Raw genomic sequence first — 57,671 nt, 5'->3', positions numbered from 1 at the left:
AGACACTATAGTTGCCCTACATGCAGAGCACCAAGGTCGCTGGAAAAACCGTGAAGAACTTGCGGAACGTATGATTGCCCTAATGGGTCAGTTATACCGTGAAAAAAACATTGTCGTTACAGTTTACGGTCGCTCATTAATTAACCGCTCTGTAATTCAAATCTTGAAAGCGCACCGTCGTACACGCGTACTCGATGTTGAACTTTCAGTTGTGAATACTTTCCCAATTCTTGAAGCATTGGCTAAAGTAGAGAACATTGGTACAGGTGAAGTTGATTTAGGTAAACTTGCTGTTGAATTTAAAGAAAAAGGTGGCGACATTGATGCATTTGTTGCAGACGCTGTTAAATCTTTAAAAGGCAATGCTGCAGAAGTTGAACTTAAAGATGTCGTTCTTTACGGTTTCGGTCGTATTGGTCGTATTTTAGCGCGTTTGATGATTAGCCAATCTGGTTTAGGTCGTGGCTTAAACTTGAAAGCAATCGTAGTTCGTAAATCATCTGATGGTGATTTAGAAAAACGTGCTTCTTTACTGCGCCGTGATTCGATTCATGGTCCATTTGCAGGCACAATTTCTGTAGATGAAGAAAACGAAGCAATTATTGCAAACGGTAACTTCATTAAAGTAATTTACGCGTCAAACCCTTCTGAAGTAGATTACACTGCATACGGTATTAGTAATGCACTTGTGATTGATAACACGGGTAAATGGCGTGATTCAGAAGGTCTTGCACAACACCTTCAATGCCCAGGCGCTGCACGTGTAATTTTAACTGCACCTGGTAAGGGTGAGATGAAGAACGTTGTATTTGGTGTGAACCAAGCTGACATTCTTGATGAAGATAAAATCATTTCTGCTGCAAGTTGCACAACTAACGCAATTACACCAACACTTAAAGTATTACATGACAAATACACAGTGTTAAATGGTCATGTTGAAACAGTTCACTCGTTCACAAACGACCAGAACTTAATTGACAACTACCATAAAGCAGACCGTCGTGGCCGTGCTGCAACATTGAACATGGTGATTACTGAAACTGGTGCAGCGAAAGCTGTTGCTAAAGCGCTTCCGGCACTTCAAGGTAAGTTGACAGGTAACTCTGTACGCGTACCTACACCAAACGTATCTCTTGCTATTCTAAATCTAACTTTAGATAAAGAAGTCGATCGTGAAGAAGTGAACGAATATATTCGTCAAATTTCAATTGGTTCAAGCCTTCAAGGTCAAATTGGCTATACAAATTCTACAGAAGTTGTATCGTCTGACTTTATTGGTTCACGTACTGCGGGTGTATTTGACGCGCAAGCGACAATTACTGCGGGTAACCGTTTAACTGCATATGTTTGGTACGACAACGAAGTAGGTTATAGCTGCCAAGTGTTGCGTATTGCTGAACAAATGGCTGGCGTGAGCTATCCAAAAGTTCCTGCGGAAAAAAACGCTTAATTTGTTTGTAAGATAAAAAAGGGCTTCTTTTGAAGCTCTTTTTTTATATCTATTTAAAGGTCATTTAAGATTTTATGGAGACTTCTAGGAGGTATCATGGAGTGCTGATTTGTTTTATGAGGCACTTAAAGCCGTTCTAATTTGAGCCAAAATAGTTGTGCTTGGGTGGCCAATTAGGTTTTCTAGCTCTTGACTGTCGCTAAACATAGCACCTTTAGCTGTTTGAATATCGGCATCGACGATTACGTGAACTAATTCTGCGGGTAAGCCTGCATGTGTTAAGCCTTGGCTAAGTTCTTCGGCAGTTAAGTTTTGGTAAATAACATCTTTCCCTGAAGCTAGACTGATAAACTGTGCTAAATCGGCCTTAGTAAAGCTTTCGGAACCGGCTAATTCATAAATTTTGTGGTCATGTCCGGTTGAAGATAAAACTTTAGCAGTGGCCTCTGCATAATCTGCACGTGAGGCAGAGCTAATTTTTCCATCTTGAGATGCGCCATACACCACACCGGATTCTACGATTTGAGCGATCCCAGTCAAATAGTTGTCGCTGTACCAGTTATTACGTAAAAAAGTATAGTTTAAGCCACTGGCTTGAATCAGCGCCTCAGTTTCACGATGTTCTTGTGCTAAGCCTAAAGGCGAGGTGTCTGCATGCAACAAGCTAGTATAGGCAATATAGGGCACGTTTGCTTGTTTTGCTGCCTCAATGACCGCTTTGTGTTGAGGTGTACGTCGACCAATTTCATTGGCAGAAATTAGTAATAATTTATCAATACCAGTCAGGGCAGGCACTAAGGTTTCAGGTGTATCATAGTCAAAATGGCGTAGTTCAATACCTTGTTTTGCGAAAGATTCAGCTTTACTTTGGTTTCTAACCAATGCGACGATTTGAGTTGCTGAAACTGTTTTCAAAAGTGCTTGAATGACCAATTGGCCCAGTTGACCTGTTGCACCTGTAATTGCGATTTTCATGATTTATTCCTCTAGATCTGCTTATAAAATATACTTGATGGTGAAATCATAATCTGATAACTTACTAAATGTAAGTACGTACCAAAAAGTTAGTTTGTTACGCATTGGAGAGAATTAATGAGTACATATGCTTCAAGTAAATTATTGGGTCAGATTTTATCGGCCAATTGTCCATCTCGTGAAATTTTAGAACACATCACCAGTAAGTGGGCAGTTTTGGTTTTGCGCTGTTTGAGTGATGGTGTCCATCGCTTCAGTGAACTAAAACAGCGTATTGATGGGATTAGTGAAAAAATGCTGGCTCAAACCTTAAGAACGCTAGAGCAAGATGGCTTTCTTTTAAGAACGGTTTACCCTGTTGTGCCACCAAAAGTGGAATATCAACTTACCATAACAGGTTCACAGGCGGCAGAAAAAGTCATGTATTTGGTGGGGTGGATTGAAACCAATTTACCTGAAATTTTAGAGCAGAAAGGCTAATCTTTAGCTCATAATAATTGCCAAAAATAAAATGTCATTCAAAAAAAACGGTTGCTTGTTGCGCATAATTTATTTGATGGAATGATGTTTAAACGTGCAATTTGGCAAAATATAAAAATTGCCATTTTGAAAAAATACAGCCAAAGACCATATATTTTTAATGCGTTATCTTAAATTCAGCCTTGTTTGCCTAAAAAGGTGGTCATGAAAATGGAAAAAATGCAAATACTCAGCATTTGCTCGATAATTCTATTCGAGAAATTCTTTAAAATATGGCAGAATATACGGTTTTAAAGTTTTTAGAGGATTGGCAATATGCGCTTTGTTGATGAAGCAGTCATTACCGTAGAGGCTGGCGACGGTGGCAATGGCGTTGCCAGTTTTCGCCGTGAAAAATTTGTACCGTTTGGTGGCCCAGATGGTGGCGATGGCGGTCGTGGAGGCAGTGTTTATGTCCAAGCAAGTGACGACTCTAGCACCCTAGTAGATTATCGTTATACACGTAGATTCCGTGCAGAGCGTGCGAAAAATGGTCGCGGTGCAAACTGTTCAGGCCGTGGCGGTGAAGACGTTATATTATGGGTTCCAGTTGGAACAACAATTGTAGATATTGAATCGGGCGATATCATTGGCGATTTAGTCGCCGACGGGCAACGCGTACTTGTGGCGGCAGGCGGTGATGGTGGATTGGGTAATACTCATTTCAAATCATCAACGAACCGTTCACCACGTAAATGTACACATGGTGCAAAAGGCGAGTTTCGTGAAATTCGTTTAGAACTTAAAGTTCTTGCAGATGTTGGTTTATTGGGTATGCCAAATGCGGGTAAATCGACATTTATTCGTGCAGTATCGGCAGCTAAACCAAAAGTAGCAGATTATCCATTTACTACAATGGTGCCTAACTTGGGCGTGGTCGATGCCGATCGTTACCGTTCATTTGTCATGGCTGATATTCCTGGACTGATTGAAGGGGCTTCAGAGGGCGCGGGCTTAGGTATTCGCTTCTTGAAGCATTTGGCACGTACCCGTATTTTACTTCACATTGTGGATGTTCAACCGATTGATGGTTCAGATCCTGCACATAATGCAAAAGCAATTTTGGCGGAGTTAGATAAATTCTCTCCAACTTTAGCAAAACTGCCAATTGTATTGGTGTTGAACAAACTTGACCAATTAGATCCATCGACTCAAGAAGAATGGTGTAATCACCTTCTTGAAGAAATGGACTGGAAAGGCCCTGTATTCAAAACTTCAGGCTTGCTTGAAGAAGGGACTAAACCTGTTGTTTATTATCTAATGGATCAAATTGAACAACAACGCGAACGTGAAGTTGAAGATCCTGAATACGCTGCAGAAATGAAAGCATTCCGTGATCAGCTTGAGGCAGAAACACGCGAACAAACTATTGCAGCGAAAGAAGCGTATCGTGAAATGCGCCGTCAGCAACGTCTTGAAGGTCTATTGGACGATGATGAAGACGACGAAGAAGATGACGATATTGATGTGGAAGTGCACTACGTACGTTAAGCTCTGAAGAAGAGTTATTGGGGACAAGATGATAGAAGTGGTAGGTGGGCAACGTCAGCTCAAGGATTGTAAACGAATCATTGTTAAGATCGGATCATCTTTACTCACAGCAAATGGCAGAGGTCTAGATCTGGATGCAATTTCGCATTGGGCGAAACAAATTGCAGATCTTCACAATGCCGGACATGAGATTATTCTTGTGTCTTCTGGTGCTGTGGCTGAGGGTATGGTTCGAATGAAACTTGAGAGCCGACCCACCGATCTACCCAGTCTTCAAGCGTGCGCAGCCATTGGTCAAATGGGTTTAATTCAAACGTGGTCTAGTGTGTTAGAAAAACATGCGATTCAAACAGCCCAAGTTTTATTAACCCATGATGACTTGGCTGATCGTCGACGTTATTTAAATTCATGTGATGCTTTGCAACACCTAATTGACTGGCGTGTTATTCCTGTCATTAATGAAAATGACACAGTATCGACTGACGAAATTCGTTTTGGTGATAACGATACTTTGGCCGCTATGGTTGCAGGTCAGGTGCATGGTGATTTACTTATCATTTTAACTGACCAGCAAGGGATGTTTGATTCAGACCCACGCTCTAATCCGAATGCGAAATTGTTTCATACTGTTCGCGCATTAGATGAAAGCTTGTTTGATATGGCAGGTGGTGGCGGTAAATTTGGTCGTGGTGGTATGTTGACCAAAGTACGTGCAGCACGCTTGGCAGCAAAATCAGGTTGCCCAACATTAATTGCGAGCGGTGAGAGCGACAATGTCCTGTCGCGCTTAATGGCGGGCGAATTATTGGGTACATTGTTTATTACCGATAATGACCGTATGACAGCGCATCAGCAATGGCTGGCAGCACATTTGCAAACAGCAGGCCGTTTAGTCATTGACGATGGTGCTGTAAAAGCCATTAAAGACAATCATCGTAGTTTATTGCCTGTTGGTGTTCGCGCTGTAGAAGGGCATTTTGAACGTGGTGATGTGGTTGAATGTGTCGATCGACAAGGTGGCCGCGTTGCTGTAGGTCGGGTGAATTTTAGTTCACGTTCTGCAGATATTGTGAAAGGTTTAGCATCTGATAAAGTATATCAAGTCTTGGGTGAGGCACGTTCATTGGAAATGATTCACCGCAACCATATGGCAATTTATTAATTGAATGTATGATTTTAAGAACAGCCTTTCGGGGCTGTTTTTTTTTGTATACAATTAATATTGAATAAAATAATTACGCATACAGAAAGTAGTAAAAAATGCTTTTTAAAGAGAGGGAAGCTAACGCATTTATAACGTGCAGATGAATATAATAAAATATCTGTATTAAATATGCATTTAACCTGAAATCGCTGAGCTATTTTTATAGATTAAATGATCTCTAGATACTTAAAAGCCACCCTAAAAGCAGTTTTTAAGTATGTGGTTTTATTTTATAAAACCTTTTTGAATTAATGAATGAAATAGCTTTTCATAAAGAAATAACACCCATTTCATGAGTTGTTCTTTGTATGTATTCCATAAGGTGAGGCCAGAGGCATTGACGATAAATGCCAATAAAAATGCACCAAACATATCTATTGGAAAATGCACGCCAACATATACCCGTGCCCAAGCAACCAGCCATGCAACAGCAATTAAGAATTTACCAATCTGTCGCTGTTCAGAAAAATAGTAAGCAAATGCAATACTACTGAAAATAGTCATATGATTACTTGGAAACGAGCCAGTTGGTTCATGTTGAATGAGCGTTTGTCCAACGTCCATGACAAATGGCCGTGGTGTATGTAATACAGCAGACAAAATTTCACTGATGGCTAATGTAATGCAGGTAAAAACAAAGGCTTTTAAAATCTGTTTTTTAACCTGATAGCCACCACGCAACCAGAGCACAGCAAAAATAAGCAACGTGAGATAAATTAAATCATGGGCAGCAAATACAGCATAGTGCACCATAAATGAAGATGCTTGATCAGGCGCATTTAATATATTAAATAAATATAAATTTAAGCTGTCTAGGGACATAATAAAGTGACGGAATAATTAAAAAAACTGAGATGGAATTTAGCAAACTAGCCGTTGTACTGTGTAAATAAATGCAACCAAACTGAAATATTTGATGATATGAAGAAAAAATACCAAGAAAGATCGATTTTGAATTTTTCAGTACATCAATTTAAATTCCTGTCACAGCGCGAAGTTTAACTTTTATAAATAGCAATCATTATTGTTTATAATGGTGTGATTCGAAGTTTTTATAGCTGTTCAAAAGTAAAAAACCATGCATGAGCATGGTTTTTTACTTCATTTAGCCATTATTTAAATTGAATGGTGCCATTCGCATTAACTGAAATTTTAGACTCACCACCTGACACATTTTGTGCGTCTGCCATTTCTGGGGCTGCAGAGAATTTGGCCATGCTGGCACGCATCATCGGTTGTGGGAAGTAATTGTTGGTATTTAAGTTTAAATTTACCAAGTTATAGCCAGACTTATTCCATGCAGCAGTCAGCATTTGCGCACGTTGCTGAAAATTCTTAGAAGCCTCAACCATCAACTCATTTTCAACTTTTTTACGCTGCGCATCAGACACAGTAAAATTAATTGATTGAGTTTGGAAATCTTGCTGAAGTTCACCGACCAATTGGCTCGTTGCTTTAAAGTCGGTACTTTCTAGACGAATTTCTGCACGGCCACGCCATTCTTTTAGTTTCTGATTGTCATTGTCGTAAATAGGATAGGTGTTTTGTGTGCCAGTTTCAATTTTGACTTGAGGATATTTTTTAGCAAGGGCGGTGGCTTTATTCATCAGCTGAGTGATGTCGGCTGCGAGCTGAGCGGGCTGTTTATGGCTTTTTTCAATATATAAAACGGCATGCATTTCATCATTAGAAATTTGGCGCATCGCTTCAGCTTGAATATTGACTACATTGTAGTTTAAGGCGTTATCTGATTGTGCAAAAACAGAGCTTGAAAATGCAGTGGCAAGAACGAGAGATGAAAGAATTAAATTACGCATGAATTATACCTGTTGTTATTTATAAAGAGGGTGAGTTGAGATTAGAAAAATACTAATCGGTTTTTGTGGGGAATTTAAGAAATAATTGTGTTTGCTTTGTAAGAAAATCGTATAAATTGGTTTCACATAATATTTATTAAGTCTATATTTTTTATAGCTTTAAATAAGTATTAAGATTCACTTTACAATAAAACAGCGATTATTTTCAAAAAAATATAAGTGGATGGTTTTCTTTATGCTGTCACACTGTAAGATAATAATTCGATCTATGATCTAGGCTGAGATATTTTTTTGATCAGCTTCGGGTGGATAAACGCATAAAATTTGTTTATTTTATTGAAAACTTCTGTATCATCCGCCCTTTAGTTATGACCAACATATAAACAGTCTAACTAGATTTATAAAGCACCGAGTCAAAGGACCGCAAGTCACCCGACTTATTTCTTTCAACCCATATCAGAGATGGTAATTCGATATGAGCGTTTCTTCTGTAAATCCTGCCCCTAATTCTACTAACGAATACTATTTGACTCGCCAAAGCCAGATGGAATCGAATGTTCGTAGCTACCCACGTAAATTACCGTTGGCAATAGCAAAAGCTTTAGGATGTTGGATTACTGATGTTGAAGGTACAGAGTACCTCGATTGTTTAGCTGGGGCAGGAACATTGGCATTAGGCCATAATCATCCTGCGGTCATCCAAAGTATTCAAGACACTTTAGCAAGTGGTCTTCCTTTACATACTTTAGATTTAACAACGCCTTTAAAAGATGCTTTTACTGAAGCACTACTTGAGCAATTACCTGGTGGTAAGGCTGAGTATTGTTTGCAGTTTTGTGGCCCATCTGGTGCAGATGGTACAGAAGCAGCAATTAAATTAGCAAAAACCTACACTGGTCGTAGCACAGTAATCAGCTTCTCTGGCGGTTACCATGGTATGACGCATGGCGCTTTGGCAATGACAGGTAACTTGTCTGCCAAAAATGCGGTGAATGGTTTAATGCCAGGTGTTCAATTTATGCCCTATCCGCATGAATACCGTTGCCCATTGGGTCTTGGCGGTGAAGCGGGTGTGGATGCTTTAACCTATTTCTTCGAAAACTTTATTGAAGATGTAGAAAGTGGTGTAACCAAGCCTGCAGCTGTAATTCTTGAAGCAATTCAAGGTGAAGGCGGTGTGGTCACTGCACCTGTGAAATGGTTAAAGAAAATTCGCGAAGTCACTGAAAAACACAACATTGTGTTGATTCTGGATGAGGTTCAAGCTGGTTTTGCACGTTCAGGTAAAATGTTTGCCTTTGAACATGCAGGAATTGAGCCTGATGTGATTGTGATGTCGAAAGCGGTAGGTGGTAGCTTACCTCTAGCTGTGCTTGGTATTAAACGTAAGTTTGATGCATGGCAACCTGCGGGTCACACGGGCACTTTCCGTGGTAACCAATTGGCAATGGGTACTGGTCTTGCAACCATTAAAACCATCCAAGAACAAAATCTTGCACAAAACGCCCAAGAACGTGGTGATTTCTTACAAGCTGAATTTAAAAAATTAGCAGTAGAGTTTCCATGTATTGGTAACGTCCGTGGCCGTGGCTTGATGCTGGGTGTAGAAATCGTTGATGAGCGCCAAAAAGCAGATCACATGGGGTCATTACCAGGTGATTCTCAATTGGCAGCAGCGATTCAAACGGCTTGTTTCGATAACAAATTATTGTTAGAGAAAGGTGGTCGTAACGGTACAGTGATTCGTTTACTTTGCCCACTCATTATTACGCATGATGAATGTGTTGAAGCTGTTTCTCGCTTCAAGAAAGCAATTGCTGAAGCACTTGTTGCAACTCGAGGCGTATAACACATGGTAGATTTTGCAGAACACCGTAAGGCGTTACTCTGCAATGATGCTGCATCTATTGCTGACTATGAGTCGGCAATGGGTGAAGCGACTAAAGCAGTCGCAGCATGGTTGCAAAACGATAAAATGTATACAGGCGGTAGTATTAAAGAATTGCGTGAGGCAATTGCTTTTAATCCGTCAAAACAAGGTCTAGGCGTACAAAAGTCGCTAGATCGTATGGTTGAGCTTTTCCTCAATAAAAGCTTGAAAGTACATCATCCGCATTCACTTGCACATTTGCATTGTCCGACTATGGTGACTAGCCAAATTGCAGAAGTGCTGATTAATGCGACCAATCAATCAATGGATTCATGGGATCAAAGCCCAGCGGGTTCATTGATGGAAGTGCAGTTAATTGACTGGTTGCGTCAAAAAGTAGGCTATGGTGCAGGTCAGGCAGGTGTATTCACTTCTGGTGGCACGCAGTCTAATTTGATGGGCGTATTGCTTGCACGTGATGCCTGTATTGCGAAAAACTGGAAAGACGAAAACGGCAAACCGTGGTCAGTTCAGCGTGATGGCGTGCCTGCGGATGCAATGCGTAACGTCAAAGTGATTTGTTCTGAAAATGCACATTTCTCTGTGCAAAAGAACATGGCGATGATGGGCATGGGCTTCCAATCTGTGGTGACTGTTCCTGTGAACGACAATGCACAGATGGACGTGGTTGCTTTAGAAAAAACAATGGCACACCTTCAAGCGGAAGGCAAAATCGTGGCATGTGTGGTTGCAACTGCGGGTACAACCGATGCAGGCGCGATTGACCCATTGAAAGAGATTCGTGAAGTCACCAATAAATATGGCGCGTGGATGCACATTGACGCAGCATGGGGTGGTGCTTTAATTTTATCGAATGATTTCCGTGACATGTTAGATGGAATTGAACTTTCTGATTCGATCACGCTTGATTTCCATAAGCATTATTTCCAAACCATTTCGTGTGGCGCGTTCTTGTTGAAAGACGAAGCGAATTACCGTTTCATGCATTATGAAGCTGAGTATTTAAACTCGGCTTATGATGAAGAACACGGTGTGCCGAACTTGGTGTCTAAGTCATTACAAACCACACGTCGTTTTGATGCGTTGAAATTGTGGATGACCATCGAATCATTAGGTGAAGAACTTTATGGTTCAATGATTGATCATGGTGTGGTACTAACACGTGATGTTGCAGCGTATATTGATGCAACTGACGGTTTAGAAATGTTGATTGATCCACAATTTGCTTCGGTATTGTTCCGTGTGATTCCTGAAGGTTATCCAACAGAATTGCTTGATACACTGAATCAAAACGTGGCAGACGAGTTATTTGCACGTGGTGAAGCGAATATTGGTGTGACAAAAGTGGGTCAAAATCAATCATTGAAAATGACCACTTTAAGCCCTGTTGCAACTTTAGATAACGTGAAAAATTTGCTTGCATTGGTGCTTGCAGAAGCGGATCGTATTAAATATGCCATTGCTGATGGTAGCTATGTGACTGCGCTTGATTAATTTCTAATTGATTTGCATGTATATTGAAAGAGGCCGTCAGGCCTCTTTTTTATTGGGTTCATTTAAAAAAAAGTTCGTATCAGTTTAAGTATGCAAACATACTTTAGCAGTCATTGATCATTTTGTAATATCTTTCTAAAGTAGTGGTTATTAAGGATGATAGAGATAATTGGATGGAGCAAGTTGTAAAAGAACAATCAGTCATAAAATCGGTGATTGATCGTAATATTTCAGGCTTTCAGTGGCGGGTCATATTACTTTGTTTTGCTATCGCATTATTTGATGGTTTTGATACACAAGCTGTTGCTTTTACCGCTCCAGCGTTATTGGAACATTTTAATTTAAAAGCAGGCGCTTTAGCACCTATTTTAACGGCGGGTATCATTGGTATGACCATTGGTGCCATGTGTCTAGGTATTTTGGGCGACAAACTTGGGCGTAGAAAAACGTTACTGTTTTGTGTGACGATTTTTTCAGTCTCGACACTGCTCACTGCTTTTGTAAATCATGTCGATCAAATTTTTATTCTTCGGATTATTGCGGGGCTAGGAATGGGCGGTGCAACTCCCGTTTTATTGGCTTTGGCTGCAGAATATTCCCCGCAAAAATATAAAGGTACGGTGACTACTTGTGTGCTACTTGCATTGCCAGCAGGAGCAATGATTGGTGGTTTGTTGGCTGCTAAAATTTTACCTCTATGGGGCTGGCAAGGAATTTATTTGATTGGTGGCATACTACCATTGCTTCTTTTGGTACTCTTATATTTTGCCTTGCCTGAATCTTTAGAATATTTAGCGCAAAGTAAAAAAAGCAATGCGAAGCAGAAAATAGAGGCCGTCCTTGAGCGTATGACAACGAAAAAAGTCACGATTTCAGATCAGGACTTGGCTTTATTGAGCCCAGTTCGTACTGAAAAAATGCACCTTTCAATGTTGTTTCAAAATGGTTTAGGACGAACCACAATTGGTGTCTGGGGTGTGTATTTCTTTAACTGGATTGCATGGTTTATGTTGCTTTCTTGGTTGCCAACCATTTTGAAACAAGCAGGATTGGCACCAGATCAAGCACCCTATGCATCTGTAACAGTAAATGCGGCTTTTATTTTATTTGCATTACCGCTGGCCTATTTTTTACCAAAGTTAAATACAGCAAAAATTTTGGCTTTCATGGTCGTTGTTGGCTTAGGGGTTGTTGTTGGTTTGGGTTCACTCATTGAAACACAACAATGGACATATATATTTTTGTTAATTGCGCTGGCAGGTTTTGGTGTGGGCGGACAACAATTGGCTTTAAATTATTTAGTGGTAGATGCATATCCTGCATCAGTCAGAGCGACAGCAACGGGTTGGGCTATTGGTATGGGCCGTTTCGGTGCAATTATTGGCTCTGCTATTGGTGGGATTATTCTGAGTGAATTTGGTGTTTCTGGTTATTTCTATGCACTGGGTGTACCACTCATTGTCGCGTTAATATGCATTGTATTAATCAAAGACCAAAAGCGGAAGATCGATCAGCATATTACAGCTCACTAAAATTGAACGATAAAAAGGGAGATCATTTGATCTCCTTTTTTATTTTGGGATTTTAATCCATTTAGCTAGGTTTTATGTGCCATAACACAGTCTTTTTTATGAGAAGAAGTATCAAAAATGATGGTTTTCATACTCCTCTAATAAAGATTAGCTTTGTAAGTTTTTAAATATCGCTTCTAACGTTGCCCCTATAGCAAGTAATTCACTATCTGTATGAGGTAAACCATCTATTTCAAGTGCGATAGGCAAATTGGATTTAAATGAACTTTCTATAGGTAAACTCAGCCCTGGAAGTCCAATATTACTGCCTGGATCGGTATTGCGAACCAGAGCCTGAAAATTTTCAATTGAACTAACTTGGTCACTTGCAAGTGGTGCAACAATGGGAGAAGTAGGAAAGATCAAAGCATTTAAACGATGTTCTTTAAATGCTTTTTCATAAATAGAAAGTAACTGCGGTCTGGCTTCTGTTATGGCTTTTTGGTACAAGGGTAAAACAGGTACAAGATGTCCTGTATGATCTGCAATTAATTCTGGAAGAATATTTTGCTGAAATAAAGCTTGAACATCAGGGCTGGAAATCTGATCTACTATAGATTCAATCGTAATATTTGTATGGTTTTTTAGATATTGGATAAGATCATATTTACCTTCGTGTATGACTACTGGAAATGAAATACTGTGATTAAGTTGTTCAAGTTCAGGCAGTTCTACTGGGATGATTTCAACTCCAGCAGTTTTTAAATACTCTAGGGCAATATGTGCCTGATGATTAACCTCTTCATCTAAATGATTCCAAAAATATTGATTTATTCCCAGTCTAATTTGCTGTGCGGGTATTGGTTTTTTGTATGTCTTGCTGTGTAATCAAATGATCAATCAAAATAATATCGGCTACGGTGTGTGCCATAGGGCCAGCTGTATCACGCGTATGTGAGATAGGTGTAATTCCAACTTGAGAATATCGTCCTGTTGTTGGACGGAATCCTACACATCCATTTAAAGCACAAGGTAATCGAACCGAAGCTCCAGTATCTGTTCCAATTGCAATGGGAACCATTCCTGCAGCAACTGCAACAGCACTTCCAGATGATGAACCACCAGCAATATGGCGTGGGTTTTTCGCATTTCGTGTGCCTATAACGCCATCAACATGCATTGCTGAATTATAGCCTGTTACTCCAAATGCCAATTCATGCATATGAGCTTTGCCTACAATAATTGCCCCATGGTCAATCAGTTTTTGAATAATCGGAGCAGAAGTCTTGGGTCTAAATTGAGCTAAGGCAGGTGTGCCTGCGCTATTTGGAAAGCCTGAAACATGAATGTTATCTTTCACTGCAATCAAAACACCCATTAAAGCAAGGGAAGCTTTGCCTTCAAGAATGTGTTTGTCCCAATATTGCGCTTGCTCTAGTGCTGCATTTTTATCAACTGTAATAAAGGCATTCAATGATTGTTGCTGTTCTATATTAGAAAAATACAAATGAACCAATTGTTCACATGTAATTTTTTTATCTCGAACCAATATTGTAATTTCACTTGCAGATAAGTTAAATAAATCAAGTGACTGAATTAAATGTGTTTTTTCATTAATAATTGACATGAAGACTTAAAATCCGTTTAAGCTGTTATGTAAACAATTTAATACAGTTATAAAGCAGATCTATATCCTCAAAATTGAGGATTGAATGAATGTTGAATCAGTAAAGCCATTTCTGTTCGATTATTACAACCAATTTTTTTCATTGCATTTTTTAGATGTGTTCTTACTGTGGTAAAGCTGATATCGAGTAAGTTTGCTACATCTTTGTCGCTTAAACCTTTACAAACTAACGTCACTACGTCTTGTTCACGTGGCGTTAAAGAATAGCGTGTAGAAAGGTCGAAGGGCAGTGCTTTACTTAGATAAGGCTCAAGCAGATTTAAGATTCTTTTTTCGCGTTCACCGAACATGACAGAATCTTTGGCACGCCAAATACGAAAATCACCAACATCAATTTTATTACGAATAAAATATACATTTAACCCGTGATATAAACCATGAGGCTGTAGAAATTCATTGTAATACATGGTTTTTTTTAGATCGGTCAAAGAAATAACTTCATTCACAAAGGTCGGTTTTTGTCGTTCACGAAGTGGCAAGGTAATAGGGTCATTATATTGCCAAATATGTTCGTATTCTTGAATGGCTTTTTGGTCAATTCTCCACATAATGCCTTGTTTTGATAAATTATGCTTTGCATCCCAAATATATGAAGCCGCGAAATCAGCTCGAAGTAAAGTTGCAGTATCTGCAATGATATTTTCACGTAAATAGGGCTGACCGTTTTCAGACCCAAGTTTCCACAAGATTTCAGCAAAAAGTTGAAGTTCCAAAGAGGTTAAATCATGTTCTAAAAGCACGGCTATACTCTATGTATAAACAGACTGGATAATTTATAAACATTACATGATCGGGACACGAAAAACATAGAATTTTATACACGATCTCGTTTAATTAGGGTTTTATTAATTTTTATTGTTTAACCCATTTTCATTTCATTAATATATATCAATTTGTAGTGTAGCCTTTAATACAGTTTTGAAGATAGGTGGTTAAATTATTGATTTATATATTTATTCAGCAGGCTGAAAGAGATGTGGAAATCAGTAAAGCGAATCAACGAAATTCCTAACGAAGGTTGTATTACGAAGCTAAAAATTCAATAGGATGGTTTTATAATGATAAATCACATTTAATTAAATTGTTTATTGTGCCTTTATTTGATTGGCATAAAGGCAGATTTGTAAATGCTTGAATAGTGAGTCAGAACATGATCAGAAGAACGATAAACAGACTTTGAATTAGAGTAGAAAAATGGAATCTAAATTTTTGATTGGTTAAACAAGCTGGTGGCTAAACATCATGAAATCGTCATAAAGCTGTAACTTATCTGTCATATTCTGAAATCAAAATGCACATATCGAAATAAGTACAAAACTTAATAAAAAGTGGCGTACTCCTATATTGCATCAAATAAGAGAGATGAGAATGCGCTTAACTAATATGGCACTTGCGTTTGCACTAACTGGAGCAGTTGTCGCAACAACTGCAAATGCTGCTCGTGACACAATTCAAATTGCAGGTTCTTCTACGGTATTGCCATATGCAAGTATTGTTGCTGAAGAATTTGGCAACACTTTCCCACAATTTAAAACACCCGTTGTCGGTTCTGGCGGGACTTCAGGTGGTTTAAAACAGTTCTGTAATGGTGTTGGCGACAACACGATTGATATTGCAAATGCATCTCGTAAAATTAAAGATACCGAATTAGCAGCATGTAAAAAAGCAGGCGTAAATCAGGTTTTAGAAGTTAAAATAGGTTATGACGGTATTGTATTTGCGTCAAACTCGAATAAAGCGGCATATAAATTACGTCCACAACACGTATTTGCTGCTTTGGCTGCAGAGCTTCCATCCAATGGTAAAATGGTTGCAAACCCATATACACGTTGGAATCAAATTGACAAAGCATTACCAAATGAACCCATTACTTTAGTTATTCCTGCATCTAACCACGGTACACGTGAAGTGTTCCAAGAAAAAATGGTTGAAGCGGGTTGTGAAACTTACGACGCTTTTGCGAAACTAGATAAAGATGCACAGAAAAAAGCATGTTCTACTTTCCGTAAAGATGGCCGTGTGATTGAAATTTCTGGCGATTACACAGAAACATTGGCTCGCTTAAAAACATCTCCTAGCGCAGTAGGTGTATTTGGCTTAGGTTTCTATGACCAAAACCGTGACAAATTACGTGTAGCGACAGTAAACAATGTAGCACCTTCTGAAAAAACCATCTTAAATGGTTCTTATCCAGTCTCTCGTCCATTGTTCTACTACGTGAAAGGTGAGCATTTAAAATCGATTAAAGGCTTACAACAGTACACAGAATTTTTCTTAAGCAAGAAAGTATCTGGTAAAGGTTCTAAGTTAGAAAAAGCAGGACTAATTTCAATGTCTGATAAAGAACGTGCACAAGTTTTAGCGAACTTTAAAGCAGGCAAAGCAGTTAAATAAGAATATGAAAGAGCCAATGGTAGGGTGATCCTGCCTTTGGCTTTTTGTAAAGAAACAAAGTTTTTTCAAATAATGAAAATTGAAAAAACAGTGGAGAATACATGAATCTACTGCTTATAGGTGTTTTACTGGCAATTATTGCCATAGCCTATCAAATTGGTTTAACCAAAAGCCGTAAATTAGCAGGCAAGGGAAATAACTCTGCAATGCTACATTCGCGACCAGGTTATTATGGCGCCTTGGTTGCACTTTGGTGTGGGATCCCAGCTTTTTTAATTTTGATTGTTTGGAATATTGTTGAACCTAATATTTTAAAGCAAGTTGTTTTAAATAATGTGCCTGAACAAATTAAGGCAACGCTTGACCCTGCAAGTATTGGTGTTTTGGTCGATCGCGTACAGGCAATTGCATCAGGTTTTGGTGTGAGTGATAAGCCTGCTAGCTATGAATTGGCTGCTGCACAGCAACTTGCAAAATTTGAAAGTATTGCCAATTTTGCAAAACTGGCCGTAGTCATTTGTGTGGCCTTACTTGGTTTAATTTGGGCTAAACGTCGTGTCGCACAGCAATACCGCGCACGTAACCAAGTTGAAAAAATCATGAACATTGCTTTAGCGCTATGTTCTGGTGTGGCTATTTTGACGACCATTGGCATTGTGATGTCAATGTTTAGTGAAGCTATGCGCTTCTTTAGTTTTGTCAGTCCACTCGATTTCTTCTTTGGCACGGTATGGAACCCCGGTTTTAGCACCTCTGGTAGTGCAGAAGGCAGTTACGGCTTACTCCCATTGTTGTGGGGCACCTTAATGGTCAGCGGTATTGCACTTTTAGTGGCCGTACCAGTGGGGTTAATGATAGCCATCTATTTGGCTGAATATGCTTCTTCGCGTTTTCGTTCTTGGGCTAAGCCAGCCATTGAAATTTTGGCGGGTATTCCAACTATTGTTTATGGTGTTTTTGCCTTAATGATTATTGGCCCATTTATGAAAAATATGGGAGCGTATATTGGCTTAGAAATTAACGCGACCAGCGCACTGACGGCTGGTTTTGTCATGGGCATTATGATTATTCCATTTGTCTCGTCATTGTCAGATGACATTATTACCCAAGTCCCTCGTTCACTGCGTGATGGTTCATTAGGTTTGGGCGCGACAAAGTCTGAAACCATTCGTCAGGTGGTGATTCCTGCGGCTCTTCCAGGGATTATCGGTGCATTCTTATTGGCAGCCTCGCGTGCCATTGGGGAAACCATGATTGTGGTGTTAGCCGCAGGGAACAGTCCATTGTTGCATATCAACCCGCTTGAAGCGGTTTCAACCGTTACCATTACCATTGTGAACCAATTAACAGGGGATACAGATTTTGCTAGCCCGCAAGCGTTGGTGGCATTTGCACTGGGTTTAACCTTGTTTGTAATTACTTTAGGCTTGAATATTGTGGCGCTTTACATCGTGCGCAAATACCGTGAGCAATACGACTAATGAGTACTTCAAATACATCATCTATAGATCAAGCATTAGACCCTCGGGCCGCAGCTGAACTACGCGAAAAGCGGAAAAAAACCATTGAAAGCTCTTTGGCGAAACGTCATCGTAAAGAAAAAACATTTCGAATTTTTGGTTTCTCAGCGGTCATTGCAGGGCTATTCTTCGTTGCGCTGTTGTTTGGCAGTATTTTAGCGAAAGGCTTACCTGCATTTTGGCAAAGCAGTATGACGGTTCCAGTGTATTTTGATCCATCGATTATTAATGCAGGCCCGAAACCGACTCAAAAAGCAGGGGAATCTCCTGCGCATTATCAGGAACGCTACATTGCATGGCAAACTGAAATGGGAATGGTGGATTGGGATGCGTTGATTGTGAATGGTTTAATTGCCAAAGATAAAGCACTCGAAGCCAAACGCGATGATTTAACCTCTTTGTATACCAGTTCTGAATCTTACCGTTTACGCGATATGGTTTTTGCAGATCCATCGTTGATTGGTAAAAGAGAAGAGATTAAAGTGCTTGCCGATGCCAATGTAGATGTGTGGCTTGCTGGTAATATTGATCGTTCTTTACCAGATGATCAGCAACAATTAAGCCCAGAAGTTCGTCAATTGGCAGATCAGTTAAAAGCACAAGGCATTATTAACAATACATTTAACACCAATATTTTTACGAGCCCAGACTCACGCAGCTCGCCTGCAACTTCTGGCTTGGCTGGTGCAATCATGGGCTCATTGTTCATGATGATGATTGTCATCTTAATCTCTATTCCTATTGGTGTTGCATCAGCAATTTACTTAGAAGAGTTTGCACCAAAAAATTACATTACCGATATTGTTGAAGTCAATATTAATAATTTGGCAGCCGTTCCTTCAATTGTCTTTGGTTTGTTGGGTGCTTCGATCTTTATTGGTTGGATGCATATGCCACTTTCTGCGCCATTGGTTGGTGGCTTGGTTTTAAGTCTAATGACATTGCCAACGGTGATTATTACCACGCGAGCTTCACTTAAAGCTGTGCCACCGTCTATTCGTCAAGCGGCTTTAGGTTTAGGTGCATCGCGCTTACAAACGGTATTTCACCATGTCCTTCCTTTAGCGCTACCGGGTATTTTAACCGGTGCAATTATTGGCGTAGCACAGGCTTTAGGTGAAACAGCCCCATTATTACTGATTGGTATGAGTGCATTTGTTGCCAGTGTACCCGCAACTCCTTTAGATCAATCCACTGCATTGCCTGTACAGATTTTCTTATGGCAAGGCAATGAATTACGTAACTTCTTTGAAGGCCGTACAGCGGCTGCCATTATCGTACTTCTTGCAATCATGATTGGCTTAAATAGCTTGGCTATTTGGTTACGCAAAAAATTTGAAGTGCGCTGGTAATTGAGAGCATGATATGAATACTGTAACGGCAACATCAAAAATGAATTCCTTAGATCAGGATAAATCAGTGAATCCAGAGCAAAAACAATTTACCGCCTCTCCAGAAGAGCAAAAACAGACAGCAACTTCTTTTGTCTCTCAGTTCGATACACAGTCGAGCAATAAAAAAGATGCGAAGTCGAAAAATGTAAAATTGAGCACGACGGATGTGCATGTTTACTATGGCGAAGCTGAAGCGATTAAAGGCATTGATATACAAGTTTATGAAAATGAAGTCATTGCTTTTATTGGGCCGTCGGGTTGTGGTAAATCAACGTTCCTTCGTACCCTGAACCGCATGAATGACACGATTGATTCATGTCGTGTAACAGGCAAGGTGATGTTGGATAATCAAGATATCTATGATCCAAATCTGGATGTGGTTTTACTTCGTGCACAGGTAGGTATGGTTTTTCAAAAGCCCAATCCATTTCCGAAGTCCATTTTTGATAACGTGGCTTATGGCCCGAAATTGCATGGTTTGGCACGTGATAAATATGACATGGAAGAAATTGTTGAAAACAGTTTGCGTAAAGCAGGTTTGTGGGACGAAGTAAAAGATCGTTTAAACCAACCGGGTACGGGGTTGTCGGGTGGTCAGCAGCAACGTTTATGTATTGCGCGTACCATTGCGGTGAGCCCTGAAGTTATTTTAATGGATGAACCTTGTTCAGCATTAGATCCAATTGCGACGGCTAAAATTGAAGAGCTCATTTCAGAATTATCAAATCAATATACCATTGCGATTGTGACGCATTCTATGCAACAGGCAGCGCGTGTCTCTGACCGTACAGCTTACTTCCATTTGGGTGATTTAATTGAAGTGAACTCCACTGAAAAAGTCTTTACGCAACCCGATCATCAATTGACGGAAGCCTATATTACAGGTCGTTTTGGTTAATATATCAATCTAATTAAAAAGAAAAAAATAGTATAAACAGGGCCTTAGCGCTCTGTTTTTTTGTTATAATTTATGCATAAAAATTTTAATTTAAAAAATGAATGATTGAAAATAAACAACAAGCCAAAATTGCGCAAAAAGCACAAAGGGATTTATATCAGGCTCTATTGGGCACACCGTATATTGCAGAATATCTGGCGGTGGTTTTGGTGTTGACGAGTGTTGTTTTGGCCATATTCATACCGTATGAGGGTTGGTTTCCCACTTCACGTAGTGAAGGAATGACAAATTATCATCGCTGGTTATATGATCAATTTGTCATCATTTCATGCATGATCGGGCCAATTTTGTATTACATATTGCAAAGACAAAAGCAGCATGTTGTTGTACGCCAGCAATGGCGAAGCTATATTCAGGCACAAGCTATCTTCAAAATGCATCGAATTCAGAAGGCAATACAGCAAGGTAAAAAACCTTTGATACAAAGTCGTGGGGCTGAAATAGCCGTCATTTTATTTATGTTGATGATCTTTATTTTAATGTACTCAGTGTTGGTGCCAAATCCATCTGCTCGACGCGGTCAGTTTTTTATTCAAACATGGTGGCCCATTAATGCTGGCTTCATCGGGCTTTTATACTATATAAACTTCTGGTTGTATTTACGCTTATTTGCAGTTAACGATATTGAAAAGCAATACACTTTATTGCAACGAAGAAAGTCAGGCTAAGATGCAAAACTGCTATTGAAAAAAGATGCAATTGACCTAATCTAGCTTTTAAGCACAGATTAAATTCGAGAAAATAAATTATATGTTATTTCATACAACTAAGTTACCTGCTGAAATTCGCATTCATCATTTGAATGCTCGTATTAACGAACAAAGAAAAAAAATTGCTCAAACAACAAGCTCAAAACTTGAGTTGCTTCAATTGGCGCAACAATTATCGAAAGAAGCCCGTGCACGCAGAAAAACCAATCAAAAAGTTTATGTATTGGATTTTAAAGGCGATACAGCTGCCTCGGCGGTTGAGCACCTACGCGAAGAAATTACTTTAATTTTAGCCACAGCGAAAGCAGGCAAAGACCGTGTGGTACTGCGTTTGGAAAGCCCCGGTGGCATGGTACATGGCTATGGTTTGGCTGCGGCGCAATTGGTGCGCTTACGTGATGCAGGTTTTCAGTTAAGTATTTGTGTCGATAAAGTGGCAGCCAGTGGTGGCTACATGATGGCATGTATTGGCTCAGAAATTATTTCTGCACCATTTGCAGTGGTTGGTTCAATCGGCGTGGTTGCACAAGTACCTAATTTTAATCGTTTATTGAAAGAAAAACACATCGACTTTGAACTCTATACAGCCGGTCAGTTCAAACGTACAGTAACCATGTTTGGCGAAAATACCGATGAAGGCAAAGCAAAATTTGAAGAGGAATTGCAACAAACGCATAACCTGTTTAAGCATTTCGTTTCGAAATATCGCCCTCAATTGAATGTTGATAAGGTGGCAACAGGTGAACATTGGTATGGTCAAGATGCTTTGGACTTGAAACTTGTAGATCAATTACAAACTTCAGATGAATTCGTATTGAACTTATTGCCTCAGCATGATGTTTATGTAATTGAAACCCGTAAAAAGCCAACTTTGGGTGAGAAATTAGGTTTACAAGCAGCACAAATTGCAGATTCGTTGGTTCCAACAGTCATGCATAAAGTCATAGAAACCTTAAGCCAAGCCAACTCAAGCTTAATACAAATACGTGATCCGAAATTATAAATAGTTTTTAAATAGCAGAATAAAAAGGTCAGTATTTACTGGCCTTTTTTTTGGCCAAGTATTTATTTAATACATTATTTTTCATGTTTTTAATTGTACCATTTGCATTGTTTTGTTAAGTTAGCCATAAGAAATAAAATAAGTTTTTTATTCTTTAGAAAACTAAAAAATTAGGATATTGAGGGAAAAATGACAAGAATCGTCGTTATTGCAAAAGCAAGTCAAGCTGTATTAAAAGACACTCAAGCATCAAAAATAAATTTAATGCAACCCTCATATGTGCAAGTTGCTATTAGTAAAGAGGACGTAGCTTCTCTGACACGTTCTGGAAATAATTGTATTATTCTTTTAAAAAATGGCCAAAAAATTATTATTGAAAATTTCTTTGTCGAAGGAATTGAGGAAAGTCATACACTTTTATTTTATGGAGAGCACAGTGAATATGCATTGGCTGAGTTTGATATTAATGGCACATTTATCGATTACACTCCTGTAAATGAAAATCTTCAAATTATCAATTCAGCTACAAGTACAACCGTTAGCGCTGCACAACAGACAGCAGTGAATACGGGAAATACACTTGAAGATGATTCTCCCTCTCTTTTAAAGGCAGGTTTAGGTCTACTTGCCGCAGAGGGATTGTATTTGTTGGCATTTAATAAAGATGATGACAAGGAAAGTGATCATAAAAATACTGATATTGTTGCACCAGCGACGCCAAAAGGTAGTCTAGATAATGAAGGGAAAGTACTTTCAGGTACAGCTGAAGCAAATGCCATAATTTATATTACAGATTTGAAAGGAAATATTCTTGGAAAAGCGACTGTCGGGAGTGATGGGAGTTATAAAATTATACTAGACCATGCAATTACAGATGGCACTAAAGCAATCGTTTATGTTGTTGATCAAGCAGGTAATAAATCTAAAGGAATACTCATAACAGGTAATAAAGATACCATTGCCCCCGATGATGCAAATGCACAAGTTAATGAGTCGGGTAACATTGTTTCAGGTTATGCAGAAGCTGGTGCGAAAGTTTATCTTTATGCCGCGGATGGGACGACCATCATTGGTGGCCCAGTTTTGGCTGCTTCAGATGGAAGTTTTAGTATTCCTGTTAGTCCTGCATTAAAGTCGGGTGACACAGCAAAAGTTATCGTTGAAGATGGCGCTGGCAATCGTTCGGACGGAAGTACTGTTGAATTTGGTAAAGATACTTTAGCGCCAAATCAACCACAATTTGAAGTCACTGAAGATGGTCGTTTAGTAAAAGGAAAGGCTGAACCCCATTCAAAAATTACAATCACCGATGTGAATGGAAAACCTATTGGCACAGCTGATGTAGATGGTCAAGGTAATTTTGAAATCGCACTTAATCCTGCATTAGCGAAGGGCGATAAAGCCAGTATTTCTGCCGAAGACACAGCTGGTAATAAATCTAAACTTGTGGATATTGTTGCAGGTCAGGATAATATTGCACCAGAGGCTCCAACAGCTATATTGAATACCGATGGTACTGAGGTGAGCGGTAAAGCTGAGCCTGGTTCAAAAATTGAAATTCGAAGTAAAACAGATGGTAGTTTATTGGGCTCAGGCACAGTAAAAGAGGATGGAACCTATATCATCAAGCTATCACCTGCATTGACTGATGATACAGTTGCTAACGTTTATGCTTATGATCCATCTGGAAATCAGTCTAGCCCGAGTGAAATAAAAGGAACTAAGGATACAAAAGCACCTGCTGTACCAGATTTACCGAATGTATATGATGATACTGGCGAAAGTAAATCAGTCATTAAGTCTGGTGAAACCACCAAAGACGGTACTCCAATTTTTGAAGGAAAGGGGGAGGCAAATGCCACTATTACCATTTATGAAAATGGGATAGCTGTTATAATAGTTAAGGTTGATGCAAAAGGTAAATGGACTTATACACCTGAAAGCGATTTACCCCCAGGTAAATATAGCTATGCATTTAGCCAAACAGACTCAGCAGGAAACCCAAGCGCTAAGAGTGGTACATTTGAATTTACTGTTGATGTTGCAGAAACAGATGTTGATTTAGCGCAAAATGATGTTGTTTCTACTCAATTTATGCAATTGAGTGAATTATTAATCATCGCATCTTCTCAGCCTAAACAGACAATGGTTGAGGAAGTAAAATTCAATATTCAATCACTGTTAAATGAAAATGTTGTAGACCATGCTGAAATTGATCTAGGTTCATTGAATATTGATGCATTATTGATTGAAGAACTGGCTAAGCCATCAGCAGAATTTTCTAGCTCTCAAATGATAGAACAAGTGCAGACGTTGGATTCTGTACACTCAAATATTCGACTAGACTTAGATGAATTACAGCATCAAAGCTACATTCTGCTCTAAATAAAACGATTTGATTAAAAGCACTCAATCGAGTGCTTTTTTCTGCCCTGTAATGAGTAGAAAGATACCCGTGATCATGGCACCGACTGTCGCGAGTAACATATCTTGATGAGCATCCCAGATGTCTCCTTGTTGTCCATTATAGTTTTCTGCATCTTCAGGAGATAAACCCATCGCAATCCACCATTCAATCCATTCATAGACCAGGCTACTTGCCATAACAAATTGAATAACCAACAGAAAAACTGTGAATGGTTTTAATGTAGATAACCAGACTTGGAATAAGCGGTAGAAAAAAGGATATAACAATACGCCATAAGCAAAATGAACTAAACGATCGTACATATTACGTGTCCAGCCCATTGTTTGATTGAGATCAAAATTGAAATATTGAATGAGCCATTCGTTATAAGGCACATAAGAATATAAATAGTGCGCGCCAACAATGTGAATGAGTAAAAAGCCAATGTACAAAGTAAAACTATAAAAGTTGAGACCAATTTTTTTAAAACAAATGAATAGGGCAATCAGCATCAATACTGTACCAATCTGATGCAGTATATAAGAGGATAGTTCGAGCGGTTGAATACTTGCAATGATAATGGCAAGGACTAAAAAACCTAAAAGAAGCCAGTGTTTTACGCTGAATTGGGATTCAATCATTTTGTTATTTTCGACTATAAAGTATTGGAATGATAATAAAAAAGCGAAGCCGGAGCTTCGCCTTTTAGTTTAAAGACGAATTAAATTTTCGCAATTAAATCTTTAATTTGTTTTGCTTGCTCAGCTGCATTACCTGTATAAGTTGCAGGTGTCATTATCGCAAGACGCGCACGATCCACAGCAGGAACAGCTTCAAGTTCTGTACCATTCACAAAATCAACCATCATGTCACGTGTCATGGCTTGACCACGAGTCAGAGCTTTTAATTTTTCGTATGGTTTTTCTACGTTATAACGACGCATAACGGTTTGAATCGGTTCAGCTAGAACTTCTTGAGCATGGTCAAGGTCTTCGGCAATGCGAACAGCATTTAGCTCTAATTTACCAATACCTTTAGAGCAGGCTTCAAAAGCAATTAAACTTTGCGCAAAACCAACACCCATGTTACGAAGAACAGTAGAGTCAGTTAAGTCACGCTGCCAGCGAGAAATAGGTAGTTTTTCACCCAAGTGTGCCAATACAGCATTGGCAAGACCTAAGTTCCCTTCAGAGTTTTCAAAGTCAATTGGGTTGACTTTATGTGGCATAGTTGAAGAACCCACTTCGCCATCTTTTAAACGTTGTTTGAAGAAACCTAAAGAGATATAACCCCAAACGTCACGGTTAAAGTCGATCAAAATCGTATTAAAACGACGTAATGCATCAAAAAGTTCCGCCATGTAGTCATGTGGTTCAATTTGTGTGGTGTACGGGTTGAATTCTAAACCTAAAGATTCTACAAACGCTTGTGAATGTGCAGGCCAGTCAATATCTGGATAAGCAGAGTAATGTGCGTTGTAGTTACCAACCGCACCATTAATTTTGCCTAATAATTCAACTTGTTTGAATTGTTTGATTTGGCGTGCAAGACGATAAGCCACGTTTGCCATTTCTTTACCCAATGTAGTTGGGCTTGCAGTTTGACCATGTGTACGAGACAACATAGATTGATCAGCATGAGTTTCAGCCAAAGCAACAATTGAATCGATAATGTGTTGCATTGACGCTACTAAAACTTCACGGCCATTTTTCAACATTAATGCATGAGACAAGTTATTGATGTCTTCAGATGTACATGCAAAGTGAATGAATTCACCTGCATTTTTTAATTCATCAATGTGTGCAATTTTTTCTTTCAGAAAATATTCAACTGCTTTCACATCGTGGTTGGTGGTACGTTCAATTTCTTTAATGCGATTCGCATCTTCTTCAGAAAAATCAGTAACAATTGCATCAAGTGCAGTATTTGTGTCAGCACTAAATGCAGGTACTTCAGAAATTTCTGGACGGTTTGCAAGCGCTTGCAACCAACGTACTTCAACAGTCACACGAGCATGGATTAAGCCAAACTCAGAAAGGAAAGGGCGCAAAGCATCACATTTGCTAGCGTAGCGACCATCTAATGGTGAGAGTGCGGTTAAAGCGTTCATAGCGATTCCTTAAACTTTGGAATTAAACGTAAAGCGAAGAGCTCGTCTAGCATCAGTTAAATCACCTGATACTGTAAACGAGCCAGATCTTGAATATCTTTAAGTAGTTTGCGCTTACTGAAAATCATTCCCCATGAACTGCCACCCAGTTGACGCCATAAATGCGCCATTTGTAGGCCAGTAAAAAGGGAAGCGCGAATGCGGTTGGTGTGAGATGAATCTTTAAATGCTTCAGCATTACCACGAACCATAATTCGTGGATTAATTTGTCCTGCAGTTTCGACATACGTCTGTGCCAGACTAGCAATGACACTTGGATGTAGATAATTATGATCAAAAAATGAAAGTTGTTTTAATATTTTTTGTTGAGACTGTTCAATAATTTCAACAAATTTAGGATTGTTGTAGACTTTTTTTTCTAATTGGAGCAATGCCATCGCATAGCTCATCGGTAATTTTGTATTGGAAAGTTTAGGTAATCTAGACGTCGGAGAGGTATTAAACGGTTGGTTAATGCTACTTTCTAGTGTTTTGAGACCCAATGAAATATCAGCCAGTTGATGAAAAAAATCTAAGGTCTGGCAGTGACAAGTGCCACTGGGCCGAATATTTAAACTGGCTTTAATGAGTTGCTCTAAATAAAAGCTACCGCTTTCGCCTATATTCTGATGTCCTGCTAGTGCAGTCATATGCGTTAGTTGGGTAGCTTGAAAAACACCTGCTAACGCTAATGCACGATTTTGGCGAACATTCAGAGTCTGAGACTGTTGAAACGGTAACTCTGTCATGCCTAAACAATCCTTTTAAATAAAATCCGGTTTAGGTGCATTGGTATGATGGATCACACCACCGCCTAAACAAACTTCACCTGAGTAAAACACAACACTTTGTCCTGGGGTCACAGCACGTTGCTGTTCATCGAACTCGACACGGACACCATTTGGCATAGTTGTGTCTTTGTACAAAGTACAAGCCTGATCGGACTGACGGTAGCGAGTTTTTGCCGTGCAACGGAAACCTGTTTCAGGAATTTCCTGTTCGCCAGCAACCCAATCTACAGCTTCACTCCAAAGTATAGTACTTTGCATGAGGGGATGTTCATGTCCCTGACCAACAACCAAACGATTGCTTTCAATATCTTTATATAAGACAAACCAAGCGCCTTCTTCAGCACCTTTTAAACCGCCAATGCCAATGCCACCGCGCTGACCGAGCGTATAGTACATTAAGCCGTGGTGTTCACCAACCTCTTTACCATTGTCCAGAAGAATTTTTCCAGACTGTGCAGGCAAATATTGTTTTAAGAAATCATTAAAGCGACGTTCGCCAATAAAACAAATACCTGTAGAGTCTTTTTTCTTAGCTGTCGCTAAATCCAGTTCTTCTGCAATTTTACGCACCTGAGGCTTTTCAATTTCGCCGACAGGGAATAATGTTTTATTAATTTCACGACCATGCACGGCATGTAAGAAATAGGTTTGGTCTTTGTTCTGGTCTAAACCGCGTAACAAAGGGGCATATTCTTCACCACGTGAATTCGTTGCTGTTTCACCACGACGGCAATAATGACCCGTCGCAATAAAGTCTGCACCTAAATTTACAGCATGATCTAAAAATGCACGAAATTTAATTTCTTTATTACATAAAATATCTGGATTTGGAGTGCGACCCGCAGCATATTCAGCTAAGAAGTGCTCGAATACACGATCCCAATATTCCATGGCAAAGTTGGCTGTGTGTAGCTTAATACCAATTTTGTCGCAAACCGCTTGTGCATCGGCTAAGTCATCCATCGCCGTACAATATTCCGTACCATCATCTTCTTCCCAGTTTTTCATGAAAAGACCTTCAACTTGATATCCTTGTTGAAGAAGAAGTGCTGCAGAAACAGAAGAATCTACACCACCAGACATACCGACGATGACACGTTGTTGCATAGGATTAAGCATCCAAATTTGAAATTAAGGGAGAATTTTGGTGCTCATAAACGAGCGATAAAGGATGTTTTTGACCAGAAAGCGCATCTTGTACAGCTTTAATGACCAAGGGACTGCGTGCGCGGGCTGATTCTTGGAGTTCATCCAACGACATCCATTTTGGCCCGACAATGCCTTTGTCTAGTTCAGCTTCTGGAAAATATTCCAGTACATGGGCTAAAAAGCAAAATCTGAAATAGGTACGGTCTGGAAACATCGGCGGCGTATAAGTATAAATACCCAATAGGGCATCAATATCTACCGCATAGCCCGTTTCTTCCATGGTTTCACGAATGGCCGCTTGTATAATAGATTCACCACATTCAACATGACCCGCAGGCTGATTAAACACAGTGTGCGTAACACCTTCTGTATGTTCTTCTACAAACAGAAATTTTCCGTCTTTTTCAACGACAGTTGCGACAGTAACGTGGGCAGTCCAAGCGGTCATAAAAAAGCACCATGGGATAAAAAGGCTATTCTACAAAATTTAGGCGGGCATGGCTATGTTGAGAGAATATTTCTTTGGTTGTTTATTTAATGCAAGGTTAAGTTGTATAGATAAGAAGGCTGAATCAAAACTGATGAAACAGCATTCAAATGGTCAACACGAAACTGTCATCATCAACGAAGAACCATCCCAGTCAGGTTTTTACTGAAATGGTTCTGTATAAAATATGGATGTTCAGTGAATTTTATTATCTCATTTTAAAAAAATTACTGATTTTTTAAGCTATTAAAGACGTCATAGGTTGCTTTGATACGTTCCTGATTGGGGATTCTTTTATTCATCAACATCACCAATCCAAAGTTTTCTTCAGGAACAAAGAATACATAGCTCCCAAAGCCATTGGTAGAACCAGTTTTGTGAAAAACTTTAGATTTTTCCTGAACCGTATTTTTTACAACTGGATTTGATTGCATCACCACTTTTTCAGAATTGCTTTCTTGCAAAATTTCCAAAGTTGTCGGATACGAAAAAGTTTCCCAGCCCAGTGCTTGTGTCATGTTGCCAAGCTTAAAATAGCCTTTGTGTGTTTCAGAAATTGCTTTTTGAATATCTGAACCATTTTTTTCTATACTTAAATTGGCATTTAAGAACGTCAGCATATCTGGAAGGGAAGATTTGACACCATAGGCTTGCGCATCTAAGGCACCAGGGGTCACTCTAATCGGGTTGTTTTGCTGATCATAACCAAAAGCATAGTGTTTTATTTGTGCTTTGGGTACGTTGACATATGTATGTTTTAAATTGAGTTTTGGAAAAATGACTTGTTCTAAGAGTGAGGTAAAAGGAATTTGCATTGATCTTGCGGTTAATTCGCCAAACAGTCCAATACTTGGGTTTGAATATTGACGATACTGACCAATAGGGTTTTTGCTATGCCAATTTTGGAAATATTCTAAAATTTGCGTATCGGTTTTGACATGGTCTGGAAATTGTAAGGGTAAATTACCACTTGTATACGTGACTAGTTCTAATAAATTAACTTTGTCTATTTCTGAATTTTTTAGAGCAGGCCAATGTTGACTTGGATGGTCATCAAAAGAGAGTTTGCCTTGAGTTTTGGCGTAAGCTCCTGCAGTTGCAGTAAAAATTTTGCTGACAGAACCTAATTCAAAAAGCGTTCGGCTATCTACATGTTTATGATCAACCTGAGATTGGAGACCATAATATTGTTCATAAACTTTCCCTTTATAAATGACACCTATTGCCATTCCAGGCACGCCATACTTTGCCATAAGTGGCTGAAATGATTGATTAACGGCAGTTTCAATGTTTTTCTTATTTTGACTGATTTCATCTGCATTGGAATAGCTGCTTAATCCTATCGCCAATGTAACGATGCTAGTTTTAAATACGCTCTGAAATTTAAAAAACATTTCTGTTGCTTTCCTCAATCATGTAAACCGTTATTCTCTCATTTATTCACTATTTCTGCTTTAGTGAATACTTTTATCTTCAATTAACATGCTAATAATCATTGAATGAAATTAGTTCTGTTCTAAATAATTATTTGCCACTTTTACATAATGATGTGCCGAATAGGATAAAAACTCTTTTTCCTGATCGGTTAAAGGACGAATTCTCTGAACAGGACTTCCTACATATAAATAACCACTTTCCAAACGCTTACGCGGCGGTACAAGTGAACCTGCGCCAATCATCACATCATCTTCAATTATTGCATCATCTAAAACAATGGTGCTAATACCGACCAAGACTCGGTTGCCAATCGTACAGCCATGTAACTTAACATGATGACCAATGGTCACATCTTCACCAATGATCAGCGGTGAGCCTTCGGGTTTATCGGCTTTTTTATGGCTGACGTGCAACATCGTATGATCTTGTACATTCGAGTTTCGCCCAATTTTAATATGATTGACATCGCCACGAATCACGGCAAAAGGCCAAACGGACACATTTTCTGCCAAGGTCACTTCACCAATCACGACAGACAGATCATCGATATAGCACGTCGAATCAATTTTTGGATGATGTTCTAAATAAGGGCGAATATTCTTTTTCATGATGATCCATCTTAAAATTTAATAATCAGAGAAGTATAAAATAAAAAAGCACCCTAACCGAAGGTAGGATGCTTTGGTCTAAGTCAAAATAATCACTTAGAAAACCGATTTAAGAATGCTTAGAATAGGTTTGCAAAAAATTGTTTGATGTGATCAATCATTTTTGCAAAGAAACCAGCTTCTTCTACAGGTTTTAAGGCAACAAGTGGTTTTTCTGCAATGACTTTACCATTTAAGCTGGCAACGTATTTACCCACGACTTGACCTTGTTTTAACGGTGCTGTCAATTTTGGTTGAACAACCAATTGGGTTTTAATTGCGTTTGCTTCGCCTTTAGGCAATGTCACGTTAAAGTTTTCTGCTAGGCCAATTTGCACATCGCTTTCTTTGCCGTACCAAACTTTAGCTCTTGCAAGAACTTGCTTAGCGGGTTGAACTTGAGCCGTTTCAAAATTTGCATAACCCCAAGCTAAAATTTCACGTGTTTGAGATGCACGTTCGTTCATGCTTGGTGCGCCAAAAATTACGGAAATTAAACGTAATGGGCCACGTTTAGCAGACGTCGTTAAGCAATAACCGGCTTCATTGGTATGGCCAGTTTTTAAACCGTCTACACTTGGGTCTGTATAAAGTAGGGCATTACGGTTGCCTTGCTTAATCCCATTAAAACTAAATTCTTTTTCAGAATAGATCGGATAATATTTAGAACTGTCATGAATAATATGCTGAGCCAGTGTCGCCATATCTTTTGCAGTTGAATAATGACCTTCAGCAGGCATACCTGTTGCATTGATAAACTGGGTATTGGCCATACCAATACGTTTTGCTTCTTGGTTCATCATATGCACGAAGGTACCTTCGTTCCCAGCAATATGTTCAGCCATGGCTTTAGATGCATCATTACCCGATTGAATAATAATACCGCGCAACATTTCAAGTGCAGTCGCTGTTCCGTTTAAAGGCACATACATACATGATTCTGAGCTACTGCCACGACACCAAGCAGATTCGTTCATACGAACTTTTTCGTCTTCGGTTAACTCACCATTTAGAAGCTTCTGTTCAATGATGTAACTGGTCATCATTTTTGTCATAGAAGCAGGGGCTAATTTTTCATTTTCATTTTTCGAAGCAAGGATTTGCCCGGTTTCATAGTCCATCAGCACATAAGATTTATTATTCAATTCTGGAGGTGCAGATAAGACAGTTGCCGCGAATGAAAAAGATGGAGCGAGAATTAAGGCGGCAAGGGCTGTTTTTCGGGTCATTCTGGGTAGTTCCAATAACTTGTTATAGCGCAGAGAGCCTAGCATTTTAGGACAAAGCTAGGCGTACTTCTATGGGGGGATATGGCTTATTTTAAGAGTATTGTAACGAAGTGAAATTAATTTGCGTAAGTACTGAGCTCTTGGCAAATTTCTTTGTTTTTTTCGTTGCCCGCTTTTTGCGCATCAGACTGTGCTTCATTTAAAATAGGACGGAAACTTTTTTGTTGACCAAGCCTTTCTAAGGCTGTTACAGGGTTCTTTTCGTTGGGTAAATATTCTTTGGTCAATTTGGCATAACCTTGTGCAAACTTAGCCTGATCGCTGACTAAACTTGGACAAATATCAGATAACACATAAATTGCAGCCAATTCTTGTTGGGTCACTTGAGGTGTTGGTGTAACTTCAATTTTTTCATCTGCTGCATAAACTGAATGCGTCATCAATGTAAAAACCGAAAAAGAGAGGATGCTTATAGCTTTAACAACAGAATTTTTCATTCAACATCACCTGAATTATTTAATAAAAAGAAGAATGAGTGTTAGATTAAAAACTATTAAGAACAATTAAAAGAGAAAGTTTGTATTGAAGCTGTTGAAAAATGAAAGAATTGTGAAATAAAAAAAGGATAACGCTCCAAAACATTATCCTTTTATATCATTAAATTATGCTTGATAATTTAAAACATCATTACAAACAGACTGTTGTTCATCTTTAGGGGTTTCTTTAGCGACCTGACGTGCTTCATCTAAAAGTAACTTATATTCGCTATCTGATTGGATTTTTTCATAAGTCATCGATTTATCTGCATAATCCGCTAAATAGCTCTGGACTAATGTTTTGATATTTGCATCAAATTTTGCATTCTTACCGATGGTTGCAGGGCACATTTCAGCCATAATTTGTGCTGAAGCAATATCTTCTTTCACAATGGTATTTATTTCAACGGGTGTGAGGTCTTCATTTGCCATAATTGCGGGAGAAAAAAGCATAGCAAAACTTAAACCCAATACGCCTCGAAATGATATAGTTTTAGTCATTTTAAAATCACATATTTTTGATAAATGTTGAGCTGTAAATATATAGAATTCTTAATATATTTCAATTAAATATTCTTATCAGTCATTTTTGTATAAGTGTAGGTTTTTGCGTGAATATTTTAATTGCGAACGATGATGGTATTTTTGCTCCAGGTATTCAAGCCTTAGCACAGGCTTTACGCCCTTTGGGGCGTGTTGTTGTGGTTGCCCCTGAAGCCGAGCGTAGTGGTTTTTCTAGTGCGTTAACTTTAGACCGACCATTAAGACCGATTCAAATTGCCCCAGATATGTGGGCAGTAAATGGTACACCAGCAGATTGTGTTTATTTGTCTATGAATGGGTTATTCAATTTTGAATTTGATTTGGTGGTGAGTGGCATTAATAATGGCGCAAATTTGGGGGATGACGTACTTTATTCAGGCACAGTCGGTGCTGCTTTTGAAGGACGTTTAATGAAGCAACCTGCCATTGCAGTTTCACTGGCAGGGCCAAATGTACGTTCTTATGAAACACCTGAAGACTTTGCAGTAGCGGCGCAATGGGTACATGATTTTATTGTACAAGGCTTGCCAGTATTGCCACCTCGTCACATTTTAAATGTGAATATTCCAGATGTTACAGAATTGAAAGGGGCAAAAATTACCTATCAGGGAAGACGAAACCAATCTAAACCAATTAGTAGCCATGTCGACCCAAGAGGTCGTCAAGTGTATTGGATTGGCTTATCGGGTGAAGCAGTCGCTGATCCTAAAAAAGGCTTAACAGATATAGAGTCAGACTTTTTCGCTGTTGCCAATGGTTATGTTAGTGTAACGCCCATTCAAATGGATGCGACAAATTACGCTATTTTGAACAACTTACATGCGCAATTTTCTAAAAATGGTTAAGTAGTGTTATAACTTTGTGAAAATGCTAAATGCATAGCTTTTTTTAGACTATTTTTTGCTAATCTTAGCGCAATTATACGCATCATATTATTCGTGTTAGAGAGGAAAATAATGTCCCTGGTGTCACAGTATCGCTTAGTTGCAACTCCAGCAGGTTTTTTAAAGTCACTTCTATTTACCGTGGCGACTGTTTCGACCGTTATTTTGAGTGGTTGTGCATCTAAACCGCAAATTAATAATGCAACACGTTATGCGGTTGCACCTGACTTTTATACAGTGCGCTCAGGGGATACCTTAAGTGGAATTGCAGGCCGTTATGGCTTAAGTTATACCAGTGTTGCTGAAATGAATGACATTGCGTCGCCGTACCGTATTTATGTGGGGCAGTCTATTCGCTTAAAGAACTCTGGGGCTCGTCGTGCTACGTCTACACAGGCGATGGCGCAAACAGCACCTATTCAGCGTCAAACAGTACCTTTACCACAAAATACGGTTCCAGTCGCACCTTCAGTTTCCTCACAAGTTAAAACAGTACCGGCTACACCTATTATTTCTGCACAATCATCTTCATTACGTTGGGCTAAACCATCTAATGGCCCTGTGATTGGAACTTTTAATTTGGCTTCCAATATAAAAGGTACCCGTTATGGTGGCAAAATAGGTGACCCCGTTGTTGCAGCTGCCGATGGCCAAGTGGTCTATGCTGCGGACGGTTTAAAAGAATATGGCAATCTTATTTTATTGAAACATATAAATGGTTACATCACAGCTTATGCACACAATAGTAAAATGAATGTGAAAAGTGGCGATAATGTGAAGGCTGGGCAGCAAATTTCTGAGATGGGTTCATCAGGTACAACTCAGACTATGCTTGAGTTTCAAGTACGTTTAGATGGTAAGCCAATTAATCCGATGACCGTTTTACCAAACAATTAAATATATAATGCAAAACATTAATTTCACCGTATAATACAATGAGTTGCTTTTATTGAATTAGAGCACCTCATAAGTTTAGAGGGAAATTTATGTTAGATCAACTTCGGGCAATGGGCGTCTTCGCTTGCGTTGTGGAAAAGAACTCATTTAGCGGTGCGGCACGAGAGTTGGGAATAACCACCAGTGCTGTCAGCCAGCAAATCCGTTCTCTAGAGCAGGGAATGGACGCGGTATTACTTCATCGTTCTACCCGAAAGCTCAGTTTAACCGAAGCAGGACAGGCTTTTTTCCATAGTTGCCAAGAGATGATTTCTGCCGCTGAACGTGGCAAAATTCGCATTAATCAATTGCGTGACGATTTAATCGGTGATTTACGAATTGCCTCTACACCTGAATTGTGTGCGAACCATATTATTCCTGCGTTATCGCATTGGATGTCTGCTCATCGTGGGCTTGCAGTGCATTTGGAAGCAGATAATCAGTATATTGATTTGATTGATGGTCGCATTGATATTGCACTACGTATGAGTGCTCATATTGATGAGCAAAATATATATGCTGTTCCACTTGCGCATGTCGATCAAGTCCTTGTTGCAACGCCAAGTTTTATTAATCAATCCGCTTTAATTTCACGTCCTCAAGATCTGGTCAATCATGATTTATTGGCCATGAGTATTATGAAAAATTATCAACAGTTTGCCTTTCAACATGTAAAAACAGGTGAAGTGGCGAATGTTGAAATGAAGTCAAGATTATCTACAAATAATATTTTGGTGGCTAAATCCTTGTGTTTACAGGGACATGGTATTGCTCGAGTTTTATATTTAGATGTTCAAAAAGATTTAATGAATGGTTCACTGGTCGAAGTTTTACCTGAGTGGAAGTTGCCGAAATTTACACTGTATGCAGTCATGTTAAAACGTGAACAGCAACCAACCAAAATTCATCGTTGTGTCGATGCTTTGAAGCAGTATTTCAGCCAATTGCCTGGCGGTCGTATTTATCAAGACGCATCTTAAAATCAAAGTCGAGATCTAAAAAAAGCCACAATTGTGGCTTTTTTTAGATCTCATATTTACAGTGTTAAAATTACGCTAAAAAGTTTTTGACCATTTTCACAATACGCGTAATGAGTTGATCGGCTTGCTCTTTATTAATATTAAGTACTGGAAGTAAGCGGATTACAGAACCTGCTGTGACATTAATAATAAGATGATAGTCGTCACGTGCGACATTCACTAAGTCGCCACAGGCTTTAGGTAATTCAATACCAATCATCAAACCAAAACCGCGAACAATCACATTTTGATCTGCAAGTTGGGTTCTAAATTGCTCAACAATGTATGCACCCATTTGTGAAGCATTGTCGACTAAATTTTCTTTTTGAATGGTATCAATAACCGTATAAACCACACGTGAACCAAGAGGTGAACCACTATAGGTAGAACCATGATTGCCTGCAGTCAGTACACCCACGCCACGACCTTGAGTCATGACAGCACCAATTGGAAAGCCATTACCCAAGCCTTTAGCCGTAGTCAATACATCTGGAACAATGCTGGTGTGTTGGTAAGCAAAATACTGACCTGTACGACCGTTACCTGTTTGAACTTCGTCTAACATCATCAACCAATTGTGTTGGTTGCAAATGTGACGAATTTCTTCAAGATAACTAAAGCCTTGAGGTGCAGTATTGACACCACCTTCACCTTGAATAGGTTCAACTAAAATAGCCACAATATCTGGGTGATTGATGGCTGCTTCTGTAATGGCATCAATATCACCAAATGGAACACGAATAAAACCTTCGACTAAAGGTGCAAAGCCTTCTTGGACTTTCTTGTTACCTGTTGCAGACAATGTCGCTAATGTACGACCATGAAAAGAATGATCTGCTACGATAATTTTCGGCTGAGCAATACCCTGCATATAACCAAATTTACGGGCAATTTTAATTGCGCCTTCATTCGCTTCTGCACCACTATTCGAGAAGAAAATTTCTTCCATACCTGCCACTTCAGCAAGTTTTTGTGCAGCGGCAGTTTGCCATGGCACTTCAAAAATATTGCTGGTATGAATTAAAGTTGCAGCTTGATCAGCAATCGCTTCGGTTACAGCAGGGTGAGAATGGCCTAAACCACACACTGCAATGCCTGTCAGCGCATCAAAATATTCAGTGCCATCTTCTGTGTAAAGATAAGAACCTTGTCCTCGGACAAAGCTGATCGGTTGGCGGCCAAATACCGGCATCAAATGTGATGATTGATCAGTTTGCACAGGCGCAAGGGTAATGTTATTCATGACTAACTCTTATCTATTCGGTGAATTGAAATAAAGCGATGATGACACCATATAAAGACATGGGCCAAGATGTTCTATATAAGCAAAATCTATCTGGGATTTAAAGCCCGATTGTAAATAAAATTGGATTTATTGCTTTAACCATACTGTTTTGTTCAGTTTTGGGTATAATGCGATGCAGATTTATTGAGGATATATCAATGACTGAACAAGCTCGTGATACAGAAGCGTTAATTCGCGACCAAATTGCTAAACATGCAGTTCTGCTTTATATGAAAGGCACTCCACAATTCCCGCAATGTGGTTTCTCTGCACGCGCAGTTGAAGCACTCAGTCAAATTGGCCGTCCATTTGCATATGTAAATATTTTGGAAAATCAAGATATTCGCGCGATTTTACCGCAAATTGCAAACTGGCCAACTTTTCCGCAATTATGGATTAACGGCGAGTTAATTGGCGGAAGCGACATTATGCTTGATATGTTCCAAAAAGGTGAGTTAAAGCCCTTGGTTGAACAATACAGCCCAGCTCCTGAAGCTTAATTCAGAACAAATATAAAAAAAGCACCTAAATCAGGTGCTTTTTTTATGAATGAATACCTGATGGAATCAATTTTGGGCAGATTGTTCAGCTTGCAAAGCTTCAGCGACATTATTTGCAAGTTCAAGCGCGACTTTTTCAGCTTTGGCCTTTTTTTTGGCTTTCTTCTTCTTTTTACTTTTTTTCTTCGGCACTTCTTCCAATCTTGCACCATCCTCAATGGCTTGCCAGTATTCTAATTGCGCCATCACGGCTGCAAAGATCGAGTTTTTAGTGTAACGGCCTTTTTTGTCTAAAATACCGACTGGACGTGCCATCAAAATCTCTAAAGCCTGATCAATGGTATCAATGGCATGAATATGGAATTGACCATTTTTTACCGCTTCAATCACGTCTTTACGTAACATCAGATGTTGCATGTTTTGACGCGGAATAATCACACCTTGTTTATGGGTTAAACCTTGTAGCTTACATGCATCAAAGAAGCCTTCAATTTTAGCATTTACGCCACCAATGGGTTGGACTTGCCCCAGTTGGTTCATAGAACCTGTAATGGCCCATGACTGGTCAATGGGTAGTTGGCTAATGGCAGAAATTAAAGCAGATAGTTCAGCTACAGTTGCACTGTCGCCATCGACTTGACCATAGCTTTGTTCAAAGGCAAGAGCGGCTGAGAAGTGTAAAATTTGCTCGCGACCAAAATGGGCTTTAAGGAAACTGGACATCAGCAGGACACCTTTGGCATGTAAAGAGCCACCCAGTTCCACACTGCGTTCAATATCTAAAATATCGCCACCACCTTGATAAACCGAAGCCGTTAAGCGTGAGGGCAGACCAAACTCTACATCTGCATAATGAATCACAGAAAGCGCGTTAATTTGACCTAAACGATGACCTTTGGTTTCAATCAGTTGGGTGCCACGAGACAAATCTTGCCAATACAGTTCACGTAAATAACCCAGACGATATTTACGGTGATCTAAAGCCATATTGATATGTTGTTCAGTCACCATTTTGTCGTTGGCTTGTGCGGCGTGATGATGTGCCTCACGAATTAAATCACCTAAAGTTAAGGCATGTAATGACAATGAACTTTGATCTTCAGCTTGACGGCTGGAGTCAGTGAGTAAAGCCGCCAGTGCAGAGCGATCAAACGGCAATAATTTATCTGTTTGCACATAGTCTGCAATCAGTTGCATATAGGCTTGTTCATTATTGTCATTACGTTGTAATGTGTCGGTAAAATCGGCACGGATTTTAAATACACTACCAAGCTCTGGCTCAAGCTCTAAAATATCATAATAAATTTCAGGTTCGGCTAAAAGAATAACCTTAATATTTAGTGGGATAGGTGCTGGTTCAATAGAGATGCTACCTGTGAGTGTCAGCATGTGTTCTAGTGATGAGAGTTTTAATTGCCCAGATTTTAAAGCCCGTTTCAGACCTTGCCATGCATAAGGTTGTTCAAGCAACTGTTCAGCTTCAAGTAAAAGGAACCCACCATTGGCTTTATGCAATGCACCAGGGCGAATTAAGGTGAAGTCTGTGGTAATGGTGCCATTTTGAGTAAGTTGTTCGACATGACCCAACAGGTTGTAATGTGTTGGGAAGTCGTCAAATACAACGGGCGCACCTGAATTGGGTTTATAGCTCACAATAATATTGGCTTGATAACGAGCAGGCACACGACTGAATACGCCGGGTGTGAAATCATCTTCTTCTTGTTCTAAGACAATTTCGACATTATTAATAATATCGTCAGCGTAGTATTTTAAATATTCTTCCAAACCCTCAACATCACCAAATTTATTCAGAATAAGGTCAATACGTGGCATTACGACTTGTTTGGCAATATCACGGTTTAGCGCTTGAACTCGATCACGTGCATCATCTTCTAAATCACCTAAATGCAAACCCAAACGTTCCAACTTTTTGTTCATTAATCGGATGTTTGTGGCAATGGTAGAACGTTCTTTGCTATTTAGTGCATTGATGTCTTCTTTAGACATTTCCTGCATTTCGTTGTCAAGTAAATGAACTGGCACAAAGCAATGTTCATCATCTTGCGAAATAAGTCTAAGATCGAGCGTTTCACCTTCTCTATTTAGCTCAATCAGTGCTTGATGCTGTACATCACCGGTTTGCTGACGAATCATTTCAACACGGTTATGGTAAGTTTCGGCGGTAAAACGGCGTTCTAGTTGTTTTAAAATAATTTGCCATGTTTGATGCAGGGTGGCTTGGAACTTCGGTGCTTGTCCTGCAGGAAGTTGTAGCGCAACAGGCTGGCGCGAATGCTTAAAATTATTGACATAAACCCAGTCATTTGGCGTTTGCATATTTTTGGCATGCTGTTGAAGTAAGCGCTTAATCATGGTGCGCTTACCCAAGCCTGCCGTACCGACAGCAAAAATGTTATAGCCTGAATAAGGAAGGGAAATGCCTGCTTCTACAGAAGCACGTGCACGGTCTTGACCTAAAAAGTCATTTAGGGGCTTAATCCGTTTTGTAGATGTCGGAATTTTTTTGAGGTCAGTACTATGTGTGAGTTGCTCAGCACTCAGTTTGGTTTTACTTAATGTTGTTTGAATTTCAGGTTGATCGAATACGCTATGTAGTGTGGTTAGAAGCTTTTGGGCGCTTTGTTCGGATGTGGATGTATTGGTAGGTAATGAAGACTGTATATTGTCGAGTTTTTGGGGCACAGGTTAAATCCAAAACAAATTAATGACGGCAGGATTTAAAGGTATACTGGATTCTGTAAAAAGATCAAGCTAGCGCTATGATTTAATCGATAAAATAAAAGAATGATTTCATAAATGTTGTTGAAACAAATACGATTAAGCGTTTGAATAGCAACAATCGTTTTTAGACAAAAATAATGTGATGACAACACAAACTTCCGGATGGAAATCGGCTTTTACCGCATTTTTAGATCGTCGCGCCTTAATTATGCTGTTTCTGGGTTTTTCAGCAGGTATTCCTATTCTGTTGATTTTTTCCAGTTTATCTCTTTGGTTAGGTGAAGCAGGAATTGATAAAAGCGCCGTGACTTTTTTTAGTTGGGCCGCATTGGGTTACTCGTTTAAATTTGTTTGGGCGCCCTTAATTGATGAATTACCCGTTCCATTTTTAACTAAATTGTTGGGCCGACGAAGAGCATGGTTGCTCATTGCACAATGTCTGATTATTTGTGCTATTTGTATTATGGCATTTTCAGATCCATCTTTAGGTCAAAGCTATCTTTATCAAATGGCAGTTGGTGCAGTGCTGTTAGGTTTTTCGGCAGCCACACAAGATATTGTCATAGATGCTTATCGAATTGAATTGGCAGAAACTGAATTACAGACGGTGTTAGCCTCTACTTATAATGCAGGTTACCGTATTGGAATGATTGTTGCGGGTGCGGGTGCATTATTTTTAGCAGCATATTTAGGTACAGCCAAAGGCAATTATATCTATGAAGCATGGAGAACCACTTACTTAGCGATGGCGGGTGTTATGTCGGTGGGAATTATCACCACGTTAATTATCCGAGAGCCACAAGTAGAGCGTGTCCATAAGGACTATAAACGCATCGATTATTATCGACTTGTGGCTGTGTTTTTTGTTGCAGTCATCAGTTTTGTTGTGACTTATATTTTTTCAGGTCATGCTGTTGAGGCATTGAAAGCTCAACTTCATATTAAAGATTCGCTTTTATTATTTTGTTTTGAAGCCGTACGTTTTATTGGTTCGGGAGCTGTAGCTTTAGCCGTAGGATCACTCTTGGTAAAAATGGGAGCAGTCAACCAGCAAATGGCCTATGAAACATGGGTCAATCCTATTGCAGACTTCTTTAAGCGGTATGGAATGAAGTTGGCTTTGGTGTTGTTGTTATTGATTGGTTTTTATCGAATTTCTGACATTATTGCAGGGGTGATCTCTAACGTTTTTTATCAAGACCTTAACTTTAGTAAAGAACAAATTGCAGAAGCAGTTAAAGTTTATGGGGTGATTTTTAGCTTAGTGGGGGGCTTTTTAGGAGGCTTGCTTGCACAGCGTATGAATATCATGAAATTGATGTTTGTGGGGGCCGTTTTGGCCAGTTCGACCAATCTTATTTTTATTGGTTTGGTTAAATCTGGTCAGCCATTAAATGATGTAACTGTCATCGCTGGTGGACAGACTTATACAGTGCAATCCGATGAGACGGGCGCGTGGAAACTGAAAGTACCTGTTGAAAGCTTAAAATTGGCACAACAAATTCAGGTTGAAGCCAGTTATTTGAATGATGATAGCGCCCCGACGACCGTTGCAATGCCGTATCTAAATGGTGCAGATGCAACACAATTATTGTTATTACCAGTGACTGCGGACAACTTAATTAATGCCAATGAAAGTCAAAATAGTGTGGTCGTTCGTGGCCAGTTTGCACAAGCATTGAATGAAAATCAAAAGATTCAAGTGACTTTAGATGGCAAACCATTTGAAGCGAAATTGGATAAAGATGGTATTTTTAGCGTAGCAATTTCAGGTGATGCATTAGCACAGTCTCCAAGTCAATCAATCACTGCACAATTACTTGAAGGCAATAAAATTCAGAGCAGTGTAGAGCATCGGTATAAGGTCAATACTGTAGCCAATAGGGCCGGTACACTAGACATTGATATTCAGCCAATGAATTTGGCAATTACCGATGATCAAGGGCAAGTTGAACTAAAAGGCAAGGTGATTAAATCTTATAGTTCGTTGTGGTTATATTTTGCAATTATTATTGATAATTTAGCTTCAGGCTTAGCAGGCGCTGCTTTTATTGCGTTTTTGTCTAGTTTAACCAGTGTGTCATTTACGGCTGTTCAATACGCAATTTTCAGTTCTTTAATGACGCTTACCCCTAAGATTTTGGGTGGCTATTCAGGTACAATAGTCAGCAATATTGGTTATCCAAAATTCTTCCTGATGACTACTTTAATTGGTATTCCCATTTTATTTTTAGTGGTTTGGGTCGGAAGATTATTGCGTGACCATAACAATGCACAATTGAATCGAAAAGGTGAATAATATGCGCATGCTTCATACCATGTTACGTGTAGGCAATTTAGAACGTTCTTTGCAGTTCTATACTGAAGTGCTCGGTATGACTTTACTTCGTCAGCGTGATTATGAAGAAGGTCGCTTTACTTTAGCATTTGTGGGTTATGGTGATGAAGAACATCATACTGTGTTAGAGCTCACCCATAATTGGGATACAGCTAGTTATGAACAAGGCAATGCTTATGGTCATATTGCAATTGGTGTAGATAATGCCTACCAAGCATGTGATGACATTAAAGCGCGTGGTGGCAATGTAATACGCGAAGCTGGCCCAATGAAAGGCGGTACAACAGTGATTGCTTTTGTTGAAGATCCTGATGGTTATAAAATTGAACTGATTCAGCAAGACGAACATGCACGTAATAATTGAGTATGAATAAAGCCATAGTTTAGAAAAATGTTGAACATTAAACTAGAAAATTAGCTTTATTGATGAGACCCAGTAAGATAAAACTTACCAATAGGTAAAATAATCGTACTGGGTTTTTTCATGGTTAAGTTTTTATACTTTTTAATAAATTACAGGATGTAAATATGTTAAAAATGCTGGCGCTGGACAGGTTCACAGTGCTTTTATTTGTTATGGTAATTTTAGCGAGTTTTTTCCCTGTTTATGGAAAATCAGCTGACATTTTTGGTGTCATTACAACGGCTGCAATTGCTATTTTATTTTTCTTACATGGCGCAAAGCTTTCACGAGAAGCGGTCATTGAAGGGATAATGCACTGGAAAATGCATGCTTTGGTGTTTACATTCACCTTCGCTTTATTTCCAGTGTTAGGTTTACTTGCGAAGCCTATACTTGTGCCGATGTTAGGCCAAGAGTTGTATTGGGGTTTTCTATTTATGTGCTTTTTGCCGTCTACGGTGCAATCTTCAATTGCATTTACATCGGTGGCACAAGGGAATGTTGCAGGCGCAATTTGTAGTGCATCATTTTCCAATTTGATTGGTATGTTTATTACGCCTGTTTTAGTCAGTTTTTTTATTTTAGGCCAGTCAGATCATGGCTTTGATCCAACAGCTTCTATTATTCAAATTACCTTGTTATTGCTGATTCCTTTTATTTTGGGTCAAATACTTCGCCCATATGTCCTACCGTATATGCAAAAAATGCCCAGTATTGTAAAAGCGTTTGATCAAGGCTCAATTTTGATGGTGGTGTATGGTGCATTTAGCAGTGCAGTGGTTGCAGGACTGTGGCATCAGGTGAGTGGGAAAACCCTGATTTTATTAATTATAGTGTGTTCAGTATTGCTGACCCTTATTATGTTATTGACCCTGTATATTCCACGTTGGATGGGCTTTAATCGGGCTGATCAAAAAGCAATTTTCTTTTGTGGTTCCAAGAAAACCTTGGCCAGTGGTGTACCAATGGCACAGATTTTATTTATTGGTCAGCCTTTAGGCATGATTGTGTTGCCCATCATGATTTTTCACCAAATACAGTTAATGGTTTGTGGCGTAATTGCAAATTATTGGGCTAAACAGTCTGCGGGTGCAGACCAAGAATAATTCGCTTTATATGGATTTATTTCGTATAATAGCGTCCACTTGTTGTGCTTAGCCCTGACGGTATCCGTTTCGGTGGGCCAAGAGAATGGTCTGTTATGGTGTTGATCTGCTGTTTTACCACAGCACGTCCTCCTTAGGGGAGAGTGATCAATTGCGATGACAGCTAAACCTTCTTACTTTTATGGAGTCATCGACGATGCGCGCCGATATTCACCCAAAATACGAAAAATTAGTTGCTACATGTTCATGCGGTAACGTAATCGAAACTCGTTCAGCTACTGGTAAAGAAACTCTTTACTTAGACGTATGTTCAGCTTGCCACCCATTCTACACTGGTAAGCAAAAGAACGTTGACACTGGCGGTCGTATCGACAAGTTCAAACAACGTTTTTCTGGTATGTCACGTTCAATCAAACGCGATTAATACTCAGAATAAAAAAAACGGGCTTTATGCCCGTTTTTTTTATTCCTCTATTTTAAGGTTTAAAGATGTTTTTAATCGATGAGACCTTAAAGTAGAGAGGAAGTGCGCAAGACTTTATTGGTCTTGCACATCAATAAGATGATCGAGTTTTTTCTGGAAGTAATCGCCTTGAATGAAGCGGGCATCAACGTTCCAAGCATTTGCAAATGAAGTCATATCATTTAACTCTCGTAACATAATTTGCACGTTTTTAATTTCATGGTAACTGGTGATTTTTTCTTGAAGTTCAGCACATTGTTTATCTGAACTCAACATTTCAGTTAAGCTTTTATGCAGTGTTAAGCCATTGACGTCCACTTGGCGCAACAAGGTTTCACTGAACATAGAGTGGCCAAAATCACGTAAAGTTACTTCAGCACCATTTTTATGTAGTTCTACAATTGCCTTTTGCGCATCTGGAATATTTTGATTCACATCATCTGCAGAAAATTGAAGACTTAAAGGATATTGTTGTTTACTGCGAATAATCGTGATTAATTTTGAAATAAACTCAGGGAAAGTACGGTCTTGCAACAAGACTTCTTTGTTTAAATTCACAATCAATTTTGCATCTGGATATTGAATAATAAAATTATGTAATTGTTTACATGATTCGACTAAAATCCATCGGTCTAATTTAATTGAAAGTTCCTGATCTTCAGCAAGTTCGCGTAATTGTGTAATGTCTTTCCATTTGTTATTAAAAATAAACCCACTGGTAACTTCATAAGTATAAAGATTTACATCTTCTTTATCATAGAGTTGTTGATATTTTAAATGAATTTCACCTCGTTCCAAGCATGTGCGTAGAGCTTTAATAATAGCGGGTTCATTGAGAATTTCAGTCGGTATTTCAACCTCAGGTTTACTAAAATTAATATTTAGACTTTCAGAAGGTACGACAATTTCAGGTTCTTGAATTGAAAACTGTAACTCAGGCATAGAAAGATCGAGTTCAGGTTTTGGTAAACTTTGAGGTAATGTTGTAACGAAAGCTTGTGCAATAAATTGATCAAAATGAGCTTCATCTCGAATGTCATTGTCTAAGATGGTATAGCCTATTTTAAGATTTAACGGATATGAATCTTGTTTCAATGTAAGCAGTTGCGGTTTAGTCAGTGAGTTGAGGCCAATTAATTTAGACTCTAATTTTGCTTTAGACTCTGCTTGAAACAGTCCTACATAAACGCCACTTTCCAATTGAAATAATGGTGCATGAGTTTGTTCTTTGAGAAAGGCTTTAAGTTCATGAAAATATGATTTAAAAGTTTCCCAATTTACTTGAAAAATTTCTTCTGCGCAGGATGCCAGAGAAAAAATAACCAAGGCATTAATATCAGATGGTTGTTTGGTAATAGTACGTTTTAATAATTGATAGGTATTTGGCTTCGCTACATTTTTTTCTGAAGTTGATGAGTGAGCTGAATTTTCACTGCCGATATCAATGGTAATTTGTAACGCATCATCTTCGGTTGCTGGGATGAATTCAATTTTTAATGGGTTTTGAGTTGAAACCTGAGTATTTTGTGAATCAAGTTCAAAACGACCTAAATCAAACTGTCCTTGAGAGAGCTTTTTAAAACGGAGTTTAAAGTCATTCAAATCTTTGGGTTGAAGTAAATCAAGTAATGGTAAGCCAATAACATCATCATTTTCTTTAAAACCAAAGAGTTTTAAATATTCTGCATTGGCTTCTAGATGAATACCTTCTTGAATGACAGCAACGGCTTTATGGCTATCTTCAACAAAAGATTGTGCTTGGGTTTGAGCGGTTTCCAACTCATCCATTAATTGTTGCTGAGATTGAACCAAGCGACTGAAAGAAAGTGCACGAATAATATCGATATAAAAACGATCTGGATTATCCAAATTGACAATATCGTAGATTCCTTTATGCACATAATGCGCATATTGATCTGCCACATAGTCATTGGGTTTGAGTAGAAGTAGGGGGAGGTTGGGTTGCTTTGATAGACGGATTAAGCTTAAAGCCTGATCATATTTTAAATCATAAGCACGACCAAAAATGACTAGATCCCAATTCAAATTTAGCTGTTTTTCAAAGTTCTGTAGATCATCTAGCAACGTGGCTTGAACATGGTGTTCACTGGCAGTTAAAAGATCACGGATTTGGTTATAACGTATTTGATTATCATCGATAATGAGTAAACGTGTTTCTGTACGTTTTAACTTTTTAGACAATAATGGATTTCTCACTTTAATGCTTCCCATAAATCATTATTTTTGATTTCATTTACTTGGTGGTTAATAAAATCTTTTACAGTGCTTTCTTGTTGATCATTTAATAATTCATATTCGAAACGAATAAAGCTTTGCGTGATCAACTGTGCTTTAGTGAGATAAACTTTCAATTCTTCTTTGCCTAGGCGTAGATGAATGGTTTGTTTTTCTCGAAATAGGTTTGAACCTGGCAATATCAAGGTGGTGGTAATTTGGTCAAGCTGAGAGGTTTGGGTCAGTAAAGCAGGTTGATAATTATGTGTATTGCGATCTGTTCGAACATGTGCTGCACAAGGGAACATGTCTTGCGTTAAGACTTCTAGACCAATTTCCAAACTTTTTTCTGTGGATTGTTTAATCCAGCGAATCACACCGCCACGCCATTGGCTTTGTGCATTTTCTTGCACAAGGATGAATTCACCTGTTTTTAGTTGTACTGGCGTTTCACCCGTCCACTTAATTCGGTAACCGTTTACACTAATATCGAGGACTTCTGCAGAATGAATTTGCTTCGCTTCACGGTCAATGGCCTTGGCATTGGACAATGTTGCTTGCATATTGTTTTCCATGGAATTGGTAAAACTAGATTCATTGTGTAAATTATAATTCGCCTCTAAATCGAGTGTCTCGTTGAAGGTTTTGCCTTTAGATAAATAAAAATGTGCTACAGATAAACTAAAACAAATATTAATTTGTGCAGAGTACTCATAGCGCTCATGTCTACGCTCTGAATTATTAGAGAGTAAATTATGAATATGAAAATGCAGAGCAGGGGTTAAGAATAATTTTTCATTTTTAGATAAATACTGCCCATTTTTTGTTTGCATCTCAACCAAGTGATCGAGCAGGCTTTGGGTTGATATAAAAAGATCAGGTTTATAGTGTCCAGCTTGATTCGTATTGAAAACAGGTGGATGGTCTTTTTCTGTATCAATTATATAGCGTGAAAGCGTAGTCTCTTTTTGTAAAATTTGAACCAATTTAGCCCAATCAAAGCTACATAAAAATAAGCCTTGAATCTCTGCGGGGCGAATTTGATTAGTATTAAAGATATCCAATAAAATAAGCTGAGAATAAGCTTGTGCAATGGTACTAATTTGATGCTGGGTGCCCAGTAGTTGATTCAAATTACTTTGGTAGAAATTATTTTCTACCGCATACTCGATCAGTTGGTGTGCAACTAACCACTGACCAGGCATTGGTGCGGTATAAAGCATTTGTTGTTGGTAAAGTAACAAAGACAGTTGTTGCAATGCATAATAAATTGACGCAATGCGTGCAGTTTGTAGACTTTTTTTATGGCCAAACGAGAAGATCGAAAATTTTTGTTGACTCAGTTGCTGATGACAACGTTTTGCAATATCAATATAAATTTTAGCAAAGTGGCTACGCAAAAGCATCGCCAGCTCAATAATCTGATCATTTCGATCTGTGGTAATCAAACCTTGATTGGCAAAGTGTTTTTCTAGACTGGTGAGAATACTTTCCAGTGTGGGGTGCAAGATCTGAATCAAGTCAAAACGAAGCATTTCTTGACACTTGAGTTCTGAAATTTCAACTAAAGCATTGAATAATGATTTAGATGATGTGCCGAGTTGTAAAATAGACACGCCCGCTAGCCATTCTTGCAGGCCTTTTGCATTGGTCGGGCAAAAACTAAGCTTATCTAACTTAAGTTCTGTCGAATTCTGAAAAATATCTGAAGTAGGATTAGTCATCGTTATTATTTAACTCAAAAAGTTGAAACTCCAAAAAGCGGTGTCTTGTTTTTTTCGCCCGCAATTTCCCGTACTAGCTTAGGAACCAAATAACCCGGAAGTTTGGCTAAAACTTCGGTATAAATTTGGTTAATATCTTCTGGTGAACGATCAAAATGATGTGCACCTTTTACTTTATCAAGAACATGTAAATAATATGGCATAACGCCTGCATCAAATAAACGGTAGCTTAGATTGACTAAAACATCAGCAGTATCGTTGACCCCTTTTAACAAGACTGCCTGATTAAGTACTGTGATTTGTTCCTTGACTAACTTTGACAGTTTGCTACAAGTGTAATCATCTAGCTCAGATGCGTGATTTGAGTGTACCACTAGAATAATTCGCAGCCTACTGTTTTTTAATGTAGAAATCAGCTGTTCATCGACACGGTTGGGCATTACGATCGGAACCCGTGAATGAATTCTCAGAAATTTAATTTGTGGTAGAGATTCTAAACGCTCTATCCAAAGTTTTAATTTACGATTAGACAGGGTTAACGGGTCACCGCCACTGAGAATGACCTCATTAATATCTGGCTGACTTTGTATATATTGCTGAATATTTGGCCAATCTTCATTTTTTGGCAAATTTTCTTGATAGGGAAAGTGGCGACGAAAACAGTAGCGACAATGCACGGCACATGCGCCTGTTAAGGTCAGCAAAAAACGAGATTGGTATTTGTGTAATACACCCGGTTGTTGATTGGCCTGTTCTTCGCCTAAAGGGTCTGTGACATAACCTTCATGTTCTTCGAGCTCTAAATGATGCGGTAGAACTTGTAATAGAAGTGGGTCAAATGGATTGCCAACTTGCATTTTTGCAACAAAAGCACGTGGTACACGTAACTTAAATGCTTGAGATGCAAGAATTGCGCCTGACAGTAAGTGGTCAGGTGATAGCTGAAGGGTCTCAAGCAGTTCTAAAGGGTCAGTAATTAGGTCGCTGAGTTGAGATTGCCAGTTTTGCTCTTGATACAAATAGTTTATCATGCCACGTGTTAAATATAATGCTGGGTTAGGGATTGCAGGCAATTCTCTTAACCTCAAAAGTGTTATTAGGAAAATTGTCTAGATTGAGGCGTGAAGCTAGCCAATGGAGATTCCATTGTCAAGATTTTCAGCTTTTCATGGGTATTTTACCTATAAGCTGAAGCTTCAGGGTCATTATTTACGTTGCTTCGTCGCATGTTGCTCATTTAGAATACTAAAACCTCAATATGCGTTGTGTTTTGATGAAGTGGCTACGATTTAAAGCCAAGTCAGTTAGCAAAAATTCCTTCGTATCCATAGATTAAACTAGTAAGTTTGGAGTGTGCCAGTCATGGCCTATTATTCTACAAATGATTTCAAGTCAGGCCTTAAAGTTATGCTTGACGGAAACCCATGTTCAATCATGGAAAATGAATACGTAAAACCGGGTAAGGGCCAAGCGTTCAACCGTGTGAAATTGCGTAATCTTCGTTCAGGTAAAGTTTTAGAAAAAACATTTAAATCTGGTGAGTCTTTAGAAGCTGCAGACATCCAAGAAGTAGAAATGAACTACTTATATAATGATGGCGAAATGTGGAACTTCATGGACCCAGTGTCTTTTGAACAAATCGTTGCTGATAAAACAGCGATGGGCGATGCTGCAAAATGGTTAAAAGATGATTCTAACGAACTTTGCACAATTATGTTGTTTAATGGTGTTCCATTGAACGTAAGTGCACCGAACTTCGTGGTATTAAAAATTGTTGAAACTGACCCAGGTGTCCGTGGTGATACTTCAGGTGGTGGTGGTAAACCAGCGAAATTAGAAACTGGTGCTGTAGTACGTGTTCCATTGTTCGTACAGCAAGAAGAAAGCGTTCGTGTAGATACTCGTACAGGCGATTATTTAGAACGTGCATAATGGTTTAAAAATAGACTATTATCAGAAGGGATGATGAAAATCATCCCTTTTTTCATGCCAAAGTATTACATGAAAAGTAAACCATGAGGAGTAGAGTTGCAAGGAATGAAACAGCCAAATCTCGAACAAGAAAAAATGAAAGCTGCTTTTATGCAAACAGATATGAGGGATTGAAATGGAATCTATTGAGAAAAAGTCTGGGCCAGTATCAAAACTGCTCTGGATTATTGTCGCAATTATAGGCGCAGTTTCCTTTGGAATACTGGCAGTCAGTCGTGGAGAACATGTAAATGCAGTGTGGCTTATTTTGGCCGCAATCTGTGTTTATAGCATTGCTTATCGTTTCTATAGTTTATTTATTGCGACCAAAGTTTTTGAGCTAAATCCACGCCGTTTGACACCCGCACATCGCCTGAATGATGGTTTAGATTATGTGCCGACGAATAAAGGCGTATTGTTTGGGCATCACTTTGCCGCTATTGCAGGCGCAGGGCCACTGGTTGGACCAATTTTAGCCGCGCAAATGGGATATTTACCAGGCACGCTTTGGCTACTCATTGGTGTTGTAATTGCAGGTGCAGTTCAAGATTTTCTTGTGCTATTTATTTCAACCCGACGCGATGGACGTTCATTGGGTGAAATGGCCAAGCAAGAGCTGGGTTCTTTTGCCGGTGTGATTGTAATGTTGGGCGCTTTGGGGGTAATGATTATTATCCTTGCAGTACTGGCATTGGTGGTCGTTAAAGCATTGACCAATAGCCCTTGGGGTGTCTTTAGTATTGCAGCAACCATTCCAATTGCCATTTTCATGGGCATTTATATGCGGTTTATCCGCCCAGGAAAAATTGCCGAAGTATCCATTATTGGTTTTGTACTCATGATGGCCGGCATTATTTATGGTGGTGATGTTGCACAACATGCCTATTGGGGCCCGATCTTTACATTAACTGGTACTGAACTGACTTGGTGGTTAATTGGATACGGCTTTGTTGCTTCAGTATTGCCTGTATGGCTGTTGCTTGCACCACGTGATTATTTATCTACATTCTTAAAAATTGGTGTAATTGCAGGATTGGCAGTCGGTATTATGGTTGCAATGCCAATGTTGAAAATGCCAGCTGTAACACATTTTATTGATGGTACTGGGCCAGTATTTGCTGGGTCAATGTTCCCATTCTTATTTATTACTATTGCCTGTGGTGCCATTTCAGGTTTCCATGCGTTAGTTGCTTCTGGAACAACACCAAAATTAGTCAATAACGAAGCCGATATTCGTATGATTGGTTACGGTGGGATGTTGATGGAATCATTCGTTGCAATTATGGCAATGGTCTGCGCAACGATCCTTGATCCGGGTATCTATTTTGCAATTAACTCACCAGCTGCAGTGTTGGGTACTACGGTTGAGTCTGCATCAGAAGCCGTTCGCAATTTAGGTTTTGTGGTGACACCTGAAGCGTTGACATTGCTGGCTCAAGAAGTGGGTGAGCATTCAATTTTGTCACGTACAGGTGGTGCACCTACTTTTGCCATTGGTATGGCGCATATCATTACTGAAATTTTTAACAACCGCTCAATGATGGCCTTTTGGTATCACTTTGCAATTTTGTTCGAAGCCTTATTTATTTTAACAGCAGTAGATGCAGGTACACGTGCATGTCGTTTTATGGTTCAAGATACTGTCGGCATTGTTATTCCTGCGATTAAAAACTCACACAATTTCTTCGGAAATATGTTGGGTACAGCCGTTGCTGTTGCAGGTTGGGGCTTCTTCGTTTATCAAGGTGTTATTGACCCATTGGGCGGTATTAACAGCTTATGGCCTTTATTTGGTATTGGTAACCAGATTCTGGCAGCCATGGCACTCATTTTAGGTACAGTTATTTTATTTAAAATGAAAAAAGAGAAATATGTTTGGGTCACCGTGATTCCAACCGTTTTCTTATTCATTACCTCAATGACTGCGGGTTGGCAAAAAATCTTCCATGAAAACCCAAAAATTGGTTTCTTGGCACAAGCTGAGCGTTTTAATACCGCAATTGCTAAGAATGAAATTTTAGCACCTGCGAAAACGATTGCAGAAATGCAGACGGTTGCAATGTCTAATCAGATCAATGCTGCGTTGTGCGGATTCTTTATGCTTGTTGCAGTGGTTATGTTGGTTGCAGCGATTAAGGTTATTCGTCAAGCCTTAGCTAGCCCAGTGCCAACAGTTCATGAATCCGAGGCAATTTATCGTGATCCTGAAGAAATTGTCGCGAATAAACACCATTAAGAGGAGCAAGTGATGAATCTTAAATTTGCAAAAAGTGGAAAAACAGTGATTTATAAAATCATTAAAATGACCATTATGTCGCAAAAGGATTTGATCTTAAATCCGAAAAATTGGTCACGTATTGCCACACTCTGGCAACAATTGCAGCAAAGTTTCCGTTTGATGGTGGGTGTGCCTGATTATCAAAACTATTTGGAACACATGAAAAAGAATCATCCAGATTTAGAAGCGATGGATGCTAAAACTTTTTATCGTCATTGTGTCGATGCGCGTTATCCATCGGCTGGTGGCGGTATGAAGAAGTGTCCTTGCTAAAGTTTATCGCATTAAAAAACGGCATTTAGGTGCCGTTTTTTATTATCTTCATTTTTTAATGGAAAATAAAAATACTATATTTTTTACAGGTAAACCACACCTTGTGGAAGACCTTTACGATGTCAACGTAGCGCTCTAGGTAAACCTGTAATATTTTTAATGTGAACTCACTGCTTGATTATATAGGGTGCGAATGAATTTGTGCTTAAAACTTTGAACCTGAAGGAAAAGCCTGTATGTTAGGCTTTTGTTTATACTTTTTATTGGGGAATAGAACGTGCTTTGGGGATCGAATAAAACAGCAAACACCGAGTCAGCAGAGATACTTGATGATCAGCAACTTATGGTGTTTTATCCTAAAATTGATGCATTCCTGAAGCAAATTAATTTAATTATTCTTGATAAAAATCATCAAACCAAATTAGCGTTATGCAGTCTTTTGGCTGGTGGTCATATTTTGTTCGAAGATTTACCCGGATTGGGAAAAACCACTTTATCCAGCAGTTTGGCACATTTGGCGGGCTTGAAATTTCAGCGGATTCAATTTACCAACGACATGTTGGCCAGTGATGTTATTGGCATTAATATGTTTAATCAAAAAGAGCACTTATTTGAATTTAAACACGGGCCGATTTTTACACAAATTTTGCTTGCAGATGAAATTAACCGCTGTAGCCCTAAAACCCAAAGTGCGTTGTTAGAAGCCATGGAGGAGGGGATGACCACGGTTGATGGTGTACGCTATGTATTGCCACAGCCATTTTGGGTCATTGCAACGCAGAATCCGTTATTTCAAAGTGGTACGTATGCCTTGCCTGAATCGCAATTAGACCGTTTTTTAATGCGTTTATCTTTAGGTTATCCTTCACGCCAAGCGGAAAAGACCTTGTTGCAACAACATTCAAGGCAGGAGCTGATTGCGGGCTTAGCGCATGTATTTCATGAAAAAGATATTTTAGATTTACAGCAATTGGTGCAAAAAATTCATACCAGTGATGCTGTACTTGAATACATCTTAGACTTAGCAGAAGAAACCAGAAAGGGCCGACAAGGACTATCGACACGAGGTGTTTTGTCCTTAAAAAAAGCAGCACAAGCTTATGCTTTAATTGAACAGCGTGGTTTTGTGACCCCAGATGATGTACAAGCGGTTTTTGGTGCTGTGGTTGCACATCGGATTGGAGCAACCGAGGCCGAAGTGATTAAACTTATGCATCAGGTGAGTGTTGCTTAAGGAGAGTAGCTTGGCATCAATATGGCAAAATTGGCTGGTGAAGCGCTTCACATTTCAGCAAGAAAAACAGCTTAAACAAAATGATGTTTTGGTCTTTGTTTATCAACAAGGTTATTTGTTTTTAGTCCTGATTTTTATCACTTTTATTGCTGGGGTGAATTATGCAAATAACTTAATATTGGGTTTTTGCTTTTTAATTAGCGCGGTATTTTGTATTAGTTTTTATCTGACATTTAAGCAATTACATGGTTTAAAAATAGATGTTTCAAGTCATGAACTTGGCCAAGTCGGTCAAGAAATATCTTTAGATTTGTACTTTAACCAAGCGCAACCCCACAGACGCTATTTATGGATTAAAACAGAAGAGCAAGTCCATAAAATATGTATAACTGAACGAAAGCAGACATTCAAAATTTCATTTTTAGCAGAAAATCGCGGTCAGTTTAGTTATCCTGATATTCAGATATTTTCCGTTTATCCTTTTGGTTTGGTTCGGGCATGGACGTATTTATATTTGCAAAAAACCTGTTGGATTGCACCAAAAGCAACATGGACAGTCGCAGAAAATAAATACCAACATGAAAATTTTGAGCAAGATTTAGATGAATTTCGTGAATTAAAAAACTATACCTTAGGTGATTCCTTGCAAGCTGTCTCTTGGAAGCAGGTTGCGCGTGGGCAAGGAATGTTCGTTAAAGTTTTTGAACAATATCAAGATCAGCAACATGTTGAAATTTACTATGAACATATGCCTAGCCCATCGCATGAAGAGAAACTTAGCTTAATGATGGGACTGGTTGAGCAGTGTGAACAGCAACATTGTGCATATTCCTTATATTTGCCACATGGACAATTGCCTAGTGGTTGGGGCGATCAGCAATTGATAAAAGCGCAGTTGCTTTTAGCGCAGGCTTAATTATGATTCCAAATACAATCCGCATTTCAATTCTTGTTAGTTTGGGCTTATTGATAGTTGCGCAGTTGGCTTTTATTCCCGCTTTACTTAGCGGTGTCTTTATCGTCGTTTGGGTATATCTATTTTTTCGTAAACAAGCCACTCAGTCGGTGCTACATACAGTATTGATTTTTGGACTGACTTTTTTGGCTTTAGCCAGTATTTATTTGCGTTATCAAACCTTTTTAGGAGTTGAAGCTGGAGTTGCTGTTTTAGCAACTTTCTTATTTGCAAAAGCTTTAGAAAGTAAAAGCAAAAGAGATGTGATTATTCTGTTTAATTTTGCATTTTTTGTGAGTGCAAGTCTGTTTTTATTCAGTCAATCTTTTGCAATGGCTGTTATGGTTTTACTGTGTTTAACAAGTTGTTTTATTGGTTTGTATCGAATACAAGTCGCAGAATTTGATGAAAATCAAAAATCAAATTTGATCGCTTTAAAACAAGATGTTTGGCATGTGGGTAAATTTTTACTCTACGCCTTACCATTTTTTATTTTATTGTTTTTATTTTTTCCACGCTTACCACCTCTTTGGCATATTCCTATTCCAGAAAATAAAGCGGTGACGGGTATCAGTGACAGTATGTCGCCCGGTGACATTGCTAAACTTTCGCAGTCCAGTGCTTTGGCGTTTAGGATTACTGGTCATCTGAATGAATTACCTGCACGCTCTGAACTTTATTGGAGAGCGTTGGTGCTGGATGAATATGATGGAACTCGTTGGACGAGTAGTACTTTGAATCAAAGGGTGATTCAGTCCAATGATGTGATCTCAAAAAGGTCAAAACCTTTTTCTTACCAATATTTAGCTGCAGATCCAAACATTGCTTGGGTGATGGGGCTGGAACAATCAATATCTGTAAATGGTCAATATCTACTGGGTCAAGATGGGCGGATTACTCCACAACGACTAAATAGTAGGAATGAGCCTATTTCACTTATGTGGGTTGGGACAACAGATTTACCTATAAATGAGCGTCAATTAAATTGGCAAATCAAACTGAATACACAAACTGTTAAAGATAGAGATATCAAATCTCAACAATTGGCAAGCGAGTTATTTGCTCAAAGCTCTAGAGATCCTCAAAAATATGTTGAAAAGGTCATTGCATGGTATCAACGCCATAATTTCGCTTATACCTTAAGCTCTGGAACTTTAGGCCAAAACCGTGTCGATGATTTCTTATTTCATTCCCGACAAGGGTTTTGTGAGCATTATGCATCTAGTTTTGTCATGTTGATGCGTTACGTTGGTATTCCAGCCAGAGTTGTGGCGGGTTATCAAGGCGGTCAATTTGCCCCAGATGGTAAAAGCTGGGAAGTGCGTCAGTTAGATGCGCATGCTTGGACTGAAGTTTGGTTAAATGGAAGATGGCAACGGTATGACCCAACGGCCATTGTCGCGCCTCTACGTATAGACGAAGGGATGCAAAACTACCGAGAGAGTGATAGGCAAATTCTAGGCGGGAATCAGTCTGAGTGGTCATACCAACAGTATGCGCTTTTAACCAAAATGCGTATTTGGGGGGATTACGCTAGTTATCAATGGCAAAGCAAAGTCGTGGGATATAATGCGGAATCTCAGCGCAGTTGGTTGCAAAAGTTAGGGGGAGACTCCGCGTATTCAAGTGTACTGATTTTAATCATAAGTATGGTGATGTTACTTGTAATGTATTTTGGCTGGATTCGTTGGAAGTTGTTTACTCAGACATCTGAATTAGAACGTTGTATTCAACACTTTAATGTCAAATTACCATTAACACTACAAAGACAATCTTTAGAGACTTTTTCAGGTTGGATGACGCGCTTGTCTTCATTGGTTCAGAGCCAAGACCTGATATATTTTAAGCGATTAAGTCATTTATATGAGCAGTATATGTATGCACCGAAAAGTGAATCAGAGGAAAAGATAAAAGAAATGAAGGTTTTGTTTA

General features: G+C 39.0%; 47 protein-coding genes and 1 pseudogene (2 of these 48 running past the window's edge). 28 read left to right on the top strand and 20 right to left on the bottom strand.

Translation table 11 applies throughout. The features are described 5' to 3' along the window. On the top strand, nucleotides 1-1,450 hold the 3' portion of the coding sequence (locus tag BBP83_RS05010; protein WP_068886315.1) for a glyceraldehyde-3-phosphate dehydrogenase. 8 nt of this gene lie to the left of the window's left edge; the window shows 1,450 of its 1,458 coding nt (coding positions 9-1,458); its start codon lies beyond the left edge, outside the window; it ends in the stop codon at nucleotides 1,448-1,450. Nucleotides 1,451-1,564: 114 nt separating this feature from the next. Here the strand turns inward: BBP83_RS05010 and BBP83_RS05005 are convergent, their stop codons facing one another. After that, nucleotides 1,565-2,425 (bottom strand): SDR family oxidoreductase, encoded by an 861-nt coding sequence (locus BBP83_RS05005; protein ID WP_068886314.1) that lies wholly within the window; start codon nucleotides 2,423-2,425, stop codon nucleotides 1,565-1,567. 117 nt (nucleotides 2,426-2,542) lie between these two features. On the opposite strand from BBP83_RS05005, the gene BBP83_RS05000 reads away from it, so the two are divergent. The 3 genes from BBP83_RS05000 to proB all read left to right on the top strand — a co-directional run bounded on the left by BBP83_RS05000 (nucleotide 2,543) and on the right by proB (nucleotide 5,597). Then, the gene (locus tag BBP83_RS05000; protein ID WP_068886313.1) at nucleotides 2,543-2,905 is read left to right on the top strand and encodes a winged helix-turn-helix transcriptional regulator; all 363 of its coding nucleotides are present in this window, start codon (nucleotides 2,543-2,545) and stop codon (nucleotides 2,903-2,905) included. A 315-nt stretch (nucleotides 2,906-3,220) separates the two neighbouring features. Continuing rightward, nucleotides 3,221-4,435, top strand: a complete 1,215-nt coding sequence (gene cgtA / locus BBP83_RS04995; protein WP_068886312.1) for an Obg family GTPase CgtA — start codon at nucleotides 3,221-3,223, stop codon at nucleotides 4,433-4,435. A gap of 28 nt (nucleotides 4,436-4,463) precedes the next feature. Beyond that, nucleotides 4,464-5,597 (top strand): glutamate 5-kinase, encoded by a 1,134-nt coding sequence (gene proB, locus BBP83_RS04990; RefSeq protein ID WP_068886311.1) that lies wholly within the window; start codon nucleotides 4,464-4,466, stop codon nucleotides 5,595-5,597. A 267-nt stretch (nucleotides 5,598-5,864) separates the two neighbouring features. On the opposite strand, the gene BBP83_RS04985 is transcribed toward proB, so the two are convergent. Together BBP83_RS04985 and BBP83_RS04980 are read right to left on the bottom strand one after the other, a co-directional pair. Continuing rightward, nucleotides 5,865-6,461: a phosphatase PAP2 family protein gene (locus BBP83_RS04985; RefSeq protein ID WP_068886310.1), complete on the bottom strand. Its 597-nt coding sequence runs from the start codon at nucleotides 6,459-6,461 to the stop codon at nucleotides 5,865-5,867. Between the two features lie 290 nt (nucleotides 6,462-6,751). Next, the gene (locus tag BBP83_RS04980; RefSeq protein ID WP_068886309.1) at nucleotides 6,752-7,456 is read right to left on the bottom strand and encodes an SIMPL domain-containing protein; all 705 of its coding nucleotides are present in this window, start codon (nucleotides 7,454-7,456) and stop codon (nucleotides 6,752-6,754) included. A 475-nt stretch (nucleotides 7,457-7,931) separates the two neighbouring features. Here BBP83_RS04980 and BBP83_RS04975 point away from each other — a divergent pair, with 475 nt between their 5' ends. The 3 genes from BBP83_RS04975 to BBP83_RS04965 all read left to right on the top strand — a co-directional run bounded on the left by BBP83_RS04975 (nucleotide 7,932) and on the right by BBP83_RS04965 (nucleotide 12,373). Continuing rightward, the gene (locus BBP83_RS04975) at nucleotides 7,932-9,305 is read left to right on the top strand and encodes a diaminobutyrate--2-oxoglutarate transaminase (RefSeq protein ID WP_068886308.1); all 1,374 of its coding nucleotides are present in this window, start codon (nucleotides 7,932-7,934) and stop codon (nucleotides 9,303-9,305) included. Nucleotides 9,306-9,308: 3 nt separating this feature from the next. After that, nucleotides 9,309-10,841: a pyridoxal phosphate-dependent decarboxylase family protein gene (locus BBP83_RS04970; protein ID WP_068886307.1), complete on the top strand. Its 1,533-nt coding sequence runs from the start codon at nucleotides 9,309-9,311 to the stop codon at nucleotides 10,839-10,841. 173 nt (nucleotides 10,842-11,014) lie between these two features. Continuing rightward, nucleotides 11,015-12,373, top strand: coding sequence for an MFS transporter (locus BBP83_RS04965; RefSeq protein WP_068886306.1), 1,359 nt, complete (start codon nucleotides 11,015-11,017; stop codon nucleotides 12,371-12,373). A 147-nt stretch (nucleotides 12,374-12,520) separates the two neighbouring features. Here the strand turns inward: BBP83_RS04965 and iaaH are convergent. Together iaaH and BBP83_RS04955 are read right to left on the bottom strand one after the other, a co-directional pair. Beyond that, nucleotides 12,521-13,979, bottom strand: a pseudogene (gene iaaH / locus BBP83_RS04960) (indoleacetamide hydrolase). 68 nt (nucleotides 13,980-14,047) lie between these two features. Next, nucleotides 14,048-14,779: a response regulator transcription factor gene (locus BBP83_RS04955; protein WP_068886305.1), complete on the bottom strand. Its 732-nt coding sequence runs from the start codon at nucleotides 14,777-14,779 to the stop codon at nucleotides 14,048-14,050. Nucleotides 14,780-15,407: 628 nt separating this feature from the next. Between BBP83_RS04955 and BBP83_RS04950 the strand changes: the two genes are divergently transcribed. The 7 genes from BBP83_RS04950 (at nucleotide 15,408) to BBP83_RS04920 (ending at nucleotide 24,403) form a co-directional block, all read left to right on the top strand. Next, nucleotides 15,408-16,433, top strand: a complete 1,026-nt coding sequence (locus BBP83_RS04950) for a substrate-binding domain-containing protein (RefSeq protein WP_068886304.1) — start codon at nucleotides 15,408-15,410, stop codon at nucleotides 16,431-16,433. 101 nt (nucleotides 16,434-16,534) lie between these two features. Beyond that, entirely contained in the window at nucleotides 16,535-17,914 is a 1,380-nt protein-coding gene (gene pstC / locus BBP83_RS04945) for a phosphate ABC transporter permease subunit PstC (protein WP_068886303.1), read from the top strand. Continuing rightward, nucleotides 17,914-19,305, top strand: coding sequence for a phosphate ABC transporter permease PstA (pstA, locus tag BBP83_RS04940; RefSeq protein ID WP_068886302.1), 1,392 nt, complete (start codon nucleotides 17,914-17,916; stop codon nucleotides 19,303-19,305). Before pstC ends, pstA begins: the two co-directional genes overlap by 1 nt. A 13-nt stretch (nucleotides 19,306-19,318) precedes the next feature. Continuing rightward, a complete protein-coding gene (gene pstB, locus BBP83_RS04935) occupies nucleotides 19,319-20,245 on the top strand; it encodes a phosphate ABC transporter ATP-binding protein PstB (RefSeq protein WP_068886301.1) in 927 nt (308 codons plus the stop codon). 101 nt (nucleotides 20,246-20,346) lie between these two features. Then, a complete protein-coding gene (locus tag BBP83_RS04930; RefSeq protein ID WP_068886300.1) occupies nucleotides 20,347-20,973 on the top strand; it encodes a hypothetical protein in 627 nt (208 codons plus the stop codon). A gap of 82 nt (nucleotides 20,974-21,055) precedes the next feature. Then, a complete protein-coding gene (sohB, locus tag BBP83_RS04925) occupies nucleotides 21,056-22,018 on the top strand; it encodes a protease SohB (protein WP_068886299.1) in 963 nt (320 codons plus the stop codon). A 189-nt stretch (nucleotides 22,019-22,207) separates the two neighbouring features. Next, nucleotides 22,208-24,403 (top strand): Ig-like domain-containing protein, encoded by a 2,196-nt coding sequence (locus BBP83_RS04920; protein WP_068886298.1) that lies wholly within the window; start codon nucleotides 22,208-22,210, stop codon nucleotides 24,401-24,403. A gap of 24 nt (nucleotides 24,404-24,427) precedes the next feature. Here the strand turns inward: BBP83_RS04920 and BBP83_RS04915 are convergent, their stop codons facing one another. The 10 genes from BBP83_RS04915 to BBP83_RS04870 form a co-directional block, all read right to left on the bottom strand. Then, nucleotides 24,428-25,066 (bottom strand): DUF2238 domain-containing protein, encoded by a 639-nt coding sequence (locus BBP83_RS04915; RefSeq protein ID WP_068886297.1) that lies wholly within the window; start codon nucleotides 25,064-25,066, stop codon nucleotides 24,428-24,430. A gap of 80 nt (nucleotides 25,067-25,146) precedes the next feature. Continuing rightward, entirely contained in the window at nucleotides 25,147-26,535 is a 1,389-nt protein-coding gene (gene purB / locus BBP83_RS04910; RefSeq protein WP_068886296.1) for an adenylosuccinate lyase, read from the bottom strand. A gap of 56 nt (nucleotides 26,536-26,591) precedes the next feature. Next, nucleotides 26,592-27,323, bottom strand: coding sequence for a high frequency lysogenization protein HflD (gene hflD, locus BBP83_RS04905; protein ID WP_068886295.1), 732 nt, complete (start codon nucleotides 27,321-27,323; stop codon nucleotides 26,592-26,594). A 15-nt stretch (nucleotides 27,324-27,338) separates the two neighbouring features. Further along, nucleotides 27,339-28,472, bottom strand: coding sequence for a tRNA 2-thiouridine(34) synthase MnmA (gene mnmA, locus BBP83_RS04900; protein ID WP_068886759.1), 1,134 nt, complete (start codon nucleotides 28,470-28,472; stop codon nucleotides 27,339-27,341). Nucleotides 28,473-28,476: 4 nt separating this feature from the next. Next, entirely contained in the window at nucleotides 28,477-28,962 is a 486-nt protein-coding gene (locus BBP83_RS04895) for an NUDIX hydrolase (protein WP_068886294.1), read from the bottom strand. 266 nt (nucleotides 28,963-29,228) lie between these two features. Then, entirely contained in the window at nucleotides 29,229-30,395 is a 1,167-nt protein-coding gene (gene ampC, locus BBP83_RS04890) for a class C beta-lactamase (protein ID WP_068886293.1), read from the bottom strand. A 111-nt stretch (nucleotides 30,396-30,506) separates the two neighbouring features. Beyond that, entirely contained in the window at nucleotides 30,507-31,046 is a 540-nt protein-coding gene (locus tag BBP83_RS04885; protein ID WP_068886292.1) for a gamma carbonic anhydrase family protein, read from the bottom strand. Between the two features lie 119 nt (nucleotides 31,047-31,165). Then, nucleotides 31,166-32,314 carry a D-alanyl-D-alanine carboxypeptidase PBP5/6 gene (gene dacC, locus BBP83_RS04880; protein ID WP_068886291.1) on the bottom strand — a complete coding sequence of 383 codons (1,149 nt, stop codon included), beginning with the start codon at nucleotides 32,312-32,314 and terminating at the stop codon, nucleotides 31,166-31,168. Nucleotides 32,315-32,430: 116 nt separating this feature from the next. Continuing rightward, nucleotides 32,431-32,811 (bottom strand): MCR_0457 family protein, encoded by a 381-nt coding sequence (locus BBP83_RS04875; protein ID WP_068886290.1) that lies wholly within the window; start codon nucleotides 32,809-32,811, stop codon nucleotides 32,431-32,433. Between the two features lie 165 nt (nucleotides 32,812-32,976). Then, complete coding sequence (locus BBP83_RS04870; protein WP_068886289.1) at nucleotides 32,977-33,351, bottom strand: MCR_0457 family protein; 375 nt, start codon at nucleotides 33,349-33,351, stop codon at nucleotides 32,977-32,979. A gap of 110 nt (nucleotides 33,352-33,461) precedes the next feature. Between BBP83_RS04870 and surE the strand changes: the two genes are divergently transcribed. The 3 genes from surE (at nucleotide 33,462) to BBP83_RS04855 (ending at nucleotide 36,193) form a co-directional block, all read left to right on the top strand. Further along, nucleotides 33,462-34,238: a 5'/3'-nucleotidase SurE gene (gene surE / locus BBP83_RS04865; RefSeq protein WP_068886288.1), complete on the top strand. Its 777-nt coding sequence runs from the start codon at nucleotides 33,462-33,464 to the stop codon at nucleotides 34,236-34,238. Nucleotides 34,239-34,349: 111 nt separating this feature from the next. Further along, entirely contained in the window at nucleotides 34,350-35,174 is an 825-nt protein-coding gene (locus BBP83_RS04860) for a peptidoglycan DD-metalloendopeptidase family protein (RefSeq protein ID WP_068886287.1), read from the top strand. Between the two features lie 89 nt (nucleotides 35,175-35,263). Then, entirely contained in the window at nucleotides 35,264-36,193 is a 930-nt protein-coding gene (locus tag BBP83_RS04855) for a LysR family transcriptional regulator (protein WP_068886286.1), read from the top strand. A 70-nt stretch (nucleotides 36,194-36,263) separates the two neighbouring features. Here BBP83_RS04855 and BBP83_RS04850 read toward each other — a convergent pair whose 3' ends face one another. Next, nucleotides 36,264-37,475: an aspartate aminotransferase family protein gene (locus BBP83_RS04850; protein ID WP_068886285.1), complete on the bottom strand. Its 1,212-nt coding sequence runs from the start codon at nucleotides 37,473-37,475 to the stop codon at nucleotides 36,264-36,266. Nucleotides 37,476-37,675: 200 nt separating this feature from the next. On the opposite strand from BBP83_RS04850, the gene grxD reads away from it, so the two are divergent. Next, nucleotides 37,676-38,017: a Grx4 family monothiol glutaredoxin gene (gene grxD, locus BBP83_RS04845; RefSeq protein ID WP_068886284.1), complete on the top strand. Its 342-nt coding sequence runs from the start codon at nucleotides 37,676-37,678 to the stop codon at nucleotides 38,015-38,017. Nucleotides 38,018-38,083: 66 nt separating this feature from the next. Here grxD and BBP83_RS04840 read toward each other — a convergent pair whose 3' ends face one another. Next, the gene (locus BBP83_RS04840) at nucleotides 38,084-40,720 is read right to left on the bottom strand and encodes a Lon protease family protein (protein ID WP_068886283.1); all 2,637 of its coding nucleotides are present in this window, start codon (nucleotides 40,718-40,720) and stop codon (nucleotides 38,084-38,086) included. Nucleotides 40,721-40,901: 181 nt separating this feature from the next. Here BBP83_RS04840 and BBP83_RS04835 point away from each other — a divergent pair, with 181 nt between their 5' ends. The 4 genes from BBP83_RS04835 (at nucleotide 40,902) to rpmE (ending at nucleotide 45,030) form a co-directional block, all read left to right on the top strand. Then, nucleotides 40,902-43,058, top strand: coding sequence for an AmpG family muropeptide MFS transporter (locus BBP83_RS04835; protein ID WP_068886282.1), 2,157 nt, complete (start codon nucleotides 40,902-40,904; stop codon nucleotides 43,056-43,058). A gap of 1 nt (nucleotide 43,059) precedes the next feature. Next, the gene (gene gloA, locus BBP83_RS04830) at nucleotides 43,060-43,461 is read left to right on the top strand and encodes a lactoylglutathione lyase (protein ID WP_068886281.1); all 402 of its coding nucleotides are present in this window, start codon (nucleotides 43,060-43,062) and stop codon (nucleotides 43,459-43,461) included. A gap of 164 nt (nucleotides 43,462-43,625) precedes the next feature. Further along, entirely contained in the window at nucleotides 43,626-44,606 is a 981-nt protein-coding gene (locus BBP83_RS04825; RefSeq protein WP_068886280.1) for a bile acid:sodium symporter family protein, read from the top strand. 196 nt (nucleotides 44,607-44,802) lie between these two features. Continuing rightward, on the top strand, nucleotides 44,803-45,030 hold the full coding sequence (gene rpmE / locus BBP83_RS04820; RefSeq protein ID WP_068886279.1) for a 50S ribosomal protein L31: 228 nt from the start codon (nucleotides 44,803-44,805) through the stop codon (nucleotides 45,028-45,030). Nucleotides 45,031-45,144: 114 nt separating this feature from the next. On the opposite strand, the gene BBP83_RS04815 is transcribed toward rpmE, so the two are convergent. The 3 genes from BBP83_RS04815 to epmB are packed head-to-tail and all read right to left on the bottom strand — an operon-like array spanning nucleotide 45,145 to nucleotide 50,059. Further along, entirely contained in the window at nucleotides 45,145-47,301 is a 2,157-nt protein-coding gene (locus BBP83_RS04815; RefSeq protein ID WP_068886278.1) for an EAL domain-containing protein, read from the bottom strand. After that, nucleotides 47,283-49,028 (bottom strand): GTPase, encoded by a 1,746-nt coding sequence (locus BBP83_RS04810; RefSeq protein ID WP_068886277.1) that lies wholly within the window; start codon nucleotides 49,026-49,028, stop codon nucleotides 47,283-47,285. Before BBP83_RS04810 ends, BBP83_RS04815 begins: the two co-directional genes overlap by 19 nt. A 14-nt stretch (nucleotides 49,029-49,042) precedes the next feature. Then, complete coding sequence (epmB, locus tag BBP83_RS04805) at nucleotides 49,043-50,059, bottom strand: EF-P beta-lysylation protein EpmB (protein WP_068886757.1); 1,017 nt, start codon at nucleotides 50,057-50,059, stop codon at nucleotides 49,043-49,045. Nucleotides 50,060-50,390: 331 nt separating this feature from the next. On the opposite strand from epmB, the gene efp reads away from it, so the two are divergent. The 6 genes from efp to BBP83_RS04775 all read left to right on the top strand — a co-directional run. Continuing rightward, nucleotides 50,391-50,960, top strand: coding sequence for an elongation factor P (efp, locus tag BBP83_RS04800; RefSeq protein WP_068886276.1), 570 nt, complete (start codon nucleotides 50,391-50,393; stop codon nucleotides 50,958-50,960). A 175-nt stretch (nucleotides 50,961-51,135) separates the two neighbouring features. Then, nucleotides 51,136-53,235, top strand: coding sequence for a carbon starvation CstA family protein (locus tag BBP83_RS04795; RefSeq protein WP_068886275.1), 2,100 nt, complete (start codon nucleotides 51,136-51,138; stop codon nucleotides 53,233-53,235). 9 nt (nucleotides 53,236-53,244) lie between these two features. Next, nucleotides 53,245-53,550, top strand: coding sequence for a YbdD/YjiX family protein (locus BBP83_RS04790; RefSeq protein WP_171258038.1), 306 nt, complete (start codon nucleotides 53,245-53,247; stop codon nucleotides 53,548-53,550). Nucleotides 53,551-53,893: 343 nt separating this feature from the next. Then, complete coding sequence (locus BBP83_RS04785) at nucleotides 53,894-54,784, top strand: AAA family ATPase (RefSeq protein WP_415502324.1); 891 nt, start codon at nucleotides 53,894-53,896, stop codon at nucleotides 54,782-54,784. Between the two features lie 10 nt (nucleotides 54,785-54,794). Then, nucleotides 54,795-55,700, top strand: coding sequence for a DUF58 domain-containing protein (locus BBP83_RS04780; RefSeq protein ID WP_068886272.1), 906 nt, complete (start codon nucleotides 54,795-54,797; stop codon nucleotides 55,698-55,700). Between the two features lie 2 nt (nucleotides 55,701-55,702). Further along, nucleotides 55,703-57,671 carry the 5' portion of a transglutaminase TgpA family protein gene (locus tag BBP83_RS04775; protein ID WP_068886271.1) on the top strand. Its footprint extends 32 nt past the window's final position, so only the first 1,969 of its 2,001 coding nucleotides appear in the window; the start codon lies at nucleotides 55,703-55,705; its stop codon lies beyond the right edge, outside the window.

The sequence above is a fragment of the Acinetobacter celticus genome, assembly GCF_001707755.1.
GTDB lineage: Bacteria > Pseudomonadota > Gammaproteobacteria > Pseudomonadales > Moraxellaceae > Acinetobacter > Acinetobacter celticus.
The sequence above is the reverse complement of the archived record's forward strand: the minus strand, read 5'-3'. Positions and strand labels throughout refer to the sequence as shown.

Coding starts and splice junctions, on each gene's coding strand:
- BBP83_RS04930 (WP_068886300.1), top strand. CDS start 20,347: ATGATTGAAAATAAACAACAAGCCAAAATTGCGCAAAAAGCACAAAGG.
- BBP83_RS04970 (WP_068886307.1), top strand. CDS start 9,309: ATGGTAGATTTTGCAGAACACCGTAAGGCGTTACTCTGCAATGATGCT.
- gloA (WP_068886281.1), top strand. CDS start 43,060: ATGCGCATGCTTCATACCATGTTACGTGTAGGCAATTTAGAACGTTCT.
- BBP83_RS04895 (WP_068886294.1), bottom strand. CDS start 28,962: ATGACCGCTTGGACTGCCCACGTTACTGTCGCAACTGTCGTTGAAAAA.
- BBP83_RS04875 (WP_068886290.1), bottom strand. CDS start 32,811: ATGAAAAATTCTGTTGTTAAAGCTATAAGCATCCTCTCTTTTTCGGTT.
- efp (WP_068886276.1), top strand. CDS start 50,391: ATGGCCTATTATTCTACAAATGATTTCAAGTCAGGCCTTAAAGTTATG.
- BBP83_RS04870 (WP_068886289.1), bottom strand. CDS start 33,351: ATGACTAAAACTATATCATTTCGAGGCGTATTGGGTTTAAGTTTTGCT.
- BBP83_RS04915 (WP_068886297.1), bottom strand. CDS start 25,066: ATGATTGAATCCCAATTCAGCGTAAAACACTGGCTTCTTTTAGGTTTT.
- sohB (WP_068886299.1), top strand. CDS start 21,056: ATGTTATTTCATACAACTAAGTTACCTGCTGAAATTCGCATTCATCAT.
- dacC (WP_068886291.1), bottom strand. CDS start 32,314: ATGACCCGAAAAACAGCCCTTGCCGCCTTAATTCTCGCTCCATCTTTT.
- cgtA (WP_068886312.1), top strand. CDS start 3,221: ATGCGCTTTGTTGATGAAGCAGTCATTACCGTAGAGGCTGGCGACGGT.
- rpmE (WP_068886279.1), top strand. CDS start 44,803: ATGCGCGCCGATATTCACCCAAAATACGAAAAATTAGTTGCTACATGT.
- BBP83_RS04920 (WP_068886298.1), top strand. CDS start 22,208: ATGACAAGAATCGTCGTTATTGCAAAAGCAAGTCAAGCTGTATTAAAA.
- BBP83_RS04855 (WP_068886286.1), top strand. CDS start 35,264: ATGTTAGATCAACTTCGGGCAATGGGCGTCTTCGCTTGCGTTGTGGAA.
- BBP83_RS04980 (WP_068886309.1), bottom strand. CDS start 7,456: ATGCGTAATTTAATTCTTTCATCTCTCGTTCTTGCCACTGCATTTTCA.
- BBP83_RS04795 (WP_068886275.1), top strand. CDS start 51,136: ATGGAATCTATTGAGAAAAAGTCTGGGCCAGTATCAAAACTGCTCTGG.
- BBP83_RS04965 (WP_068886306.1), top strand. CDS start 11,015: ATGGAGCAAGTTGTAAAAGAACAATCAGTCATAAAATCGGTGATTGAT.
- mnmA (WP_068886759.1), bottom strand. CDS start 28,472: ATGCAACAACGTGTCATCGTCGGTATGTCTGGTGGTGTAGATTCTTCT.
- BBP83_RS04825 (WP_068886280.1), top strand. CDS start 43,626: ATGTTAAAAATGCTGGCGCTGGACAGGTTCACAGTGCTTTTATTTGTT.
- grxD (WP_068886284.1), top strand. CDS start 37,676: ATGACTGAACAAGCTCGTGATACAGAAGCGTTAATTCGCGACCAAATT.
- epmB (WP_068886757.1), bottom strand. CDS start 50,059: ATGATAAACTATTTGTATCAAGAGCAAAACTGGCAATCTCAACTCAGC.
- BBP83_RS04985 (WP_068886310.1), bottom strand. CDS start 6,461: ATGTCCCTAGACAGCTTAAATTTATATTTATTTAATATATTAAATGCG.
- BBP83_RS04975 (WP_068886308.1), top strand. CDS start 7,932: ATGAGCGTTTCTTCTGTAAATCCTGCCCCTAATTCTACTAACGAATAC.
- BBP83_RS04850 (WP_068886285.1), bottom strand. CDS start 37,475: ATGAATAACATTACCCTTGCGCCTGTGCAAACTGATCAATCATCACAT.
- BBP83_RS05005 (WP_068886314.1), bottom strand. CDS start 2,425: ATGAAAATCGCAATTACAGGTGCAACAGGTCAACTGGGCCAATTGGTC.
- BBP83_RS04810 (WP_068886277.1), bottom strand. CDS start 49,028: ATGACTAATCCTACTTCAGATATTTTTCAGAATTCGACAGAACTTAAG.
- BBP83_RS05000 (WP_068886313.1), top strand. CDS start 2,543: ATGAGTACATATGCTTCAAGTAAATTATTGGGTCAGATTTTATCGGCC.
- hflD (WP_068886295.1), bottom strand. CDS start 27,323: ATGACAGAGTTACCGTTTCAACAGTCTCAGACTCTGAATGTTCGCCAA.
- BBP83_RS04885 (WP_068886292.1), bottom strand. CDS start 31,046: ATGAAAAAGAATATTCGCCCTTATTTAGAACATCATCCAAAAATTGAT.
- pstB (WP_068886301.1), top strand. CDS start 19,319: ATGAATACTGTAACGGCAACATCAAAAATGAATTCCTTAGATCAGGAT.
- BBP83_RS04835 (WP_068886282.1), top strand. CDS start 40,902: ATGACAACACAAACTTCCGGATGGAAATCGGCTTTTACCGCATTTTTA.
- BBP83_RS04950 (WP_068886304.1), top strand. CDS start 15,408: ATGCGCTTAACTAATATGGCACTTGCGTTTGCACTAACTGGAGCAGTT.
- BBP83_RS04815 (WP_068886278.1), bottom strand. CDS start 47,301: ATGGGAAGCATTAAAGTGAGAAATCCATTATTGTCTAAAAAGTTAAAA.
- pstC (WP_068886303.1), top strand. CDS start 16,535: ATGAATCTACTGCTTATAGGTGTTTTACTGGCAATTATTGCCATAGCC.
- ampC (WP_068886293.1), bottom strand. CDS start 30,395: ATGTTTTTTAAATTTCAGAGCGTATTTAAAACTAGCATCGTTACATTG.
- BBP83_RS04860 (WP_068886287.1), top strand. CDS start 34,350: ATGTCCCTGGTGTCACAGTATCGCTTAGTTGCAACTCCAGCAGGTTTT.
- purB (WP_068886296.1), bottom strand. CDS start 26,535: ATGAACGCTTTAACCGCACTCTCACCATTAGATGGTCGCTACGCTAGC.
- BBP83_RS04785 (WP_415502324.1), top strand. CDS start 53,894: ATGGTGTTTTATCCTAAAATTGATGCATTCCTGAAGCAAATTAATTTA.
- pstA (WP_068886302.1), top strand. CDS start 17,914: ATGAGTACTTCAAATACATCATCTATAGATCAAGCATTAGACCCTCGG.
- proB (WP_068886311.1), top strand. CDS start 4,464: ATGATAGAAGTGGTAGGTGGGCAACGTCAGCTCAAGGATTGTAAACGA.